A 57,671-nucleotide genomic window follows, 5' to 3' on the forward strand; every position below is an offset into this window, starting at 1 on the left:
GAAGCGCGGCCGCAGGGTTGGCTGGCGAGGAAGTGGCCTTGCATCAAAAAATTTGAACAAGTTGAGCATCTATTTTCGCTATCAGCAAATAAGCACAATGTTTAGAGTGACCTCCATCGACAGCAACGCTGTTCAACCGACAACCAAATGGAGTTTCACCATGGCCAATATCCTCGTACTCAAATCCAGCATCCTGGGTCAATATTCCCAATCCAACGCCCTGATCGACGGCTTCCTGGCTGATCATCAGGATGATGCCGTCACCGTGCGTGATCTGGCTGCCCTCAACCTGCCGGTGCTGGATGGCGAGTTGGCCTCCGGCCTGCGCGGTGGTGACAACCTCAATGAACGTCAACTGGCGGTGATCGCCCAGTCTGACGAGCTGATCGCCGAGCTCAAGGCGAGCGACTTGGTGGTGATTGCGGCCCCTATGTACAACTTCAACATCCCGACCCAGCTGAAAAACTGGATCGATCTGGTGGCTCGCGCTGGCGTCACCTTCCGCTATACCGAGACCGGTCCGGTCGGTCTGGTTGAAAATACCCGTGCGCTGGTGATCAGCCCCCGTGGCGGCATGCACGTTGGCAGCGCCACCGATCTGGTCACTCCCTACATGCGTACCGTGCTCGGTTTCATCGGTATCAAAGAGGTGGATTTCATCTACGCCGAAGGGATGGGTATGGGCCCGGATGCCCAGAGCAAGGGGATGGAAGCGGCCAAAGCGCAGCTTGAGGCTCTGGCTATCTAAGGGCTCTCTCTATTAAGGGCTATCTATCCCGTCAGGGGTTATCTCTTCAAGGGGTTGCCCCGCCAGATACGAGAACGCAGCCATCAGGCTGCGTTTGTTTTTGGGCTAGATATGATTGCGACAGACGTTGCTGCTACAGAGAGTATCGCGGCAAGAGGTCGGTATAGACGCTCTGGCGGAGTCACTACTCCATCATAAAGCGGCGACAACCACGCACCAGCATCAATGCCACCGCGACCAGCAGGCCAAGCAAGAGGGTGGTCAGCCACTGTTCGGTACTTTGCGGCAAGTGGGGCGTGAAGAGGCTGATCATCAACAGGGTACAGAGCGTGATCAACAGGCTCTGTCGGGTCATCAATATCATGGGGTCATCCTTGGTTTGCTCACCTGAAACGATTTTAATGCCCTCTTGTGACAGGGTGATGTATCCGTGCATCACCTTGTTGGGGCTCTTCAGACCATATCAGGTTTTTACTGCAGAGCCAGCGCCATCACTGGCGCTGTGATCCCGATCCCGCTAGCTCTCTTTATCTGAACTGTTTCTGCGCTGGCTGGTAGTGAAAATCGCCGCTGGCGAGCCGCGCTTCCAGTGCCGCCTGATCGATCTCCTGCGCTTTGCAGAGATCATCCAGATCGTCATAGCGATCACGCAGCTGCATATTGACGACGCTCAATAGCATGTTGATGTCCATGGTGGCGAACTTTTTCAAATCCATGATTATTTCTCCCGATCCAGTGATTGCAGCTGCTCGATGGCGGCGCTGACGCTGTGCAGATGCTGGCGGATCGCCTCGCGGGATTCGCTCGGCAGATAGTCGGTCAGGGTATGTTGCCAGCTGCCCGCTTCACTCTTGAGCTGCAGGAAGAGGGCGAGCCCGGCATTGGTGAGGGAGACCAGACTGATGCGTTTGTCCTGCTCGCTGCTCTCGGTAAAGATGATCCCTTTTTCGACTAGACGGCGGATCTCGCGGGAGATGCGCACCTTGTCCATGCCGCTCGCCTCGACCAGCTCTTTCTGGCTGATGGGGTAGTGGGGGCCGAGCACCATCATCAGGCGCCATTGCGGCACGGTCAGCTGGTAGCGCTGTTCATAAAACTGTTCGAAGGTATCCCGTAGCATCTCGGCGGCATGTACCAACTGATAGGGCGGGTAGTGAGCGAGTAACGCTATGATTTTTGACATATTACACCCTGCTGTGACGGCTGCATCAGATGCAGTTTCTTTTGATACTTTGACATTGATGATACGAAACTCAAGCTGATTTGTCTGACCCGGTTGCGATGAAATGTGCGGTGGCGCACGCCCTCAAGGAAAAACCGGGTCTGACCGACGGGATTTTAAGCCAACGCTGTTCAGCCTTTACGCAACCAGATGAGGGCATTCTGCTTGAGCCAGGCCTCGCGAGTGTGGATAGCGTAGAGCGCGGCCTCGTCGCGGCTGCCCGCTTGCCAGCTTTGTGGCTCCTGTTTGGGCAGCTTGCGCTGACCCAGCAAGCAGGCCGGAATGTGCGGGTTGGCCTCGATGGCGACCAGCAGATGGGGCTTGGCTGCCTCGGCACCCTCGGTAGCAAAGACCATCAGCGCCTTGTTATAGAGCAACCAGCTGGAGGCTTCATCGAAGCGCACCAGCAGGGCGGTCAACGCCTGCCAATCCCCTTGCAGTGCATAGAGGGTGGAGAGGTTGTAGCGGCAACCCGGTTCATCGGCCATGCAGATTGTCAGCAGCGCCAGATACTCCGCTTTGGCCTCGCCCAGCTTGCCAAGGCGCAGCAGGCAGTCGGCGCGGCCGGCTCTGGCGGCCAGCAGAGGACGCAGCTCGGGGGCACTCCAGCCGTGGCCGTCGATTTGCTGCCAGAAGGCTTCATCAAACAGCGGAGTGGCATCGGCGATGATCTTCTCGAACCAGCCGAGGCGGGCCTGATGATCGCGGCAGCTGTCGGCCAGCTCGAACCAGGTCTGCCACTGTTGGGCCTGCTCGCCATTGAGGGCCACATCAGCGTTGGGGGCGGCCTGATACTGGTCGAGGTTGAGCAACTGGTTGAGGGCGGTTTTCATGTTCTGGCGCTGTCGTTTGCAGAACTCGACAAAGGGGAGTTCGCTGGCGGCGGCGCTATAGAGCATCTGGGCCATCTGCTTGTCGCGAAACAGGCTCAGCTCGGCGGCCAGACTGAAGCGGTACTGGGTGGTCGGGTCGTTCAAATCCTTCGGCTTGGGCCAGGTGGCAAAACCCATGCTGAAGCCATAACACCATTGACCGAGTGGGTGGCTCTGTTCGAACACCTGCTCGGGGTTATCGCTGGGCAGGCGGCATTGACTCGGCAGGGCCAGCTGGGCGTCGTCGGCCTGGGATTCCAGCTCGGCGATCAGGTGGTTGAGGGCTTCTGCGCTTTTTTCATCCAACTCGGCATCCTGTTCCAGCAGACCAGCCAGCGGGCGTTGCCAGTCAGGGCTTTCCGGCCCCACCAGACGAGCACAGAGAAAACCGTGCAGGGCCGGGTAGGTCATGTCCTGATCGCTGTGGCTCTGGATCCATTGATTAAGATGGCGGGTACGAGTGGATGGGTTCATCGACAGTTCCTCTGGATTTGAACAGCCGCGAAGTCTACCTAAAAGTGGGGTTATTTGCAGCAAATGGCCGCCTGTTTGGCGATTTAATCACCATTGGCGGATAAGATAGGGGCGAAAGGGCGGCTCGTGGTGGCTTGGGGACTAGGCCGGATCACCGCTCTTGAGGTAACATGCGTGCCCATAGGGGCCATGTTCAGTTGGCCCATCCGGGTAATGAAAAAAGAGAGCACCATGATACAGATTGGCAAGATGAACACCCTCACCGTTGTTGAACTCGAAGACCGTGGCGCTTGGCTTTCGGCCGATGAGTACGGTGAACTGCTGCTGCCCAAACGTCAACTCCCGGAAGGGGTGAAAGAGGGGGATAGCGTGCAGGTCTTCCTCTATCTGGATGCCGATTGCGAGCCGGTGATCACCACCGACAAGCCATTTGCCATGGTGGACGAATTTGCCGGTCTGAAAGTGGTCAATGCCAACAAGATTGGTGCCTTCCTCGACTGGGGCATGAAAAAGGATCTGTTTGTGCCGAGCCGCGAGCAGAACAAGCCGATGCAGGTGGGCCACGTTTATCTGGTGCGTCTGCAACTGGATAACGAAGGGCGCATGGTCGGCACCAGCCGCATCGAGCGTTTCCTGACCCCGGCCGGCAGCAACTTCAAGGTCGGTGACGAAGTGACCGCGCTGCCGGGGGAGCACTCGCCCCTTGGCATCAAGGTGATCGTCAACGGTCAGTATCCCGGCATGCTGTTCAAGAACGAAGTGTTTGGCCGAGTGATGACCGGTCGGCCGCAAACCGCCTGGGTCAAGCAGGTGCGCGAAGATGGCAAGCTCGATCTGACCCTGCAAAAGCCGGGTCTGGCGCGGGTTGATGACGCTGGTGAGCGCATTCTGAGCCGGATGAAAAAGCAGGGCGGCAGTCTGGCGGTGGGTGACAAGAGCGAACCCGAGCTCATCTACAAGCTGTTCAGCATGAGCAAGGGTACCTTCAAGAAGGCGATCGGCGGCCTCTACAAGCAGGGCAAGATCGTCATCGAAGATAACGCCATCACTCTGGTGGCCACAGAGACCGACTCGGCAGTGGATAGCGAATAAGATGCCGAGCCCCTGTGTTGGCCTCTGCAAGGCGAAAGATGGGCTTTGCCTTGGTTGTGGCCGCACCCTGACCGAGATCGGCCACTGGTCGGCGATGGATAGCAAGGCCCAGCTGGCGGTGATGGCCGAGCTGAATGGCTCGAAAAGTACCCACCGCTGTCCGGGTTGTGGCGAACCGGCCTATTGCGCTGTCTCTGCCGGTCAGACCATCGCCCAGTGCTGGTGCAGCCAGTTGCCGGCAATGCCGATGCAGGAGGCCAGCGCTTGCTGGTGCCGCCGCTGTCTGGCCAAGGCCATCGCGGCGCAGTATTAGCAGAGAACTGAATTAAGTGAAAATAGAAACAAGAAAGGCGCCGATGGCGCCTTTTTTATGCCTGCTGCTGGCGATGCCAGCGCACATGCACTTGATCTTCGGTCAGCAGGCGGGGCAGCAGGAAGGTGGCAAAGATCACCTCAAACTCATCCTGATGATCCAGCAAACCGACCCACACTTCGACCCAGCGCTCCATATCGACCGGCTCACCCAGCTCGGTCGACCAGTCGGCATTGGGCAGGGTTGCCTCCACGGCGCCACGCTGCTCAAACTCCAGGGTGATGTCGACTATTTGTTCGGGGGCCAGCATATCGGCGGCCTGCTCAAGAAACTGATCATAGGCCCATTCGACCAGCTGATCCGGGGTACGCTGTTCCATGAAATCACTCCAGATACATCGAGGTTCGCTACTGTAACAATTATTGACTGTGGCGGCCAGACCAGTACGCCGGGCGTGGCCGGCCTGTCCAAGTTGCCGTTGGGGGAGTATGGTTAAGGCGCGGATCAGCTGGCAGGGAGTAAGGGAATGAAGCAGCGGGGACGGCGGCAACAGATCAAGCGACGGCGCGAGGCCTGGTGGTGGCACTATCTGCCGCTTCACCGCGAAACGGTGGGCGGCCATCTGGGCCCACCGGAGAAACCCGATGAGCCCTGAGGATCAGTCGGCCTGATGCACCCGATTGAGGGTGATCTGGCCCAGTTGCCCCATCTGGCGGCGGATCCAGACCGAGCGCTTCTGCACATAGGGTGAAGGGGGCTTGACCCGATAGCGCCACGGGTTGGGCAGGGCGGCGGCCAGCAGGGATGACTCGTAGCGGGTCAAGCGGCTGGCCGGTTTGCCAAAGTAGGTGCGGGCGGCGGCTTCGGCGCCATAGATGCCGGGGCCGAACTCCACGATATTGAGATAGACCTCGAGAATGCGGGCCTTGTCCCAACCCAGCTCCATCAGCAGGGTAAACCAGGCCTCCAGCCCCTTGCGCAGGAAGCTGCGATCACTCCACATAAAGAGGTTCTTGGCGGTCTGCTGGCTGAGGGTGCTGGCACCGCGCACCCGTTCGCTGTGCTGGTTGTGCTTGAGCGCGGCGTTGATGGCATCCATGTCAAAGCCGTTGTGATCGGCAAAGCGCTGATCCTCGGCGGCAATCACCGCCAGTTGCAGCTCCTTGGAGATGGACTCCAGATCTACCCATTGATGGCGCACCTGGGTGATCTTGGCGGGCGGAAACAGGGCCCGCTCGATACGCCAGCTCCACATCGGCGGATCGATAAAACGCAGCAAGGCGACCGAGCCGACCGAGCAGAGCAGCCCGGCCAGCGCGATCTTGCCTGCCCACCTCAACACCCGGCGCCCAAACGATGCAGATGGGCGCACGGGGGCCACGGCGTCAGGGCCAGACTCCCACTGATAGTGGCTGGGATCATCGGGATCCGGAATTATTGGGGCAGCCATTCGATGTGGCAGAACTTCTCGTCAACACGGCGGGAGAGCAGCATGCGGGCAAACAGGTGCTCATACTCTTGTTCTTCATTGCCAAGGCCTACCCAGATCTCGGCATAGTCGGTATCGCTCACCGCAAAACCCACGTCCGCTTCCCAGTCATCGGCCGGGTCGGTTTCGGCCAGCAGGCCGCGGTCGTTGAACTCCTGATTGAAGCGGGCGATCTCCTGCTCCGGCAGGTTGTCAGAGGCCAGCTCCATAAAGAGTTCGAGGGCGGTATCGAGCAGTTCCTCGACGCTGTGCATTTCGTCATTCATAGACATAAGCGGTCTGTTCCAGAAAAGAGAAAAAGGTGCCAGCGCAGATCACTGCCTGCGGGGCGGCGCTATTCTAGCGGTCGGCAGACCCCTTGGCGAGATGAGGCGAGCCGCTGTGACCTGTTTTTGTGCCAATAAAAAACCGGATCCAGTGACAGGATCCGGTCTTCATTGGGGGAAGGGGTCACGCATAGGGCGTCAGCTCATCCCTTCTTGTCATCGGCGAAGGTGATGTTGAGCTCCAGTACCGACAGCTCATCACTCTTCTGATCCAGTTGGACGGTTATCTTCTCCGGATCAATGTTGACGTATTTGCGGATCACATCGAGGATGTCCTGCTTGAGCTGGGGCAGGTAATCCGGCCCCCCTCTGGATGAACGCTCGTGAGCAACAATGATCTGCAACCGCTCTTTGGCCAGTTGTGCGGTGTTCTGTTTCTTGTTGGAACGAAAATAATCCAATAATGACATGTTTAACTCCCGAACAGTCGGCTAAAGAAGCCCTTCTTCTCTTCTTCCAGAAAACGAAATTCCTTGGCATCGCCCAGCAGGCGGGACACCGCATCTTCGTAGGCCTGACCGGCATCGGACTCCTTGTCCAGAATAACCGGTTCGCCGGAGTTGGAGGCGCGCAGCACCGCCTGGGACTCCGGGATCACCCCGAGCAGAGGAATGGCCAGGATCTCCTGCACATCCTGCACGCTCAGCATGTCGCCGCGGTTGACGCGGGTAGGGCAGTAGCGGGTCAGCAGCAGGTGCTCCTTGATGGGGTCTTCGCCACGCTCGGCGCGACGGGACTTGGAGGCCAGGATGCCAAGGATGCGGTCGGAGTCACGCACGGAAGAGACTTCCGGGTTGGTGGTGACGATCGCTTCATCGGCAAAATAGAGTGCCATCAGTGCGCCCGCCTCGATCCCTGCCGGGGAGTCGCAGACGATGTAATCGAACTTCATCTCCGCCAGTTGATCCAGGATCTTCTCGACCCCCTCACGGGTGAGGGCATCTTTGTCCCGGGTCTGGGAGGCGGGCAGGATAAACAGATTTTCCGAGCGTTTGTCCTTGATCAGCGCCTGATTGAGGTTTGCTTCCCCATTGATGACGTTGACGAAGTCATACACCACGCGCCGCTCGCAGCCCATGATGAGATCCAGGTTTCTCAGACCGATGTCAAAGTCAATGACCACTGTCTTGTGACCACGCTGGGCTAAGCCGGTGCTCAGGGCCGCACTGGTTGTGGTCTTGCCAACGCCACCTTTACCCGATGTAACGACTATGATTCGCGCCATTCTCGCTTCCTTGTAACTCTATTTGATACGGTCTATTCGGAGTTGTTCATTGTCCAGCCGGATATGGACCGGTTGCTGGATCAGGCCTGCCGGCAATGCATCGCTTAGCTGGAATGTGCCCGCGATGGAGAGCAGCTCGGCCTGTAATTGCTGGCAATAGATCCGGGCCTGGGTGTTGCCCCGGGCACCGGCAATGGCTCTGCCACGCAGGGTGCCATAAATATGAATGCTGTCATCGGCGAGCACTTCGGCTCCCGGACTGACGGACCCCAGCACCACCAGCGAGGTGCCGGCGGCGTAAATCTGCTGGCCGGAACGAACCGGTCCCACATGTACCTTGCTCGGGATCAAGGGGGCGGGTTCGGGCTCGGGAACCACCTCAGGGGCGGCTGGCGCGGGGGCAGGCTCGGGTTCCGGTTCGCTCTTGCGACTCTTGCCCGAGGCCATCACGGCCAGTCCCACCGCCTTGGCGGCTGTCTTCATCTCTTCACTGCGCGCCCCCGTGATGCCGACCAGCACAAATTCTTCGGACTCCACCAGCTCCTTGAGCTGTTCGAAATCGGGAATATGTTCCAGTCGGGAAACATTGATCACCAGCGGCGCACAATTAAAAAAGTAGGGTGCCTGGGCCACTTTTTCGGCCAACAACTGACGTATCCGCTCAGGCTCGCCATCGCTGATATGCAACACAGAAATAGTGAAGGTGGTCCCTTTCAATTCGTTATCGCGCTCAACCATGAATCTTCCCCGAGGCAGAGATGCTAATCCGTTATTGTTATTCAATTCCTGATGTTATAGTTTGCCCCCATCAGAGGCAATAAACTCGTCGGATTATATCAATTTCCATGTTGTGTGCAGTCTATAAAAGTCGCAAAAAAGCCGAGACCTACCTTTTTGTTGAAAAAAGAGAGGATTTCTCCCGCGTTCCCGAGCCATTGCTGAGCGCATTCGGGCGTCCCGAGCTGGTGCTGATGACTAAGCTGGATCCGGCCAAGCCCTTGGGGTTGGCTGATGTCGGCAAGGTGATGGCCGCGCTGACCAACCAGGGGTTCTACCTGCAGGTGCCGCCGCCCCCCGAGAATTTGCTGGAGCAGCACAAGGCCAACCTGAAAAAACCATCCTGAATATCCAGCCCCGTTGTGTGTTCTGCCCAGCGGGGCTAATTCTTTGTGACTCTGCATGACGCATTCCGGCCCCGGAGAGGTGGCCTGCGATAATCCCGTGACAGGATCTGGCCAAATTAAACCCTCCCTTTGGTGATATTCACTTTTCGCTGTTTAAATAGAAAGTCAATCTGCTCCCAACACCATATCCTCAACCTTTGCTGGCGCTCACAAAAATAGCGAGTGGCGCTTACTCATATCCTCCATTTCAACGGCTATTGGCTCATTCATCGATTATTTTCAGCCTCTTCCTTGGGCGCTTTTTTGGCCTCCACTGCGTGATGAGTTGTCCATCAAAGGGCGCGTAAAGAGGGCGGTGATAACAGTGCTAAAACCAGTTTGCGCGATGTGCTGTGGCCAAAATGATGAGCTAACCCCCTGTTTGTGTACTTGATTGTTTGCCCTGATCACGAAAGTGCCACATAGGAGGCAATCAATGTGGCGGCGTGATAATCCGCAGGGGGAGTGGTAACCGCGTCTTGCCAAACAAGGGTATGACCAAAGGGGGATATTGAGATGAGGGGCCATCTCGATATCGATTAGTTGTGAAATCGTGGCTGGGGCAAGATAGCTGGTACAGGTTTCATGTAGGGGCGTAATGTCCCTCTCAATGCATTGAGAAGAGTTAATCAAGGTATGTAATTAGAGAGGTATGCAGACAAGGCAATCCGCATTGCGGTGGCGTAGCAGGGACATATCCGCGACGCCCTACAGTGAAATGGTCGGTATGCCGGTATAAGTGCCCGGCATCCCATTCGGGCAATAAAAAAGGCGGGATATCCCGCCTTTGTTCAGATGAGGGTCGTAACCCTTATTTATTCGCAGGCAACCTGCATCACCTTGATGGCCAGACCGCCACGGGAGGTTTCACGGTACTTGGAGTCCATGTCCTTGCCGGTGATGTACATGGTCTCGATCACCTTGTCCAGGGAGACGCGTGGCTTGGAGGTACGACGCAGGGCCATACGGGAGGCGTTGACTGCCTTCATGGCTGCGATGGCGTTACGCTCGATGCAGGGCACCTGTACCTGACCGGCAACCGGATCACAGGTCAGACCCAGGTTGTGCTCCATGCCGATCTCGGCAGCTTCGCAGACGTGCTCTGGGCTACCGCCCATCAGCTCGGTCAGACCGGCAGCGGCCATGGAGCAGGAGACACCCACTTCACCCTGACAGCCCACTTCGGCGCCGGAGATGGAGGCGTTCATCTTGTAGAGGATGCCGACGGCACCGGCAGCCAGATAGAAACGGGTGTACTCGTCGCGGCCAACCGGCTGGATGAACTTGTCGTAGTAAGCCAGTACGGCCGGGATGATACCGGCAGCGCCGTTGGTCGGGGCAGTGACCACGCGGCCACCGGCAGCGTTCTCTTCACTCACGGCCAGAGCGAACATGTTGACCCAGTCAACGATGTTCATCGGATCGCTCGAGAGGTTCTCGTTGGTGTTGAGCTGACGGTAGAGCGGCGCGGCACGACGGGGTACGCGCAGCGGGCCGGAGAGAACACCTTCGGTACGGCAGCCGCGCTCGATACCTTCACGCATGGTGTTCCAGATCTTGCCGAACTTCTTGTAGATCTCTTCCGGAGTGTTGAAGCACTTCTCGTTTTCCATCATCAGGGCAGAGATGGAGAGACCGGTCTGGCTGCAATGGGCAACCAGCTCAGCGGCGCTCTTGAACGGATAGCGTACGGACATGTCGCCGCTGTCAGCCTTGCCGAAGTTCTCTTCGTCAACGATGAAACCGCCACCGATGGAGTAGTAGGTCTTGCTATAGACTACTTCATCTTCGATCAGAGCAGTCAGCTTCATGCCGTTTTCGTGCAGCGGCAGGGCTTCGTCGTGGAATACCATGGCGTCACGCGGGAAGCTGACGGTGTGGCAGTGCAGGCCGATCGGCAGGCGCTCGGTCTGCTCAACACGGGAGATAAACTCGGGGATGGCATCGATATCGACATTTTCCGGCAGGTTGCCAGCCAGGCCCATGATGATGGCAGTGTCGGTATGGTGGCCTTTGCCAGTCCAGGAGAGGGAGCCGTAAACATCGACATTGATCCGGGTTACATCGCGGATCTTGCCGCCCGCGCGCAGCTCGTCAACAAACTGTTTGGCCGCTTTCATCGGGCCAACAGTGTGGGAAGAAGAGGGGCCTACACCGATTTTGAAGATATCAAAAACGCTGATCATGTCACTATTACCTCAGGGTAGAAGGGGGCGGCATGCCCACTCACAGAAATTTGGGAGATCCATGGAACGCGCTTGTCAGCGCAGGTCACAGAACCAGATAACCGTAGTGTAACGGCTCCAGACCTAAAAAAAGTTGAAATAGATCTATTTTTGTTGAATCTGAGGCGCGAGTATAAAATTTATTTTTGTGCTTATCCATTTTGTTAAGCGTTTGCCCATAAAAATACCCGGCGATGCCGGGCATTTCGGAACCAAATGGAGTCATTTGCCGTTTTTTAACATTCGGTAATGTTAACGGCGAGGCCGCCACGGGCCGTCTCCTTGTATTTGGTCTTCATGTCGTTGCCGGTCTCCCACATGGTCTTGATCACCTTGTCCAGTGACACCTTGTGCTCGCCGGTGCCGCGCAGGGCGAGGCGGGCGGCATTGATCGCCTTGACCGCCCCCATGGCGTTGCGCTCGATGCAGGGCACCTGCACCAGTCCGCCGATGGGATCGCAGGTGAGGCCGAGATTGTGCTCCATGCCTATTTCGGCGGCGTTCTCCACCATGGCCGGGCTGCCACCCAGCAGTTCGGTCAGCGCGCCAGCCGCCATGGAACAGGCGACTCCCACTTCTCCCTGACAACCCACTTCGGCGCCGGAGAGGGAGGCGTTCTTCTTATATAAGATGCCGATGGCAGCCGCGGTGAGGAAGTAGCGGATCAGCGTCTCGTCATCCACCTTGTGGACGAAGCGATCGTAGTAGTGCAGCACGGCGGGAATGATGCCCGCGGCGCCATTGGTGGGGGCGGTCACCACCCGGCCACCGGCGGCGTTCTCCTCGTTGACGGCCAGCGCAAACAAGTCGACCCACTCCATCACCATCAGCGGATCCTTGTTGAAGTTGGTCTCGCAGCTTAGCTGGCGGAACAGCCCCGGGGCGCGGCGCCGAACCTTGAGGCCGCCCGGCAGCACCCCTTCGCTTTTGCAGCCTCGCTCGACGCAGCCCTGCATCGCCTGCCAGATCTTGCGCAGCCCCGCTTTTATCTGCTCATCGCTGCGAAATACCCGCTCATTGGCGAGGATAAGCCCCGAGATGGAGAGGCCGCTCTCCTGACAGTGGGCCAGCAGTTGGGCGCCGCTGTCGAACGGGTAGGGGACAGGGTGTTCGGCATCAGACTTGGCGGCCTCTTCCTTGGCGGTGGCAAAGTGGCTCTCTTCAATGATGAAGCCGCCCCCGATGGAGTAGTAGGTCTGGCTGAAGCGCAGGTTTTCCTCTTTATCAAAGGCGCGCAGAGTCATGCCGTTGGTGTGGGCTGGCAGGGTTTTGCGGCGGTTGAAGATGATGGCACCGGTGCGGGGAAAATGGCTTGGTTGCTCGCCTGCCAGCGGCAGGTTCTGCTCCTTTTCCACTCGAGCCAGAATGGCGGGAATCGCATCGATATCGACCGATTCCGGTTCAAAGCCCGACAACCCCAGAATGATCGCCTTGCCGGTACCGTGTCCTTTGCCGGTCTGGCCCAGCGAGCCGTAACACTCCACTTCGACCCGCATGACTTGTGGCAGATGCCCTTGCAGCTTGAGCTGCTGAACGAAGGCATAGGAGGCACGCATGGGGCCGACGGTATGGGAAGAGGAGGGGCCAATTCCGATGGAAAACAGGTCAAACACGCTGATCATGACATCAATCCGGTGATGGTTTATGTCTGTTTATTCTAGGATTTTTGCCGTGGATGGAAAGCGGGGATGTGCGGTGCTGTGACATGGACACAGATAATAGGGCTGGGGATTGCCCAAGAAGGTTGAAGGGGCTGATCCCCTTCAACCGGCTTGATCAGTCGAGAAATTCGCACAGATAGGCAGTGGGGGTTTTCACTTCCAGTTTGAAGGAGGAGTGGCCAGCCACCAGGAAGGATTCACCTTGGTTGTAAGTGTGCCACTCATCTTCATCAGCCAGCTGGATGGTGAGGGCACCCTTGATCACTGTCATCCGTTCGGGGGCGGCAGTGTTGAACAGGTAGTCACCGGCGTTCATCACCCCGACGGTTGATTTCTCGCCTTTTTGTTCGAAACCGATGGATTTTACATTTCCGTCGAAATACTCGTTAACTTTCAGCATCTTTACATCCCTGTGTGTACGTTTGTGCAGCCAAACTAGCACAATCTTTTGCCAGTTGTCATGGGGGATGAGGTAAAAATCGCCGAGACCGCTTTGAATCTTCACTTTTTCGCAAACTTATTAATAGCCAAGGTTAATGATTTGCTGATTTAAAACAGCAATTAAATGTGAGATAACACGCGCAAACAGGGGAATGGGCAGCCGCTCATTCCCCTGTTTGGTTAATTGCACTGGGAAAAGTGTGAATTTTGCTACATAAAGGAACATATTGTGTTAACTAAAGGACTCATTAAAAACATCGGCTTCCAGGTTGTGGTCGCCATGGTACTGGGCGCAGTGGTCGGCGCGTTCATGGGTGAACAAGCCACCGTGTTTGCACCGCTCGGTACCCTGTTTATCCAGCTGATCAAGATGCTGGTGATCCCGCTGGTGGCGGTTGCCATCCTCTCCGGCGCCGCCAATCTGGGCGCCAGCCCGGCTGCGGGCAAGATCGGTGCGGCTACGCTGGCCTTCTTCCTCGTGACCTCAGCGTTGGCCGTGTTGCTGGCGCTGGTAATGGGGCAGATCTTCAAACCGGGTGTCGGGGTCGATTTCGCTTCCGTCGCCTCCATGTTTGGTGGTGACTACGCCGATAAAGGGGCGCTGCCGGATGCAGTCGCCACCCTGCTTGGCATGATCCCCACCAACGTCTTCAACTCCCTCAACGAAGCGAACATCCTGCAGATCCTGGTGTTCTGCATGTTCCTCGGCATTGCGCTGGCCAAACAGCCGCGCGAGCGGGCCAAGCCACTGGTCGATGGGCTCAATACCCTGGTGGATGCCTTCGTCTGGATGATCAACAAGGTGATGATCATCGCGCCGCTCGGGGTGTTCGGTCTGATGGCGGAAGCCATCGGTACCTACGGCTTCGATGTGCTGACCCTGGTACTCAAGCTGTTCGTGGTCTATGTGGCTGCCATCCTTATCTTCGGCTTTGTGGTCTACCCGCTGCTGGTGATGATGTTCTCCAACACGCCGGTAATGAAGTACCTCTCTGCCATGAAGAAGCCGCAGATCGTTGCCTTCTCCACCGCCTCTTCCATGGCGACCCTGCCGGTCAATATGGAGACCTGCGAGAATGACCTGAAAGTGACCAACGCTACCGCCTCCTTCGTGTTGCCGCTGGGTGCCACTATCAACATGAGCGGCAACGCCATCTATTACGGTCTGGTCGCCATCTTCTTTGCGCAGGTTTACAACATCGATCTGAGCGTCGGTGCCTGGGCGGCCATCATTGTGACCTCCACTCTGGGGGCGATCGGTCAGGCCGGTGTGCCGGGCCCAAGCTTCCTGGTGGTTGCCGTGCTGCTGGCGGCCGGGATCCCCATTGAAGGGTTGCCGCTGCTGTTCGCGCTGGATCGTCTGTTCGACATGATCCGCACCTCCCTCAATATCACCGGCGATGCTGCCTGTGCTGTCATTGTTGACCGCTTCAGCCCGGAATATGACCCAGAGCGCTGGAACAAGGCATAACTGCTTTGAGCTGGACTGAGATATAACAGCCCTAAGCTGACACTGCGTTACGCGAGCCCCTGCCATGATGGCGGGGGCTTTTTTATATCTGCCGGACAAGTATCAGAGCAAAGGTGTGCTCAAGAGATTGCTAACGGATGTAGCTGTGTTGAATGGAGAGTACAGGAGGAGAAAACATCAGTTGTGGGCATGGGCCGTATGGCGTCAACCGGCCTGTTGTAGATGCCGGGGTAGGGGATTGTCAAACGGCGGGTAACAAAAAGGGGAGCCTTGCTCCCCTCGGATATGATCTGCTGCTGGTTCTACTCCATCAGGCCATATGGTTAAACCATCCTGGTTACACCCTTGTGGCGAAAGAAACAGCGTCAACGTGATGAAATCATATCTATGTTGACCATCTCGGCATTATTACTGAAAAGCGCCAGTTGGTGGCGATTAAACAGACATGGCAAAGAGGGTCGGTCCGGATTGATGCCTCTCTATCCGGCTCAGAACTGTGACAGTGAGGGCAGAGAGACAGCAACCAGGGTGAAAAACACCGTGAAAACGGCAGTAACGACAAACTCTTTCATTTTTCTCTCCCTAAGTTGTTGGTTGATGTAGTCAAGATACCATAAGAAGGGGGTAAAACAAGGTGTAAATTGATAAAATAGCTGCTTTATGTGCGTGGCTGGTTGAGATGGCTATTTTTGTCATATTGAGCTGATTTTATCACCTGCTATGGCATGTTAGGCATTCAAGATTCTGTTTTTATGGTTATTTCATTTAAATTCAATTAGTTGGTGAGCTGCTGGCTGGTTTTGTGAAGGGTTTTGTATGGAGCTTAAGTGGCGTTTTATAAGTTTTCACCCTCGTAATAGTGTCATTGAGGCCATAAAAAGTGCGCAAGGCAATGATTTGACGATTCCTGACATAGATAGCCCATCCAAAAGAAGTCTATGGAGAGAGTCTGGTTGCCAACCCTTGTCGCACCATCACTTTATCAGTCCGGAGTCTCCGCATTTTTACAGCAATACACTGGGTTCATAGGGAGGAGAGCGGTGCATCGGGGGGATACAGAGTGGCAACTGGCTGTTTTATCACCGCCAATTTTCCCGTCGGCCTCGGAATAGACATGTCTGCAGCAAGAGTGAGGTGCGTAATAGGTCAGAGGCGTATTCTCTGGCTGGGCTGGGCTGGGCTGGGCTGGGCTGGGCGCGAGTAGCGATTTGCGTGTGCATCTGCGTGAGTCATGTGAGTGCAATACGAGAGCAGCGCCGGAGCATGGTTGGGTAAGATATCTGAATCCCCTCTACAAGATTGAGATATAAAAAGCGGCGTATGACGAGGAGGCTGAACAAGCTGGTTTCAGGGGCGACAGAGCACAGGTCAACGCAATCCGGTTTGCAGTAATAAAACGCATCCACGACGATACCGGAACTCTGTTCGTAGGCTGAAGCCGGTTGCTGTGAGGAGGGGAAGGCTGGTGAGCAGTCAGATGGCGCAAGGGTTGGTAATCAGGCAACCCATATGGTGAGGGCCACACAGCGTACCGATACATCAGTTTTTGTAAGATATAAAAAACCCTCCGACGGAGGGTTTTTGTCATCAACAGCCGGTTAAACGCCGCGTGGCTTAGAACAGGGTGGTGGAGAGGTTGTACAGCTCCTGATCGAACGGACGCTTCATGTTCTCGATGCAGTCGATGATGTCGTGGTGTACCAGCTCGTTGCGCTGGATACCGACACAGCGACCACCGTGACCAGCCAGCAGCTGCTCAACGGCATAAGCACCCATACGGCTGGACATGATGCGGTCACGAGCAGTCGGGGCACCGCCACGCTGGATATGACCCAGGATGGTGGCGCGGGTTTCACGACCGGTCAGGGCTTCGATGTCCTTGGCTAGCGCGTTCACGTCGGTAACGTGCTCGCAGATGGTGATGATGGCGTGCTTCTTGCCTTTGGCTTCGCCTTCCTTGATCTGCTTGAGCAGCTTCTCTTTGTCGAAAGCCACTTCCGGTACGATCACATATTCGGCACCACCGGCAACGGCGGCAGACATGGCCAGATCGCCACAGTGGCGGCCCATGATCTCGACCACGGAGATACGGTGGTGGGAGCTGCAGGTGTCGCGCAGGCGGTCGATGGCGTCAACCACCACGTTCAGGGCAGTATCAAAGCCGATGGTGAAGTCGGTACCGGCGATGTCGTTGTCGATGGTGCCTGGCAGGCCGATGCAGGGGAAACCCTCTTCGGTCAGCTTCTTGGCACCCATGTAGGAGCCGTCACCACCGATGACGACCAGCGCATCGATACCGTGCTTTTTCAGGTTTTCGATCGCTTCGGCGCGCACTGCGGGGTCTTTGAAGGCAGGGAAACGGGCGGAGCCGAGGAAAGTACCACCACGGTTCACCACGTCGGAAACGCTGTGACGCTCCAGCTTGACGATGCGATCCTGGTGCAGGCCGAGGTAGCCATCATAAATACCGTAAACTTCCAGGCCATGATGCAAACCGGCGCGAACCACGGCGCGAATGGCTGCGTTCATACCCGGTGCGTCGCCACCACTGGTCAAAACACCAATACGTTTGATTTGTTTGGTCATGAGTGCCTCTGGATCTGAGTTGTCAAATACGAATGTTTAAATAGACAAGCCACTTTTACTATATCGGCTTTCATATGGGATGCGGGGGCCACCATAGGAAAAGCGATACAAGAGAGGGGACGAGCCCCTCTCTTTGCCGTAATCAGCGATTACTTGGCAGCGCCAGCGATGATCTGGGAGAAGTCGTCCACTTTCAGGGACGCACCACCGACCAGGCCACCGTCGATGTCCGGCTGACCGAACAGGTCGGCTGCAGTGGCGCCAGTGACGGAACCGCCGTACAGGATCTGTACTTTGGCAGCAACGGCGGCATCAAAACCGGCCAGGTACTGACGGATGTGAGCGTGAACGGACTGAGCGATCTCCGGAGTGGCAGTCTTGCCAGTACCGATGGCCCATACCGGCTCGTAAGCGATAACGGCGTTGTTGAAGGAGGCGATGCCGCAACGGTCGATAACAGCTTTCAGCTGGGTCTCAACCACGTTCTTGGTCACGCCGGCTTCGAACTGCTCCAGAGTTTCACCGATGCACAGAACCGGCACCAGGCCGCCTTTCTGGATCGCTTCGTACTTGGCAGCAACCACGTCGTCAGTCTCTGCGTGCAGGGTACGACGCTCGCTGTGGCCGACCAGAGAGTAGGTGCAACCAAAGGCTTTCAGCATGGAGGGGGCGTTTTCGCCGGTGAAGGCACCAGACTCGTGAACGTCAGCGTTCTGGGCACCGTAGGCAATCTTGCTGCCAGCGGTCAGTTGCTCAACCAGACCCAAAAAGATAACCGGGGGGCAGACGGCGACTTGCACAGAAGGATGAGCGGCAGCTGCCGGGGTCAGTCCTTTGATCAGAGCTTCTACAGAAGCCTTGGTGCCGTTCAGTTTCCAGTTACCCATTACCAGGTGCTGTCTCATCTTCTTAATCTCCTAGGCATTTGATTGCGCGACATTATATGAATTGAACCGAGCCCAAGATAGCTGACCCGGCGGCAAATGACGTAATTTTTTTTCGCTTTCCTGATCCAAATCAGGAATGAAACGCTTGATCGCTCATTCGTTAACCTGCCCCCGCAAGCGAGCCCACCATACCCCAATCCATTCGTGGATGGCAGCTTCGGAATACATCAAATAACGCCCTTTGGGTAAATAACTGTAGAGCGGCTGAGGTACCTGGCTCTGCTTGGCTGTGTAGTCGGTGGGGGCTGGCACGGCCTTGAGTCCCTGACCCTGATAGAGGGCCATGGCTCGCGGCAAGTGAGTGGCCGAACTGACCAGTGCCACCTCTTTTCCCTTGAGGTGGCGGCTGATACTGACCGCTTCATCATGAGTGTCTTTGTTGTTTTCAAACAACGTCATCCGCGAACGGGGTATGCCGAGGCTCTCGGCCATCCGGGCATTGACCTCGGCATTGGAGAGGGTATCCCCCGACACATAGCCGGAGAAAACCAGTTCGGCGTCGGGATAGGCCTGGGCGAGGCGAACCCCTTCGAGAGTCCGTGCCAGCGAGATATTGTTCTGCCAACTGCGCATCGGTACCGCCGGGTCGCTGACATGGCCATTGCCGAGCACCACGATGGCCTCGATGTTGGGATGCTTGCTCACCTCGAATGGCGGGAAGGTTTGTTCCAGCCCGCGGGCCAGTTCATAGCTCACCGGCCGCATCCCCATCAGCGCCACAATGAGCAGCGAGAGAGTGGCCAGCAGTTTGCCGGTTTTCTGAAAACGGGTGAACCAGAGTAGCAGCAGGGCGACCAGCAGCAGGGAGAGGGAGAAGGGGAGCGGCATCAACAGTTGACCCAGCCACTTTTTGAGCACAAACACGACAGACACTTCCTTGAGTTTTCAGCAAATTCGGGATGTGACAGAATACCTCTCTTTTTTGGGATGGCCACAGCCCTGTGGCGCTAATGTTGAGTTTCTCCTTGAAGCACGATCAGAGTTTTGACGGGCGCGCCGACAAGTTCGCCCGCAACATTTACGACTCCACCAAGGGGCGCATCCGCACCACCATTGTCTGGAGCGACATCGAAGCCTGCCTGGCCCGCCTTGGCAACCGTCCGCTGCGCATCCTCGATGCGGGGGGCGGTTTTGGCTATTTCGCCCAGAAGCTGGCGGCCATGGGTCATCAGGTGGAGCTGTGCGATCTGTCAGCAGAAATGCTGGAACTGGCCCGCAGCCAGATCGCCGAGAAGGGGCTGGAAGACAAAATCCGTCTCATCCATTGCCCCATTCAGGATCTTAAAGCACACGTGACCGGTACCTTTGATCTGGTGCTCTGTCATGCGGTGCTGGAGTGGCTTGCCGAGCCGCGCCAGACCTTGCTGGGTCTGTTCCCTTTCGTCAATGCCGGGGGCATACTGTCGCTGCTTTTCTACAACCGTCATGGTTTGCTGTTCCAGAGCCTGGTGGTGGGCAATTTTGACTATGTGCGCCTTGGTCTTCGCAAGAAGCGTCAGACAGCGCTTACGCCCACCAATCCCCAGCTGCCGGAGCAGGTCTATGACTGGATTGGTCGCGGGGGGCTGCGCATCATCGGCAAGACCGGGGTGCGGGTGATCCACGACTATATGCGTCACAAGCAGGATCAGGTGGAGAAGTTCGACGATTTGCTGGCCATGGAGCAGCAATATTGCCGTCAGGAGCCTTTTGTCTCCCTCGGTCGCTATATCCATGTGATGGCCCAGAAGCCGGCCAGCTGATTGCTCGAGGTTCACGTCAATGTGAACCATGTTTTCGATGCTACCGGATGTAGCCGCGCGCACGATTTTGCGCCCAATACAACAACGAGATGACAACATCATGATGAGTACATCCCGTACCCTGCCAGAGATGGTGGGATGGGTCAGGCAGGAGGGGTTGGCGCTGAGCCTGCCGACCGACCGGCTGGCCTTTCTGATTGCAATCAAGACCCTGTCCGAAGATGAGTCGGACCTGTCGGAAGCGGCGCTGCACGATGCCTTTGGCTATGTCAGCAGCGCCTTCGGCCAGATGGACGAGACCCTCACCGGTCGAGCCAACAACGCCATCAACGATCTCATTCGCCAGCAGCTGCTGTCGCGTTTCAACACCGACATGGTGGCGGGGGAGAGCCTCTACCGCCTGTCGCGCCTGGGTGTGAGCATCGTCGACTTCTTTATGGATCAGCGTCAGGTTGACTCCATCAAGCTCTCCATTCTGCTCGAACACCTGGCTGCCGAGCTCGACACCGCCCGCAAGGCGGCGCTCGAGACCAACACCCGCGAGCAGTGGGATGCCGAGGTGCTGCCGCGCCTCACCTTCTCGCTGGAAGAGACCCTGGGGCGCATCGATCTCACCCAGCGTGCCATGGATGAGCAGCAGAATCAGGTCAAGAGCGAGATCGCGGCCCTGCTGACCCAGAACTGGGTCGATGCCATTCACAGCTGCGAAAAACTGCTGCACGAGACCGGCCAGACCCTGCGCGAGCTGCAGGATACCCTGGACGCTGCCGGCCACCGCCTGCAGGCGGGGCTGCTCAATATTCAGGAAGCGGCGCAGGGGCGCGATGATCTGTTCCACGTCGAGGAGCTGACTCACGCGTTGCAAGGTCGTCTTGACGTCATCACCAGCTGGGGTCAGCAGTGCATCGAGCTCTGGTCCCGCTACGACAGACACGTCCACAAATTTATCCGCAACGCCATCGACATGGACAAGAACCGCGCCTTCAGCCAGCGGCTGCGCGAGTCCATCCGCAACTTCGAGCAGCACAACTGGCAGCTGCGGGTGGCCGAAGAGCCCCGCCTGCTGGAGCTGCGCGACGAAACCATCGCCATCCACGACGAGGAGGTGACCGGTGAGGTGCCCCTCGAGATGGAGTATGTCGAGATGGTGGATATCAACCAGGAGCTGGCCGAGCGCATCGAGCGCTATCTGGCCCGCTACCCCGAGCAGGGCCAGCAGCTGGACTTGGCCGATGTGCTGCGCGAATACCTGCTGGACTACCCGGCTCATGCCCACTTCGATGTGGCGCGTCTTCTGATCGACCAGGCCGTGCGCCTGGGCCATGCCAGCGGCGAGCGCGAACTGCATCGCCAACCCGCATGGAAACCCATTAACCAAGCTGGATCCAAGGTTCAGGCCTATGTCATTGATCAATTCTGAGTTTCCCTTGCCGCTGCGCCTCGCAGAGGCGATTGCCAACCCCTTGTTTCCGCGCATCGACACCGCCTTGCGCTCCGGTCGCCACATCAGTGCCGACGAGTTCGAGCAGCATTCGGCGCTGCTCGAATATCACAGCGAGCTGGAGATCTTCTACGGCCGCTATCAGGTGGAGCTGATCAAGGCGCCGGAAGGCTTCTTCTACCTGCGCCCGCGCCCGAGCTCCGACATCGGCACCACTGTGCTCTCCGAGCTCGATATGCTGGTGGGCAAGGTGCTCTGCTACCTCTACCTGAGCCCGGATCGTCTCGCCTCGGAAGGGGTGTTCGCCATGGCCGAGCTGCAGGAAGAGGTGCTGAGCCTCGCCGACGAGAAGCAGCTGCTGCGGATGGTCAACAGCCGATCCGGCGGTACCGATCTCGACAAGAAGAAGTTGCTCGAAAAGATCCGTACCTCCATGCGCCGTCTGCGCCGCCTTGGCATGATCACCGCCCTTGGTAACGGGGATAAATTCCGGGTCAACGAATCGGTGTTCCGTTTCGCCGCCGACGTGCGTTCCGATGAAGATCCGCGTGCCGTTCAGCTGCGGATGATCCAGGAGGGTGAAGCCATCTTCCACGACGACGAAATGCCGAGCAGCGACTCGCTCTTTGATGACATCGAGGCGGATCTCGATGAAGAACAACTGGATCTGGAGGTATAACCGGTGCGAGGCAAGTTCAAATCCCTGACCATGGTCAACTGGAACGGCTTCTTTGCCCGGACCTTCGATCTCGACCAGCTGGTCACCACCCTTTCCGGCGGCAACGGCGCGGGCAAGTCCACCACCATGGCGGCCTTTATCGCAGCGCTCATCCCCGACCAGTCACTGCTCCATTTCCGCAACACCACGGAAGCGGGCTCCAGCAGCGCCTCCCGTGACAAGGGGCTTTACGGCAAGCTGCAGCGCGGCCACTGCTATTCCTTGCTGGAAGTGATGAACAGCCGCGAACAGCGGATCTGGGTCGGCGTTCACCTCGAGCAGGTGGCCAACCGTGACAACAAGGTCAACATCACCCCGTTTGCGCTGGTGGATGTGCCGGAGAATCTGGCACCGACCGATCTGCTGCTGGAGAAGCTCGATGGCGGTAAGGGGCGGGTACGCGCCTTTACCGACCTGAAAGGGGCGGCCGCCGAGCTGGGGGCGCTGAAAGTCGCCAAATTCAATACGGTGACCGACTATCACAACTTCATGTTCGAGTTCGGCATCACCCCGAAGAAACTGCGTGATCAAAAAGATCGCGGCAAGTTCTATCGCCTGATCGAGGCTTCCCTCTACGGCGGCATCTCCTCGTCCATCAGCCGTTCCCTGCGCGAATATCTGCTGCCGGAGAACTCCGGGGTGCGCAAGGCGTTTGCAGACATGGAGGCGGCCATCTATGAAAACCGTCGCACGCTGGAGGCCATCAAGGAGACCCAGGGTCAGCGGGATCTGTTCAAGAACCTGATCACCGAGACTACCCACTATGTGGCGGCGGACTATGTGCGCAATGCCGCCGAGAAGAGCCGCCTCTCCGAGCTGGCCCTCAAGGCGCGCCAGGAGCTGGCCGACAAGCGCCGTATTCTGGCCGAAGAGAAGCAGCGCGCCATCTATCTGGCCGACGAGGTGGAGCAGCTCACCAACCGCGAAAAACTGCTGACCGACGAGCTGGAGTCTGCCTCCGAGCATCTGGCCAAGGTGATGGCGGCTGTCAGTTTGCAGAAAAAGATCGAGATGTATCGCGCCGATCTGGCGGATCTCTCTGACAAACTCGAGCAGCAGCAAGCGGTGGTGGAGGAGATCCACGGCCAGCTGCTGGAAGTGGAAGAGCGCAAGGAGCTGGCGCAGGCAGAAGTCGACAGCCTCAAGACCCAGCTAGCCGACTACCAGCAGGCGCTCGATATCCAGCAGACTCGAGCAATCCAGTACCGTCAGGCGGTGCAGGCTCTCGATGCTGCCCGCGAGCAGTGCGAGCTGCCGGGGCTGACCGCCGAACAGGCGAGCGACACCCTGCACCAGTTCCGTAGCTCCGAGCAGAGCCTCACCAGCCGGGTGCTGGGGGCCGAACAACAATTGGCGCTGGCCAAGGCGGCGGTGGCCGAGCACGAAGCGGCGCTGGCGCTGCTGCTCAGCATCGCTCCGGAAACAGTGCGCGAGGCCGCCTGGCCCACCGCACAGGCGCTGCTCAAGCGTCACATCGAAGACAAGGCTCGCATCGCGCAGGGGCAGGGGCTGCGCGCTGCGCTGGCTCGCCTCGAGAAAGAGAGCGAAAGCCAGAAGAGTCTCTTCAAGTTGCGTGACGAGCTGCAGCAGGCCTCTGGCCAGCTGATTACCAGCAGCGATGAGCTGGAGATCTTCCTCGAAGCTCAGCGCTCCCGTCAGGAGGAGCTCTCCGAGCAGCAGGCGGAGGTGAACCAGCGCCGCGCCAGCCTCGAGCATCAGGGCACCCAGCTGGGCCGTGATATTGCGGAGCTCACCAAGCTGGCGCCGCGCTGGCTGAAATCCTTTGAAAAACTCGAGCAGCTGCGCGAGCAGAGCGGTCTGCCGCTCGCCACCGCCGAAGAGCTTTCGGCCGGTATGCAGACAGTGCTCGACAAGGAGCGCGAGTTCGAGCAGGAGAGCAACCGCATTGCGGCGCAGAAACAGGCGCTGGAGCTGCAAATTCGCAACCTGCAACTGGGGGCAGGCGAGGCGGATCCCCGTCTTGCCCGCATCGCCGAGCAGGTGGGGGGCGTGCTGCTCTCCGATGTCTATGACGACATCTCCATCGACGATGCCCCTTACTACTCCGCGCTCTACGGCCCGGCTCGCAGCGCTCTGGTGGTGCTCGACCTTGAGGGCGCCATCGAGCGGCTGAAAAAGCTGGAAGATTGCCCGGAGGATATCTACCTGATTCAGGGCAACCCCGACTCCTTTGACGAGGATCTGGTGGAAGCGGACGAGCTGGGGGACGCCGTGCTGGTGCGCACCAGCAAGCGTCAGGTGCGCTTCTCCCGCTACCCCGAGCTACCGCTGTTTGGTCGCGCGGCTCGGGAAAAGCGGATCGAGCAGCTCGACCTTGAGCGCGAAGGGCTCATCGAGGGTTACGCCAAGGCCGCCTTCGAGCAGCAGAAGTACCACCGTCTCTACGGTCACTTCCGCGACTTTATCGGCCAGCATCTGGATATCGCCTTCCGCCCCGACCCCGAAGCCGAAGTGCAGGCCAAACAGGCCGAACTGCGCGCGCTGCAAGGAGCCATCGGCGAGTGCGACAAGCAGCTGGCCGAGGCCAAAGCGGCCGCCGCTCAGCTGACCCGCCATATCCAGCTGGTGCAGGGGATGCTGCCCTTTGCCCACCTGTTTGCCGAGAGTGATCTGGCGGCCCGCCTCGAGGCGGCTCACGCCGATGTGGAAGCGCTGAAACAGGCCGAAGCCTTTATCGCCAAACACGGCAAGTCGCTGGAAAAACTGGAAACCATGGTGCAGGTGCTGCGTCAGGATCCGCAGGATCTTGCGGCGCTGCAGGCAGCTTACGATGAGGTGAGCGACCTGCTGGCCGAGCAGAAGCGACGTTGTTATGCCCTCGATCAGCTGGTGGCCCGTCTGCCGCACTTTGCTTATCAGGATGCGCAAGACCTGCTGGGCAAGGCGTCCGAGATGAGCGAGCGACTCAAAGAGAAGCTGAAAGCGGCCGAGCTTGCCGCCCGCACCGCCGGCGAGCAGCACAAGCAGATTGCCCAGCGTCACACCGAGGCGTTGCAACTGCGCACCGCCCTCAACTCCAGCGTCGAGGCCAAGCGCCAGACCCTGACCGAGTTCGAGCAGGAGCTGGCGGCCATGGGCCTGACCCTCTCTGACGATATGGAAGAGAAGGCGCGCGCTCACAAGAAAGAGATCGAAGAGCTGCTGATCCGCACCCGTTCCCGTCGCACCAGCGCCGAGGCCCAGTTGCAGGTAACCAAGCGCGAGATCGAATCCCTTGGCGGCCGTCTCAAGCTCGAAGGCAAGGATTACTACAGCGCCCGTAAATCTCTGGTGGGTCACAAGGCGAGCTGGTCACGGGTGGTGCGACTGGCGCGAGAGACCGACGTCGAGAAGCGCCTCAACAAGCGTGAACTGGCTTATCTTGACAGCGACGAGCTGCGCTCCATGTCAGACAAGGCCCTTGGCGCCCTGCGGGTAGCGGTGGCCCACGACGAGGCCCTGCGCGATGCGCTGCGACTGTCGGAGGGCAACCGCAGCACCGAGCAGAAGGTGGCCTTCTACGTGCAGGTCTACCGTTACCTTAAAGATCGCATTCGCAACGACATCATCCGCTCCGATGATCCGGTGGAAGCGATCGAGGAGATGGAGATCGAGCTGGCCCGTCTGGCTGACGAGCTCAAGCAGCGGGAAACCCATCTGTCGCTCTCCTCCCACGAGGTGGCGGCCAAGATCACCAACATCATCCGCCGCGAGCAGAACCGCATCCGGGTGCTCAACCAGGGTTTGCAGAACATCGCCTTCGGTCTGGTGCGCGGGGTGCGCCTCAACGTCAATATCCGCGAGGCCCACACCCGTCTGCTGACGGCGCTGGCCGATCAAACCGCCATGCACAACGATCTGTTCGCCGACAAGGAGCTCAGCTTCTCCGAGGCGATGGCCAAGCTGTTCCAGCGCCTCAATCCGCAGATCGAGCAGGGGGATCGCAGCTATCAGGTGATGGGCGACGTGCTGCTCGACTATCGCAACTATCTGGAGCTGGAGATCGAGGTGCAACGCGGCGCTGATGGCTGGCTGCGGGCCGAGAGCGGCGCGCTCTCCACCGGTGAGGCGATCGGTACCGGTCAGGCCATCCTCTTGATGGTACTGATCAGCTGGGAGGAGGAGTCCCGCCGTCTGCGCGGCAAGGATATCGCCCCCTGCCGTCTGTTGTTCCTCGACGAAGCGGCCCGTCTGGATGGCAAATCCATCGCCACCCTGTTCGAACTGTGCGAGCGGCAGGATATGCAGCTGCTTATCGCGGCGCCCGAGAACATCAGTCCCGAGAAGGGCACCACCTACAAGCTCATCCGCAAGGTACAGGGCAAGCACGAGCATGTGCATGTGGTAGGCCTGCGCGGCTTCGGCTTTGCCGATGACAAGCTGATTGCCTGAGAAGTCTCTGGCCCATCCGACACGGGATGACAGGTAACTAGTTGAAAGGGAGGCATTTGCCTCCCTTTTTACATGGAAGATATGGCAAAGTAGCCGCACGGTCGCTGCTGCCTGACCACAAGGCGGGTAACATGGTGAGTGCCTTGGAGCTATGGCAAGGTGAGATCTACCGCCTGCAAGCGTGTCGCCTGCGTCACCGGCAGCATCGAAGATGCAAAAATAGCGCAGAGTGGAAAGAAGAAGAGAGGAGAGGGGAAAGGTGCAACATATCCAGAAAGGGCTGCTGTTATCTCTTTGCCTGTTGCTGGCGGCCTGTAGCAGCCGTTATGACGAGAGCCACGGCGGCAGCTGGCGCGGCTATAGCGAGACCGGCTATGCCAGCTATTATGCCGACCGTTATCACGGCAAAAAGACCGCCAGCGGCGAGCTCTATCGCAACAACCTCAATAGCGCCGCCCATATGGAATTGCCCTTCGGCTCCATGGTGCGGGTCACCAACCTCGCCAACGGCAAGAGCGTAGTGGTCAAGGTCAATGACCGCGGCGCCTTTAAAAGTGGGCGTATTATCGATCTCTCCAAATCTGCCTTTAGCACCATCGGCAATATTCGCGACGGGATTATCAAAGTAAAAATAGAGGTGCTCTAGGCTGGGTGAACCCGTTTATACACGAAAATGGATGTTGATGAATGATATTGGAAGGCTGACATCGACCAGTCAGCCTTTCGGTAGATAAAGATATAACATTGATATGGATCAATATTTAATTCAGCTAAAAATGAATTTGTTATCAATGGAAAAAATCGATGATCGTGATTGATATTTATTTTAGCTTATCTCGCCTGTTCGGCCTTACTATGGGGCAAAAGGAGGGATTAGTGATGATTATCTATGGTAAATATGGTGGTGCAGCGCTGAGAGCTGTTCATCTGATGGTGCAGAATAATTATGGGCATGCCACCGCTTGGGATATGGCTATTGCTGAAGCATTTGGTGATGATATTAGTACAGGGAAATTCAAGAATAATCCAAAGGTAACTTTTTTGACTCTTTGCAGTCTTGGTTGTATCAGTTGCATCATGCCAGTTCATTATGTAGCTGCGACCAAAACCAGAGCATATGTGTTGGCTGCCATTGATTTATTGTCACACAAGGATATTACCAAACCGATCAATCCCGAGCAGTTATGGCTGGAAGTGGTCTCGGCCTGTAAGAGCGGCAAGGTTGTTAAGCATAACAATCAGATGGATGTCATTCTGACACTCTGGTATGCCGGTGTGCTTAACCCCGAGTGGGATAGGGATGCCATCAGGATAGACTATCGACGAATATAAAAAAGCCAAGGTAATGAATACCTTGGCCATGAAACATCAATTGGTTCTGGTCAGGGATGCACTATCGGAGTGTGCGAATGGCTTGCCATACACCATCAGGTTGGTGGTTTGACTGTATTTGAGGAGATCTTTCTCTGAGAAGTCCAGAGTCATCGAGAAATCCGTGGTGGAATCATTAATGGTCATATAATTGCTTTCCGCAATACCGCGCTTGCCCGTCTTGAACTCGATTTTGTTACCCGCTTTGCCTTCAGTGACCACACAGACTGCACGGGGTATACAGTATGAATTGTAAACAAGCTGATTAGTCTTGTCATAAATCAGATAGCCGCGTTGGTCATGAAATTTCCCATTATCGCTTTTTCTGAATACTTCCTGTTTGTAATACATGGCTACCAGATATTGTTCGCTGGCATTTTTAGCATCGGCTGCCGGTTCAAAAGTAATGACTTCGTAAAAGGGTTCCACTGCCGGCCCCCCTTTGCCAACTTTGCTACCCTCCTGGCCGGGTGCTACATCTACACCACCAGCATCGGTGCTTTTCCATGTGCCAGCCAACTGAGCTAATGGACCAAAATCCAGACCGTTGATAATAGTGCTGGACTCTGCGTGAGCGAGCGTGGCACAGGTGATTAATGCTATGGGTAAGATAACTTTATTCATTGTGATAACTCCATCACTAATAATGACTTGCGAATAAATATGTTCAGCAAAGTAATTGTTATAACGCACCAAGGGTGTGGTCAATGATATTGAGTGATAGTGGTTCGTTTTTGTGAGGTATGATTTGCTTTTTCGTGGCTAAATAAATTGAATTTGATATAAGACAATGTTGTATTTTTTCATCGCGCTTCATCAGATATATCGTGATAGAGATAAAGGAACATTGACATGATGCGATGACTATTATGTCAACGGCGTGAATATTTCACTCAGCCCCATCAATTGAAGGCGATAGCCACTAACTCTGTGGCACCCTGACCCCTTTATCGAGATAGAGGCTGCTGTAGTGGGCGCGGTGGGTGACAAACATCACCTGATGGCGGCTGCCGTCGGAGAGGATAACAAAATCCCCCGCCTGAGCGGGGCTCTGCAAGGTGATCTCCTGCTCGGGGGCGGTCAGGCGATCGACATCTTCCTTGAAAGTGAGGGTGTAAGAGTACATATGGCGCTCCACTGCTGGCTCATATCAAACACTCCGTTGAAGGTAGTTGCTGAGAAGGGGGCGCGCGGCTCCCGATTGGCGCTGTTAGACCAAATAGCGGTGATGAGAACGTGCGTGGTTTCAGCTGGGTTGTTCTGCTGAGGTGCGCTTGAGGCGTTTACATCAAGGCCATTGGTATCAAAACGATGGTAAAGGGGCGAAAGGGGGATGAAAAAACCGCCTATTGGCGGTTTTTCTTATGCAATGGGCCCTACTTCAGGGCCTTCTTCAGCTTCTTGATCTTGCTTTCATGCTTGGCAATTTTCTCAAGACGAGCGGCGATCTTCTTCTTGATCTCTTTTTTGCTTGCTTTGGCCATCGGTGGCGCTCCTTTGCAGTGGGGACACATCAAGTGTCAGTGTGGGTCTTCCCTTTGACGTCCCAGAGTGCCACAGGGCTCCTTTGTGAACCAGCATTCTGTTGCTTTAATAGCCAGTTCGCTATAACTGCAAGGGGCTGAGCCAGCGCAGCAGTTGCTGGCCAACCTGCGGGTTGGCCAGCAGGGCCATATGGCTGGTGCGATAGACAATCAGGGTATGGGCAGGAAGAAAAGCCAGCTGATGGCGCGCTTCGTTGTGCTGACCGAGGGCACTGCGTAGCGGCACCAGTCCATCGCCAATCAGCCGGTCGGCCAGCAGGCTGCGCTTGGCGGCAGTGGTCGCGGCGATGGCATAACAGTTGACGCTGCAGGGTAAGGGGAGTGGAACGCGGGGATCGCGCAAGGGCACGGCGGGGTCGGGTTGGGCCACTTCGTCGATCACCTTGCCGTGGCGCAGATCCTTGATGCCTGCACTGCGCAGCCGCGTCAGTCTGACGAAGGGTTCGCTGTAGGCGGTAGCGGGCAACAACTGTTCCAGCCAGTGACCTGCATGTTCGAGCGGTGCGCCGTGGTGTGGTGTGCCGAGAAATATCAGGTTGGCAAGGTGCGCAGGCCAGGTGAGCCCGGCCACGCCGGCATGGTGGCAGGCGCTGCGTGCAACCAGTCCCCCCATGCTATAGCCCATTATCGTTATCTCTTTGAGCTCTCCCGGCCAGTGGGCGAGCAACTGCTCCAGCAACAGAGCAAGTTGCTGCCCGTTTTGTGCGATGGGCAGGCCCGAGTTGTAGCGCAGGTAAAGAGGCTGATAGCCAAGCGCGTTGGCAAGTTGCTCTCCGTGATTGACCGGCTTGCCTTGATGCTCGGTCTGCCACTGCCGATCGTTCATGCACAGGCCATGGATCATCAGCAGCACCCGTCCCTCGCGGGGTAGATCCTTTGGCATCGCCTGCCAATCGAGGGGCTTGCCCTGATAGCGCAGTGTCATGGGGGGGGCGAGGGCATTGTGGTGATCGACCAGCTTGTCCCCCAATACGCCGTTGAGCGTGGCGATCAGGGCTGCACGTTTCGGGGTTTCGGGGATCTGGTGGGGCGGCGGAGTGGCAGGCAGGCGGCTGAGCAGTTGGTTGATGCCGCTGCCCAGGGTGTTGGCGGTGCCATGTACCCCCTTGTAGACCAGCCCGGTGATCCCGGCTGTTTTTCCCTCATCTCGTCCCTTGAGCCCCATACCGCTCAGTACCGCCTGATGTACCGCTTCGGTGATCTCTACCGCGGCGGGCAGCGCCAGAGTCAGCAGGTGCGCCAGCTCGCGGATATCCGAAAGATGCCAGGAAGAGGATGGCGATGGGTCTGTGGCGTCGGTCATGGCAAGCCCTTGTGAAAGCGGGTATCGCGTTGTCGTGCCGCGAAGAGCGCAGTGTGTCTCTATACCAAACCAGCTTGCGCCCTTTGTGGCAGGTTTACCAGTAACGGGCCATGCATGGCGGGGCTGATAAGAACCGCTTGCGAAGCCGGTCACGGTAATGACAGGGAAAATCACCTCTACTTCGTCATATGAAGCCACATGGAGAGGTGAGGATGTCGCTGTTTGATGAGGTGCGGGTACAGGATTTGTGTGCACGGTTGCTCGATAGCCAGAACGAGAAGGGGTGCACCCTTGAGAGCAGGCATGGCCGCAAGTTGAAAGAGTTGTTGCAGACGAATTGTGGGTTAAGACCTTTTGGGCGAAGCGCTCGTCATGTATTAACCGAGGCGGGACGGGCTTATCTGATCAGACAGCTGGCGCAGGTCGATCCCCCCGAACCGAACAAGGGTGAGCTGCTGCAACGTTTGGGAGTGAGTTTGCCTGCACGGCTCAATCAGGCCTGCTTTTATGCCCTCTGGCATGGGGACAGCAAGCATTCGCGGTCAGCATCCCTTGCAGCGCCACAGCTTGCGGACTTGACGCTCACGCAAGATGAGGTGATCCGCATCCGCACCCTCGAGCCGCTCTCACTGGTCGATCGGCAAGGCCAGCAGCACGATATGACGGTAATGATGGCACTACTGGGAGAGTTGGCGTTGCCGGAGCGGACTCTGGGCACGCTGGCGGCCATCGGCTGGCAGGGGGAGCGGGTCATTACGGTGGAGAACAAGGGGGCCTTTGTCGACTACCAGCTGCAACCCGGGCAACTGCTGCTCTTTGCTCCCGGTCGCAATACCTCCCTGGCCAAACAGCTGATTCCGCTGCTGCCTGCGGGCGTGCAGTGGGCACATTTTGGCGATCTCGATCAACGGGGTATCGATATTGCCGTCGAGTTGGCGCGCGAGCTAAATCGACCGGCCATGCTCTGGCTTCCCTGTGAGTTGCAACCTTATCTGGAGCACTATGCCCGCCCTGTTCGCACCTTTGCAACGGACAGTGGCAAGGTGCCCTGGCGTGTGACGACGCAGGCTGATCAGGTTGATGGTCATGGCACGCCGGCAGGTGTTCCCTGGCTCGATAAACTGATCACAGACGGGACTTGGCTGGAGCAGGAGGTTTTGATTCTGGCCCCTCACTGGCGGAGCTGGTCATTGGAAGAGATGGGCAATCAGGGGTGAAACGGGGAGCCTGTGCTCCCCGTTATTTCGTGGTCAGCTGTTTACTTGGCGTTGATGGGCCCCTTGGTGCCGGCATCATTATCGACCCAGCCATCTTCACCCTTGATGCGGCGATCCCCCTGAATTGTGTAGATGACCATGCCATCCTTGAACACCAGCGCGCCATCGGATTTCTTGGCATTGACCTTCTTGTCGTTGACCCACACCTGATCCTTGCCATCGATGCGGATATTAGCCACGGTGGCGCCGGTTTGGGGGAAGGTGGCGATCCAGTTGCCCGCATAGGGGCTGGCGCTGGTTGCCGCGGCCGGAGCATTGCCAACACCGGCAGCTGCGTTCTCAGCCTTGGTTTTGTTGATATCGCAGCCATTAAGCTCGCTCACCTGAGTGCAGCCCGAGCGCTCCAGCTTCTGCTCATAGCTCAGATTCAGACCGCCCTCCGCGGCCGGGGCGGCCGTGCCAAATCCCGCCTTGGCATTTTCCGCTTTGGTTTTGTGAATGTCACAGCCCTGCGCCTCGGTAACCTGGGTACAACCGGATCGCTCCAGCTGCTCGGCATATTTGGCGCTGATGGCGTGGGCAGGGGCGATCCCGAGCAGGGTCAGGGTGATGAGCAGAGCAGCATTCCTGGACATAGATAATCCCTCAAAGATGTAAGTCATGCAGGTTCTTCCGCGCAGTTGCGGCAGTGAACGTCGGCCTCTTCTGAGCATCCGAGACAGATGCACAGCTGGCGTATTCACGTTAGCACCTTGGGCCAACCGCGCCCAGCGATGTGGCCGGAAGATAAGGCGAGAGGTGATACGGGTGGGGAGTGCAGGGGAGGTTAAATAGCAGTGACATTGCTGCAGAAGAGGTGGTAACAAAAGAGCAAGTCACTGCACGGCATTATCATAATGATAACGGCAACCCCGCTGATATCATTTCAGCCCCTTAAACTGACCTTTGATGATAATTCTCACCGATGCCGAGATATCGTCTCTGATTATTATCACCTTGCTATTTTATCGCTTGGCCACCCTATCCATCCTTTTATGGAATAAACCGCTTAAATAGCCGCTGATTTTGTGGGTGGCATCACACACTTTCGCCATTTATTAATATCTGACTGCATTTTATTGGTTTGGCACGGTTATTGATTGCCTCATATCGACGCTAACCGACGCGCTCACCCACAACCGGGATGCTGGTGACATCGTGAGTGAAAGGGGAGCTATCCATATCTCATCCAATGATTGGGGCGAACGATGAAAGCAGTTAACGAATTAATCAAAGAGATCAGAGCACTCAAATCCAACCTGCATGAAAAAGATTTTCTGCTGACCTGGGAGCAAACGCCTCAGGAGCTGGAGCTGGTATTGAAACTGGCCGAATCCCTCAAGACCCTGCGCGCCGAAAATATCTGCACCAAACTGTTTAACAGCGGGCTTGGTATCTCGGTTTTCCGCGATAACTCCACCCGAACCCGCTTCTCTTACGCCTCTGCGCTGAACCTGCTCGGTCTGGCCCAGCAGGATCTGGACGAGGGCAAATCTCAGATCGCCCACGGCGAGACCGTCCGTGAAACTGCCAACATGATCTCCTTCTGCGCCGATGCCATCGGTATCCGCGATGACATGTATCTGGGCGCCGGCAACGCTTATATGCGTGAAGTGGGCGCCGCGCTGGATGAAGGGTTCGAGAAGGGGGTGCTGCCCCAGCGTCCGGCGTTGGTCAACCTGCAGTGCGACATTGATCACCCGACTCAGTCCATGGCTGATCTGGCCTGGTTGCAGGAGCACTTCGGCAGTCTGGAAAATCTCAAGGGCAAGAAGATTGCGATGACCTGGGCTTACTCCCCGAGCTACGGCAAGCCGCTCTCCGTGCCGCAGGGCATCATCGGCCTGATGACCCGTTTCGGTATGGACGTGACCCTGGCCCATCCGGAAGGGTATGACCTGATCCCGGATGTGATCGAAGTGGCCAAAGAGAACGCCAAGGCCTCCGGCGGCAGCTTCCGTCAGGTCACCTCCATGGAAGAGGCTTTCAAGGATGCGGATATCGTCTATCCCAAGTCCTGGGCTCCCTACAAGGTGATGGAGCAGCGCACCGAGTTGCTGCGTGCCAATGACCACGCCGGCCTGAAAGATCTGGAAAAACACTGTCTGGAGCAGAACGCCAAGCATAATGATTGGCACTGCACCGAGGAGATGATGAAGCTCACCAAGGGTGGCGAAGCGCTCTATATGCACTGCCTGCCCGCCGATATTTCCGGTGTCTCCTGCAAAGAGGGCGAAGTGACCGAAGGGGTATTCGAGAAATACCGTATCGCCACTTACAAAGAGGCGAGCTGGAAGCCCTATATTATTGCCGCCATGATCATGGCCCGTAAATTCTCCGCCCCGGCAGAAACCCTGGAAAATCTGATTAAAGAGGCGCAAAAGCGGGTGAAATAAATAACGGCAGGGCAGGGTGAATATTCATCCTGCCCACACTGTCGAACCCATTATTTTGAGTTTTCTCTCCGTGTTATCTGAATAACGGATCTCCCGGCGAGGCAGCTCTTTGTCAGGTAACGCTTAGTGAGGTAAGCATGTCCCAATTTTCGCTGAAGATGGATATTGCCGATAACCGCTTTTTTACCGCCGAGCCATCTCCGCTTTTTTCTCGCGCCGAAGCACAAAAGGCCCGTGCCTTTCATAAAAAACTGGCCGGTTATGAGCCGACCCCATTGTGCGACCTGAAAGATCTGGCCGCCTATATCGGGGTGAAAAATATATTGGTCAAGGACGAGTCAAAGCGCTTTGGCCTCAATGCCTTCAAGATGCTGGGTGGCGTTTATGCCATCGCCAACCTGCTCTGTGAAAAGTACGGGGTGGCAGTCGAGGATTTCTCCTTCGATCTCATCAAGCGCACCATCAAGGAGCCGATGACTTTCGCCACCACCACAGATGGCAACCACGGTCGCGGCGTTGCCTGGGCCGCCAAGCAGGTGGGCCAGCATGCGGTGGTCTACATGCCCAAGGGCTCGGCCCAGGAGCGGGTTGACCACATTCTCAATCTCGGTGCCGAGTGCATCGTCACCGACATGAACTACGACGATACCGTGCGCCTGACCATGAAGATGGCGGAAGAGCGCGGTTGGCACATAGTGCAGGACACCGCCTGGGAGGGCTACACCAAGATCCCGACCTGGATCATGCAGGGTTACTCCACTCTGGCCGACGAAGCGGTCGAGCAGATGCAGGCCATGGGCATCAAGCAGCCGACCCACGTGCTGCTGCAGGCCGGGGTCGGGGCGCTGGCGGGCGGTGTGCTCGGTTATCTGGTGGACTGCTTCGGGGCGAAAAACCTGCACAGTATCGTGGTCGAACCGGATCAGGCCGACTGCATCTACCGCTCCGGTGTGGCGGGGGAGATGGTCAACGTGGGGGGCGATATGCGCACCATCATGGCCGGTCTCGCCTGTGGCGAACCCAACCCCCTCGGTTGGCCACTGCTAAGAAGCTGCACCACCCAGTTCATCTCCTGTCACGACAAGGTGTCGGCATTGGGCATGAGAGTGCTCGGCAACCCCCTTGGCAATGATCCGCGCATCATCTCCGGTGAGTCCGGCTCGGTCGGTACCGGCGTGCTGGCGGCTGTGCGTCACCACCCGGATCGCGCGGCGCTGATGGAACGTCTGGGGCTGGATAGCAACTCGGTGGTACTCATCATCAACACCGAAGGGGACACCGATGTGAAGCACTACCGGGAAGTGGTGTGGGAAGGCAAACATCCTGCCTGCGATTAACCCCGGCTGTGAGTAAGCCCTGCGAGAGCAGAGACACGAATTGAAGAACTGATCGCGCCTCGCCAACGGGGCGCGGTAACGGGCACAGGGCGCTGCCGACGAACAGGCCGCGCACTCTCAGTTGTTATGGAGAATCACAATGAGCAAGCAAATTCCGTTTGAAATGGTGTTGGAGAAGGCCTACCAGTACAAGGCCGAGATGAGTCAGTTCCTGCGCGACATGATCGCCATCCCGAGCGAGAGCTGCGATGAAGAGCGCGTGGTGCTACGCATCAAGCAGGAGATGGAGAAGGTTGGTTTTGACAAGGTCGAGATCGACCCCATGGGCAACGTGCTGGGCTATATCGGCCACGGCCCGCACCTGATCGCCATGGATGCCCACATCGATACCGTGGGCGTCGGCAACATGGCCAACTGGACCTTTGACCCCTATGAGGGGATGGAAGATCACGAGATCATCGGTGGCCGCGGCGCCTCCGATCAGGAAGGGGGCATGGCCTCCATGGTCTATGCGGGCAAGATCATCAAGGATCTGGGGCTGGAAGATCAGTACACCCTGCTGGTGACCGGTACCGTGCAGGAGGAGGATTGCGATGGTCTCTGCTGGCAGTACATCATCGAGCAGAGCAAGATCCGCCCCGAGTTCGTGGTCAGTACCGAACCCACCGACTGCCAGATCTACCGTGGTCAGCGTGGTCGCATGGAGATCCGCGTTGAAGTGCAAGGTGTCAGCTGCCACGGCTCCGCACCGGAGCGCGGTGACAACGCCATCTTCAAAATGGGCCCGATCCTCGGCGAATTGCAGGAACTCAGCCACAACCTCGGCAACGATGACTTCCTCGGCAAGGGCACCCTGACCGTCTCCGAGATCTTCTTCACTTCGCCGAGCCGCTGCGCCGTAGCGGATAGCTGCGCCGTCTCCATCGACCGCCGTCTCACCTGGGGCGAGACCTGGCAAGGAGCGCTCGACGAGATCCGTGCCCTGCCTGCGGTGAAAGCCGCCGGTGCCGAGGTCTCCATGTACCAGTACGATCGTCCGGCCTACACCGGTCTGGTCTATCCGACCGAGTGCTACTTCCCGACCTGGAAGGTGGAGGAGGATCACATCACCGTCAAAACCCTCTCCAAGGCTTATCGCGAGCTGTTCAACAAGGAGCCGGTGGTAGACAAATGGACCTTCTCTACCAACGGGGTCTCCATCATGGGTCGCCACGGTATTCCGGTCATCGGTTTTGGCCCGGGTAAAGAGCCGGAGGCCCACGCACCGAACGAGAAGACCTGGAAAGAGCATCTGGTCAAGTGCGCCGCCATGTACGCCGTGATCCCCATGCTCTATCTGGCTGAGTTGGACAAGTAAGGGGTCTGCCGAGCGGTGGCTGCCATCGCCGCCCAGCTGTTAAAAGTGTGACAAGTGCCCCGTCTGTGTTGAGGCGGGGTTTTGCTGTTTGAAGTGATGTTCGAGGTGGTGGGGATGAAACGGCTGATCAAAAACGGTGTGCTGGTCGATGCACAGGGTGAATATCGTCAGGATCTGCTGATCGATAACGGGGTGATCCGCGCCCGTGCCGCCGATATCCAGCCAGATGGCGAAACCGAGGTGATCGATGCCAGCGGCTGCTATGTGATGCCGGGTGGCATCGACGTTCATACCCACTTCAACATCGACGTGGGCATTGCCCGCAGTTGCGATGACTTTTTCAGCGGTACCCGTGCCGCCGCCTGTGGCGGCACCACCACCATCATCGACCACATGGGATTTGGTCCGGCGGGGTGCAATCTGCATCACCAGCTGGCCCGTTATCACGACTACGCCGCCGATCAGGCGGTGATCGACTACAGCTTTCATGGCGTGATCCAGCATGTGGATGACGCTATCCTTAATGAGATGGCCGCCATGGTGCAGGAGGAGGGGATCAGCAGCTTCAAGCTCTATCTCACCTACCAGTACAAGCTGGGGGACCATGACGTGCTGCGTGCCCTGGCCCGCCTCAAGGAGGTGGGGGCGCTTGCCACCGTCCACCCCGAGAACGATGCCGCCATCGCGGCGCGCCGGGCGGCCCTGCTGGCCGCCGGTCACCATGAGCCCTGGTATCACCCGCAAAGTCGCCCATTGGAGTGCGAGGCGGAGGCCATCGCCCGGATGATCAATCTGGCAGGGCTCGCGGGCAATGCGCCGCTCTATATCGTCCACCTTTCAAATGGACTGGGGCTGGAGTATCTGAAGCTGGCGCGCCGTCAGGGTCAGCCGGTCTGGGTGGAGACCTGCCCGCAATATCTGCTGCTCGATGACAGCTGCTACTACCGGGAGAACGGGGTCGACTATCTGCTGAGCCCGCCGCTGCGGGGGCGCAGCGAGCAGGACAAGCTGTGGGTCGGTATCGCTGCGGGTGACATCGATACGGTGGCGACCGATCACTGCAACTTCTCCCACGCCCAGCGCATGACCCTCTCGGGGGGCGATTTCAGCCGCTGCCCCAACGGCTTGCCGGGCGTCGAGAACCGGATGCTGCTGCTCTTTGCCCACGGGGTGTTGGGGGGGCGCATCTCGCCATCACGCTTTGTAGCTCTCACCAGCGCCAACCCGGCGCGCCTGTTTGGCCTCTGGCCGCGCAAGGGCAACCTGCAACCGGGGTCTGACGCTGATCTGGTGCTGATGGATCCCCGCGGTGACACCCTGATTTCTCACCCACTGCTGCATGACAACGGCGACTACAGCCCCTACGAGGGGATGTGCTGCCCCGGCCGGATCAGGATGACCCTGAGCCGTGGCGAGATAGTCGCTCGCGATGGCGGGTTTCTGGGGCGGCGTGGTCACGGCCGTTTTCTGGCCAGAGCGCCCTTTGATCCGGCCTTGGCGCCGGAGCTGCACTCGCCTTGCCCCACAGTGGCCGGCTGACAATCAGTTCGAAACACGCAGAGCAGCAAGGTTATGTGAACAACGAAAGGTGGGCCGGTATTGCGCCGGCTTGTCCCATCACTGGAGATAACAAGATGAAACAGAGAATCGTACTGGCCCTTGGTGGCAATGCGCTGGGCAACAACCTGCCCGAGCAGATGAAGGCGGTGCAGAGCACGGCGGGCACCATTGCCGACCTGATCGCTCAGGGGCATGAGGTGGTGGTGACCCACGGCAACGGCCCGCAGGTGGGGATGATCCAGCAGGCGTTCGAGGTAGCGGCACGCCATGACCCCAAGGCGCCCCATCTGCCCATGTCGGTCTGCGTGGCCCTGAGTCAGGGTTATATCGGTTATGACCTGCAAAACGCCCTGCGCGAGGCCTTGCTGGCGCGTGGTATTCACAAGCCGGTCGCTACACTGGTGACCCAGGTGGAGGTGGATAAAAACGATCCCGCCTTCCTTGACCCGAGCAAACCCATCGGCGGCTTCTTCAGCAAGGAGGAGGCCGAGGCATTGATGGCCAGGGGCGAGCGGCTCAAAGAGGATGCCGGCCGTGGCTATCGCCGGGTGGTCGCATCCCCCAAACCCGTCGATATCATCGAGAAAGAGACCGTCTCTGCCATGCTGGCCGCCGGTCAGGTGGTGATCACCGTCGGTGGCGGTGGCATTCCGGTGCTGCGGGAGGGCAATCACCTGCGCGGTGCCAGTGCGGTGATCGACAAGGATTGGGCCAGTGCCAAGCTGGCGGAGCTCATCGACGCCGATATGCTGATCATCCTTACCGCGGTAGAGAAGGTCGCCATCAACTTCGGCAAGCCCGATGTGCAGTGGCTCGATCAGCTGAGCGTGGCCGATGCCAACAGCTTTATTGCACAGGGGCAGTTTGCCAAGGGTTCCATGCTGCCCAAGGTGGAGGCAGCGCTCTCGTTCGCGACCTCCATGCCGGGGCGCAAATCCCTGATCACCTTGCTGGAGAAGGCCGCCGACGGCATTGCCGGCAAGACGGGAACCATTATCTGCCGCTAGGCGTTCCAGCTCGGGTTGAGTGTGATTGCGGGGGCCGACGGCCCCCTTGTTCATTTTGGGGCAGTCATGGTCAGCGGAGGATGAGCGGCGTAAGATGGCCGCCTTCAAGCGCGGGCAAGACGCCGAGAACAGACCCTGCGCAATGAGTGACAAGAGGTGAGTAACAAACAAATGAGTGGAAAGATCAATATGGCGGCGCTGGTGGGATTGATCCTGCTCACCGCCATCTGGAGTTACAGCTGGATCGTGATGAAGCAGGTGATGCTCTACGCGGGGGCTTTCGAATTCACTGCCCTGCGCTGCCTGTGCGGATCTCTGGTTCTGCTGTTGGTATTGGCCCTGCGCGGGCGCCGTTATCTCAAACCTACCCCGTTTCGCTATACCCTCGCCATCGCCCTGTTCCAGACCTGCGGCATGGTGGGGTTGGCTCAGTGGGCGCTGATCAGCGGCGGGGCGGGCAAGGTGGCTATTCTGAGCTACACCATGCCGTTCTGGGTGGTGATCTTCGCGGCGCTCTTTCTCGGCGAGCGGATGCGCAAGCTGCACTATCTGGCGGTCGGGGTGGCCGCCTGCGGCCTGCTGTTGGTGATCGAGCCCTGGCAGCTGCATCTGGATTCCATGAAGAGTGCGCTGCTGGGGATTGCCTCCGGCATCTGCTGGGGGATCAGCGCCATCATCGCCAAGCGGATGTATGCCCGCCACCCCGCGGTGGATCTGATGTCCCTCACCACCTGGCAGATGATCTACGCCACCATGGTGATGGCCGTGGTGGCGGCGCTGGTGCCGGAGCGACCCATCGACTGGCAGCCCTATGTGTTTGGCGCGCTCGCCTACAGCGCCATCTTCGCCACGGCACTGGCCTGGAGCCTCTGGCTGTTCGTGCTGAAAAAGCTGCCTGCCGGGATCGCCAGCCTCAGTACCCTGGCGGTGCCGGTGAGCGGCGTGCTGCTCTCCTGGTGGCTGCTTGGTGAAAATCCGGGGCCGGTGGAGGGGAGTGGCATCGTCCTTATCGTACTGGCGCTTCTCGTCATCAGTCGCAAGGGTAAGCGCTCCGTGGTGTCGGTGGCGGGGGAAACCCGTATCAAGCACGGTTGAGTGGTGACTGGGCTGCCAGTGGCACGATAAACAGCACTCAAAAGAGCCCGCGACAGGGGACCAACCCCTCGTTACAATGGCGTGGTCTGACTGTGCTGGAGCACAGGTATCTGATTTATTGTGATTATTTCAACGAACCTAACGGCAAGGATGAGACCGTATGATGACGCTGGTGTGGTTGGCTGTAGGCCTGGTGTGTCTGGTGGGGGGGGCCGAATCTCTGGTGCGGGGCGCATCTCGCCTCGCCACCATGATGGGGATATCGCCACTGGTGGTGGGATTGACCATAGTGGCCTTTGGGACCAGTGCTCCCGAGCTGGCGGTGAGCATCCAGTCTGGCCTCGAGGGGCAGGCAGGGATAGCTGTGGGGAACGTGGTCGGCAGCAATATTTTCAACGTGCTGTTTATTTTAGGTATTTCGGCACTGATCGTACCGTTGACCGTCTCCCAGCAACTGGTACGTCTCGACGTTCCCTTGATGATAGTGGTCTCTTTTCTGGTGTTGTTGCTGGGCTACGATGGCCGTATTGCGCCACTGGAAGGGGCGCTGCTGTTTGCCGGCATCATCGCCTACACCGGGTTTCTCTTTGTCCAGAGTCGACGGGAAAACAAAGCGGTGCAGGCGGAGTACGAGCAGGAGTTTGGTACCCGTGAAGCGAGTACGGCGGGCAACTGGTTGCGCAATCTGCTCTTTATTGCCGCAGGTCTGGGTCTGCTGATCCTCGGCTCCCGCCTGCTGGTTGGCAGTGCAGTGGAGATTGCCCACTACTTCGGGGTGAGCGATCTGATCATCGGCTTGACCATAGTGGCGGCCGGTACCTCCTTGCCCGAAGTGGTGACCTCCATCGTCGCAGCCCTGCGCGGGGAGCGGGATATCGCTGTGGGGAACGTGGTGGGCAGCAATATCTTCAATATCCTCTGCGTGCTGGGGCTCACCTCCATCGTCACTCCCGGTGGGCTTGAAGTGTCGGCCACCGCCCTTCAGTTCGATATTCCGGTAATGATTGCGGTGGCGCTTGCCTGCCTGCCCATCTTCTTTACCGGTTACACCATCGCCCGCTGGGAAGGGGCGCTGTTTCTGACCTACTACATCGGCTACACCTGCTGGCTGATCCTCCACGCCACATCCAGTCCGCTGCAAGGTCAGTTCAGTGCAGCGCTAACCGGTTTTGTATTGCCGCTCACCGCCATCACTCTGGTTGTGCTGGCGGTGCGAGCCTGGCGATTGCAACGAACCCGGTCGTGATGCAGGTTCCCCTGATGTAAAGGAGCTGCATCAACCGACAGGCGGAAAAAAGCCCCACCATCATGGTGGGGCTTTTGCTTGGTGCTGAACTTGGTGCTGAAGAGGGACGCGAAGAGCCGTTATCTGCGCTGGGCCAGATGCATCATGGCTTCCAGCACGGCGCCGCCGATGGCGCGTGCCTTGTCCGATACCGTGGTGGCGTCGGCCCGCTCGCCTCTGGGGTCGATGTCACCGATCTTGAAGCCGACGGTCACCTCGATGCCATCGCTGAGCAGCCCCCGCACCATGCCAGAGAGGGGCGCTATGATGGGGGCATCCCCTACATGGGCAATCACATCCCCCTCCTGCACCAGATCGCCGAGCTTGATCAGGCTCTTCATCACGCCGGGGGCGGGGGCGCGTACCACCCGGCGGGCGGAGTGCCCCTCGATCACCCCGGGAATGCCGGTATTGGGCTGGGCAGGGCCCTGATAGATGACCCGGCCCAGATGATGACCGCGGTTGGTCTCAATGACCGCATCGCAGTCGCGCCCCGCCTCAAACCCCGGGCCAAGGGCCACCGTAATGGGAGCCATCTCCTTGTGGGTGCCGAGATTCTGCTTGGCGAGGATGGCATCCACCAGATAGCGGGGCTTGAGCTCGGCGAGGGTGGTGCATTCGGGGTCAACCAGTAGCGGAATGACGCCCCGATCCAGCTGCTCGAACGCCTGTTCGACGCTCTCGACCCGCTTGGCACGCACTCCCTCGACCCTTGTTTCGCCGTCGAACATCCCCTGAGCGAAGGCGACGGTGCGGCGGATCACCGTGGGCTTGTCGAGATCCAGCATCACCACCTTGAAGCCGGCATTGTGCAGGCGCAGCGCCACCCCGGTGGCGATATCGCCGGAGCCGCGCATCACCACCAGCTGATCCCGCTTGAGGCGCACATCATCCTGCATTAGACCGCCTGCCTTGCCGTTTTTCACCTGCAACAACTCGGCGAGAATGCTGATGGCGATCTCCTCGGGGGTCTCGGCGCCGATGTTGTAGCCGATGGGGGCGTGCAGTTGCTGAAGTTGCTCCTGGCTCACCCCTTGCTGGCGCAGCGCCTGGGTGAAGGTCTGCACCTTGCGCTTGCTGGCGAGCAGCCCCAGATAGGCGAGGGGACGGCTGATGAGCCGATCCAGCGCCTCCTTGTCCTGATGGTTGGTGGCGATGATGACGAAGTTGGCGGGCTCGATGGCCAGTTTATCGATCACCGCGCTGATGGTATCGGCCTGCACCAGATGGGTACCGGCGGGGAAGAGGTCAGGGTTGAGGCTCCCTTCAAAACAGTCGCCCACATGGATATCAAAACCCAGCGTCGCCGCAGCATGTGCCAGCGCCCGGTTGACGTGACCAGCACCAATGAGCACCAGCCGGGGGCGCAGGCCATAGACATCGATATAGACCGACATGGCGCCGCCGCAATCCGACCCTACCGCATGTTCACCGTTACGGGCCATCCGGCCATGGAAGATGCGTGGCTTGCGCTCGGCAATGGCGGCCATCGCTTCCTCGATCACCAGCCGCTCGATCATGCCGCCGCCGATGGTGCCGAGGATCTGGCCATCGGCCATCACCAGCATCTGGGCCTGATGGCGCGGGGTGGAGCCACGGCTCTCGATGATCTGGGCCATGGCAAAGGGAATGTTCTCCTGTTCCAGTCGGGCTGCGTGTGCAAACAGATTCATAAGGTACCTCTTCTTATCCTTAAACCATCATGGGCGAGGCGGCTGAGCCTCATCCTGAGCGAAGTAACCGAGTGCGTGGCGAATGGGCTGTGGCTCGCGAACCGCCCCCTGCCAGATGGCATAGATCTCGGGGTGGCGGCTATGCAGCTTTATCAATTCATCGAGCCACGACGCCTCATTTTGATAATCCCCATTGATAAACCAGATCCGGCGCGCCCTGGCCGGGGTGCCCTTGAACAGTCCCTCGGGGTGGGAGAGCAGCTGGTGAAACAGGGCCCAGTCGAGGGGGGCTCCGGCCTCTATCCCGCACAGGGCCTGAAGCTCTGCCCAGCGGTGGATCTGCTGCGGGTCGGCCTTGGCCCCCACCATGGCGCCGCCCGTCAGGGCGATCACCCAATCACTGTGCTGAGGAATGCAAGGTTCGTGCAAAGCGGGCACTTTCAATAACTTGTGATGGGCGCCATCCGCTTCGACCAGGATAAGATCGAAGCGCTGCTGCCCCTTGATGAGATCAATCTGCTGGGGCGTGGGGCCCGCCACCTTTCCGGTGCGCTCGTCGAGATGGCTGAACAGGGCAACCAGCGCCGGGCCATCCGGTAGCGCCTGACAGCGGGTAAGTTGACGAACGGGATCCGTCTCGATAATCAATTCCCGATAGTGTGACGGGGCAGGCAGAAACATCCGGGTGGTGGTGGTAATTAGCACCCTTTTACCCTGTTGATAAAAATATTCCGCCAGCCAGAACAGGGTGCTGGTTTTTCCACCAGCCCCGCAGAGGCTAATTAAGGTGGTATGGCTATCAATATTTTGGGTGAGCGAGTTTAAGAGCGGTTCTATATCTGGAAATGCGACAGCAATAGCGTGTGGGTGCGACATAATGACGACCAAAATAAATATCGAAGGGAGTGGGAAACAACGTTGCCAGGAACAAGTGCAGTGTGACTGTATAATAACGGCGGCGGGTTTATCTTCCCGAATGGGTACCTGGAAAATGATGCTACCTTATTGCCAGGGGACAATGCTTGATGCAAGTCTCAAAAATGCCCTGGCTTTTTGTCAGCGCGTTATTCTGGTGGTGGGCCATCGTGGCGAGGAACTTCAAGCGCGCTACGGATCACGGCCGGATATTGTTATCGTCCACAATCCCGACTATCGGCAGGGGCTGGGCAGCTCCATTCGCTGCGCCCTGGCGGCCAGCGATGCTGACCACCTCTTTATCAGCCATGGGGATCTCCCCTGTATCCCGCGCGACGTCTATCAGCAGCTCTGGCAGGCGCGCGGAGAGCTCGCCCTGTTCCCGAGCTTTGAGGGGGAGACGGGTCATCCGGTGTTGCTGCCAAAATCCCTCGCAAGGGAGCTGGCTGCGGCCCCGGTGCAGTCGTCGGTACGGCGCTGGTTGCAAGGGCATCCGCACCGTATGGTGCCAGTTGACAGCCCCGCCATCCTGTTTGATGTGGATACCCCGGAGCGCTATCAGGCGCTGCTGGATGGCATTCTTGAAAATGAGAGCGAGCCCACGAAATAACCCTATTTTAAAAAGATAACGGGGAGATAAATGGCGTATCAAAGTGATATTTCTCGCACTTGATCTGATAGGGTGAGTTCTTTTTGAACTGCTCATTAAGTAAATTCCAGAGTGATTGATAACTACTCGCAATACCCATAATGGTGGCATCGTAAATTCTCTCCATTAATTGGAGCTGTCTCACGCTTTTACCGTAAAAAATAGTTTTGTAACTGTAGTGGCCTGATTGTTGCTCTTCTCCTTGCCAAGGGGAAACACCCGTGCGGGATACCCCATTTATTCATGCTGCCAATGGGCAGAACAGCTGCAAGGAGATAGCCATGGGCGATATTATGCGACCCGTTCCCTTCAAGAACCTGCTGACCCGTATTTTTGCGGAATATAAAGAGAGTCAGAGCATTTTCGGTATTCCCGCCGCGCAATTCTATCGCAAGCAGGACGAGCGCAAGATCAAGGTGTTCGGTGAAACCTGCGAGACCCCCATCGGCCCGGCAGCCGGCCCCCATACCCAGTTGGCCCAGAACATCGTCACCTCCTGGCTGACTGGCGGGCGCTTTATCGAGCTCAAGACAGTGCAGATCCTGGACCGTCTCGAACTGGAAAAGCCCTGCATCGACGCCGAAGACGAGTGCTTCAACACCGAGTGGTCTACCGAGTTCACCCTGCCCAAGGCGTTTGACGAGTATCTGAAGGCCTGGTTTGCCCTCTACCTGCTGGAGGAGGTGTTCGACCCCCGTCTCGACGGAGAGGCCAAGTCCTTCATCTTCAACATGAGCGTGGGTTACAACCTCGATGGCATCAAACAGCCACCGATGCAGCAGTTCATCCACAGCCTGATGGATGCCAGCAGCACTCCGAAATTTGTCGAGTACCAGCAGGTGCTGCGCGAGCTGGTGGCCGACGAGCAGTTTATCGCCGAGCTGGGACTGGGGGCGCGGCGCGATCGCCTGCAACAGCTGGTGGAGCGCATCCCGGCCAATCTTGTGCACGGCGTTACCCTCTCTACCATGCACGGCTGCCCGCCCAACGAGATCGAGGCCATCTGCCGCTACATGCTGGAAGAGAAGGGGCTTAACACCTTCGTCAAACTGAACCCGACCCTACTGGGTTACCCGCGGGTGCGCGAGATCCTCGATACCTGCGGCTTTGATTACATTGGTCTGAGCGAAGAGTCGTTCGATCACGACCTCAAGCTGGATCAGGCCAAGGCGATGCTGACCCGTCTGATGGCGCTGGGGGCCGAGAAGGGGCTCACCTTCGGGGTCAAGCTGACCAACACCCTCGGCACCATCAACCGCAAGGGGGCACTGCCCGGCGATGAGATGTACATGTCCGGCCGAGCGCTGTTCCCGCTATCCATCAACGTGGCTGCCGTGCTGTCTCGCGCCTTCGATGGCAAGCTGCCCATCTCCTACTCCGGTGGTGCCAGCAAGTTCAACATCGCCGAAATATTTGAGACCGGCATTCGTCCCATCACCATGGCCACCGACCTGCTCAAACCGGGTGGCTACCTGCGCCAGATTGAGTGTCTCAAAGAGATCGACGCCTCTGACAGCTGGGGCATGAGTCAGGTGGATGTGGCCAAGCTGGAAGCGCTTGCCGCCAAGGCGCTCACCATGGATTACACCCAGAAGGAGTGGAAGTCCGACGATCGTATCGAAGTGGGCGGTGGCCTGCCGCTGACCGACTGCTACGTAGCGCCCTGCGTCACCGCCTGCGCCGTGCATCAGGATATCCCCGAGTACATTCGTCTGATGGGCGAGGGAGAGTATGTGGCAGCCCTTGAGCTGATTTATCAGCGCAACGCCTTGCCTGCCATCACCAGCCATATCTGCGATCACCAGTGCCAGTACAACTGCACCCGTCTCGACTACGACAGCGCGCTCAATATCCGCGAACTGAAAAAAGTGGCGCTGGAGCGCGGCTGGGAAGGGTACAAGGCGCGCTGGCACAAACCGGCCGGCAGTGGTGACAAGCATCCGGTGGCGGTCATTGGCGCCGGTCCGGCCGGTCTCTCCGCCGGTTACTTCCTGGCCCGTGCCGGTCACCCGGTCACCGTGTTCGAGCGCGAAGCGGATGCCGGTGGCGTGGTCAAGCACATCATCCCCGAGTTCCGCATTCCGGCCGAGCTTATCCAGCATGACATCGACTTTGTCGCCGCCCACGGGGTCAAGTTCGAGTTTGGTTGCGATCCGGCGCTCACCGTCGACAAGCTGCACGCCCAGGGCTTTAGCTATGTTTTCGTCGGCATCGGCGCCGACAAGAATGGCGGTATGCGCCTCGAGGGGGGTCACGAGCGGATTTACAAATCCTTCCACTTCCTGCGCAGCTTCAATCAGGGCAAGCCGCTGCTGCTAGGCCGCCATGTGGCGGTGATCGGTGCCGGCAACACCGCCATGGACTGTGCCCGCGCTGCCCTCAAGGTGCCCGGTGTCAGCGATGTGACCGTTATCTACCGCCGCAGCGAAAAAGAGATGCCCGCCTATCGCGAGGAGGTTCTGGAAGCGGTGGAGGATGGGGTGCGTTTCTGCTTCCTCACCAATCCGGAGCGCTTTGAGAAAGATGGCAAGCTTGTCGTGCGGATGATGGCGCTGGGGGATCCTGACGAGCAGGGCCGCCGCCGTCCGGTGCCTACCGAGCAGACCGAAGTGATGCAGATGGATGCCCTGATCACCGCCATCGGCGAGCAGCCTGACTGCGAGGTGCTCAAAGCGATGGGGATTCCTCTTGGCAACGATGGCTGGCCCGAGGTGGATGGCCAGACCGGCGAAACCAGCCGTCGCAACGTCTTCCTCATCGGTGACGTGCAGAGCGGCCCATCCTCGATCGTCGGTGCCATCGGTGGTGCCCGCCGCGCCGCGGATCTGGTGCTCTCTCGTGAGCATATCGCCAGCCAGCAGAGTGAAGTGACCATCCAGCCGTCGGGCAAGGATGAGATCTACCGCCGCAAGGGGAGCATCGCCGTCACCATGGTTGACAAGAGCGAACGCGATGCCTTCGTGGCGCAAGAGGCGCACCGTTGCCTCGAGTGCAACTACCTCTGCAGCAAGTGCGTGGATGTCTGCCCCAACCGGGCCAACGTCGCCATCGCGGTGCCGGGCTTCAAAGACCAGTTCCAGACCCTGCACCTGGATGCCTACTGTAACGAATGTGGCAACTGCGCCCAGTTCTGCCCGTGGCAGGGCAAGCCCTATCAGGACAAGGTCACCATCTTCAGCCTGCCCGAGGACTTCGACAACAGCCGCAACCCCGGTTTCTATCTGGCTGACGGTGGCGAACTGCGGGTGCGTCAGGATGGCGAGACCTATCGCCTGACCATAGATGCCCAGAGCCGGATCAAGGATGCGCCAGCGGCCCTTGGCGACATGTGCCGCATCATCAGCCATGTCCATGCTCATCACCACTACCTGCTGGGGGCCGTCGAGGCCTGAGCGAACCACGAATAAGCGAAGGAGCAAACCATGTTTATTCTGAAGAACGTCACCGCTGTCCAGCTGGAGCCGACCCGGGTGCTGGAAGGGGTGGATATCGCCATCGAAGGAGCGCTTATCAAAGCGGTGGGGCCCAATCTGCTGGCCCTCTACCCGGAGGCTAACTATCGGGAGATGGGGGGCAAGCTGGTGATGCCTGGCATCGTCTGTGCCCACAACCACTTCTACTCCGGCCTGTCGCGGGGGATCATGGCCAATATCGCCCCCTGCCCGGATTTTATCTCCACCCTGAAAAACCTCTGGTGGCGGCTCGATCGGGCGCTCGATGAAGAGTCCCTCTACTACAGCGGCCTCATCTGCTCGCTGGAAGCGATCAAGAGCGGCTGCAGTGCGGTGATCGACCACCACGCGTCGCCCAACTTCATCAAGGGCTCCCTGAATGTGCTGCGCAAAGGGTTTATGGATGCGGGCCTGCGCGGCATGACCTGCTTCGAGACCACGGATCGCAACGGCGGCCTCGCCGAGCTGCAGGCCGGGGTGGAGGAGAACATCCTGTTCGCCCAACAGATCGATGCGGCCAAAGCCAAGGGGAGCGAACCCTATCTGGTGGAGGCCCATATTGGCGCCCACGCCCCCTTCACCGTACCCGACGAGGGGCTGGCCATGCTGCGCGAAGCGGTGCAGGTCACCGGTCGTGGTCTGCATATCCATGTGGCGGAAGACCGTTACGACATGGCCCACGGCCACCACCACTATGGCAAGGAGCCCATCGCCCGGCTGGACGAGTTTGGCCTTATCGACAGCAAGACTCTGATCGCCCACGGCATCTACCTGAGCCCGGCTGACATCGAGCTGATCAACAGCCGCGATGCCTTCCTGGTGCACAACGCCCGCTCCAACATGAACAACCATGTGGGCTACAACATGCACCTGCCGGAGTATCGCAATCTGGCGCTTGGCACCGATGGTATCGGCTCCGACATGCTCGAAGAGCTCAAGTTCGCCTACTTCAAGCACAAGGATGCTGGTGGTGCCCTGTGGCCCGACAGCTTTGCCCGCTTCCTCTGGAACGGCAACACCTTGCTGGAGCGCAACTTCGGCGCCAAATTTGGCCGCCTGGAGCCGGGATACAAGGCCGACCTCACCATTTGCGACTACGACGCACCGACCCCGCTGGCGCCGCGCAACCTCGGTGGCCATCTCGCCTTCGGCATGGGATCGAACAGCGTCAACAGCGTGATGGTGGAGGGGCGCATGGTCTATCAGGACCGCGAGTTCCCGTTCGATGTCGCGCCCATTTATGAGCAGGCCAGCAAGGTGGCGAGCCGCCTGTGGCAACGGATGGATCAGCTGGCCTAAGGCCACCTTCCACAGTTTTGGACCGGATTGCCCGCCCTGAGGATCTCTCCGGCGGCGGGCAGCAAGAGTAAGGACGACACATGATTGAGCAATTCTTCCGACCCGAGCAACTGGGTCAGGCTTTGGAACTCAAGGCCCGTTTCGGCAACGACGCCGTCTATATGGGGGGCGGCAGCAAGCTTAACGCCGCCCCGACCCGCACCGACAAGAAGGTCGCTATCTCACTGGACAAGCTGGGACTGAACCAGATTGAGCAGCAGCACGGCCAGCTCCATATCGGCGCCACCGTCACCCTGCAAGCCCTCAAAGACGACCCCCGTACCCCGGCCGCCCTGTGCGAGGCGCTGGGGTTTGTCTACTCCCGCCATCTGCGCAATCAGGCCACCATTGGCGGCGAACTTGCCTGCCAGCAGCAGGACTCTCCGCTGTTGCCGGTACTGCTGGTGCTCGAAGCCGTGGTGGTGCTGGAGAACAACCTGCTGCAACCCATCGACGCCTATCTGGCTGGTCAGCGCAATGCCCTGGTGCTGGGGATTGTGCTGCCGGAGCCTGAACTGCGCTGCGCCACTCGCCGCATCAGCCGCAACGCCGATGGCTTGGCGGTGATGACCGCCGCGGTAGCCCTCGACAGCATTGGCGAGATGCGGGTGGCCGTCGCTGGCGTCACCCCGCAGCCGATGCGCCTGCGGGATCTGGAGCGCCGTGAACTGCACGATGCCGCGCTGGAGGCCGCCGTGAGCGAGCTGATTGCGCCCCGTGAGGATCTGGCGGGCAGCATAAGTTACAAGCGTTATATCACCGGTGTAGTGGTGGCGGATCTGCTGGTGGATTGCCAGCAGCAGGAGGTGCAAGCATGATGGAACTCAACTTTACCCTGAACGGTGCCCTGCGCACCGTCATCTGCAAGGCCGGTGACAATGCCCAGCGGGTGCTGTTCAATCAGTGCCGGATGCACTCGGTGCGCAACAGTGACGACGGCTTCGGTTTTGCCGGCTCCGACGCCATTCTCTTCAACGGCAAGGTGATCAACGCCTCTCTGCTGATCGCCGCCCAGCTGGAGGGGGCGCAGGTGCGCACCGCCGAGTCGCTGGGCAGCTGGAACCAGCTCAGTCTGGTACAGCAGGCGATGGTGGACGTGGGGGTGGTGCAGTCCGGCTACAACGATCCGGCCGCCGCGCTCATCGTCACCGACCTGCTTGATCGCCACCCCGAGCCTACCCGTGATCAAATCGACGATGCCCTCTCGGGCCTGTTTCACCGCGATGGCGGCTACCAGCAGTTCTATCAGGCCATCGAGCTTGCCTGTTCACGGATGAAGGATCCCGATTACCTGTGCCAGATCGCCCCGGAATTTCGCGACGATCTGCGCCATATCGGCAAGAGTTGCCCGAAAGTGGACGCAGCCAAGATGGTGCAGGCCAAGCCCTGCTACGTGGAGGACAGGGTTACCGAGGATGCGCTGATCATCAAGATGCTGCGCAGTCCCCATCCTCATGCGGTGATCACCAAACTCGACGTGAGCCGCGCCGAAGCCATGCCGGGGGTAGTGCACGTCATAACCCACCTCAACTGCCCGGATGTGTTTTACACCCCGGGTGGTCAGAGTGCTCCCGAGCCGTCACCGCTGGATCGCCGCATGTTCAGCCGCAAGGTGCGCCACGTCGGTGATCGTGTTGCCGCCGTGGTGGCCGAGAGCGAAGCCATCGCATTGGCGGCCCTCAAACTCATCGAGGTCGAGTATCAGGTGCTGCCGGCGGTCATGACCATCGATGAGGCGATGGCTCCCAATGCACCGTTGGTGCACGACGAGCCCATCGTCTACATGGCTGGTGCGCCTGCGGATCTGGAGCAGCAGAACGCCTGCTCGGTGCGCCGCGGCGATGAGCACATGATCATCAACTTCCCCATCGGCTCCCGCCCCCACGAGAACCTGGCCGCCAGCGTCCATGGCCAGATCGGCGATGTGGCCAAAGGCTTTGCCGAGGCGGACGAGATTGTCGAGCGCACCTACGAATCGACCCAGGCCCAGCAGTGCCCGACCGAGCCACATATCTGCTTCACCTACATGGATGGGGATCGTCTGGTCATTCACGCATCCACCCAGGTGCCGTGGCACGTGCGCCGTCAGGTGGCGCGGATCGTCGGCCTCAAGCAACATCAGGTGCACGTGATCAAGGAGCGGGTAGGGGGCGGCTTTGGCTCCAAGCAGGATATCCTGCTGGAAGAGGTGTGCGCCTGGGCGACCAAGGTCACCGGCCGTCCCGTTACCTTCCGCTACACCCGTGAAGAGGAGTTCATCAGCAACACCTCCCGCCACGTGGCCAAGGTGAAGGTGAAAGTGGGGGCCAAAAAAGATGGCACCATCACCGCCATCGACATGGATTTTCGCGCCAACACCGGCCCTTATGGCAACCACTCATTGACGGTGCCAAGCAACGGCCCGGCGCTCTCCCTGCCGCTCTATCCGTGCGACAACGTGCGCTTTACCGTCAATACCTACTACAGCAACATCTGCCCGACCGGCGCCTATCAGGGCTACGGCGCGCCCAAGGGAAACTTCGCGCTGACCATGGCCATTGCCGAGCTGGCCGAGAAACTGGGTATCGATCAGCTCGACATGGTGGAGCACAACCGGGTGCACGAAGGGGACATCCTCAAGGTTCTGGGTGCCATCGGCGAGGGCAAGATGCCTACCTCTGTGCCCCACGCCGCCAGCTGCGCCCTCGAACCCATCCTCAAACAGGGTCGCGAACTGATTGCCTGGGATAGCCTCAAACCCGCCGACGGGGATTGGCGCATCGGTCGTGGCGTCGCCATCATCATGCAAAAATCGGGGATCCCGGATATCGATCAGGCCAACTGCATGGTCAAGCTGGAATCGGACGGTACCTTTATCGTCCACTCCGGTGGCGCCGATATCGGCACCGGCCTCGATACCGTGGTCGCCAAGCTGACCGCCGAGGTGCTCGGTTGCCCGCTCAGCGATGTGCACGTCATCTCTGGCGATACCGACCATGCGCTATTCGACAAGGGGGCTTACGCCTCGTCCGGTACCTGCTTCTCCGGCAACGCGGCCAAGATGGCGGCCGAGAACCTCAAGGCTAAGATCCTGTTCCACGGCGCCGCCATGCTGGGCGAGCCGGTCGAAGACGTAGAGCTGGTTCACCCGGGGATCGTGCGCGGCAAGCAGGGGGAGGTGAGCCTCGCCAAGCTGGCCCACAAGGCGGAGACAGGTACCGGCTTCGGCATTCTGGTGGGCACTGCCAGCTACATCACTTCGGAGCTTGCCTTCCCGTATGGGGCCAACTTCGCCGAGGTGGCGGTCAACGTCAGAACCGGCGAGATCAGGCTCGACAAGTTCTACGCCCTGCTCGACTGCGGTACCCCCATCAACCCGGAGCTGGCCCTCGGCCAGATCTACGGGGCGACTATGCGGGCTATCGGTCACTCCCTGACCGAGGAGATCTGCTATGACGGCAAGGGCATTCCGCTCACCCGGGATCTGAAGAGCTATGGCGCGCCCAAGATTGGCGATATTCCGCGCGACTTCCGGGCCTTCCTGGTACCGAGTGACGACAAGGTCGGCCCTTACGGCGCCAAGTCCATCTCGGAGATCGGGGTCAACGGCGCGGCGCCTGCCATCGCCACCGCCATCCACGACGCCTGTGGTGTCTGGTTGCGCAAGTGGCACTTCACGCCGGAACAGATCCTGCGCGAACTGGGCAAGCTGGAGCAAAAAGTGTCGGCATAACAAAAGAAAAGGTGAGGGGCGGGTGAAAGCTCGCCCCCAGCGCCTGACGGCGGAATGAGTACTCCGCCTCCATTCTGTGTGATGGGACAAACACGATGTCTAAAACAACACGCAAGCACTCTGATCTTATTTACGAGCTGGAAGACAAACCCCCGTTTTATCAAACCTTGATGGGTGCAGTGACCCATCTGCTGGCGATTTTTGTTCCCATGGTGACCCCGGCGTTGATTGTCGGCGGCGCGCTGGGCCTCTCCACCGAGACCACCGCCTATCTGGTCTCCATGGCGATGATCGCCTCCGGTATCGGCACCTGGTTGCAGGTGAACCGTTATGGCCCCATCGGTTCGGGGCTGCTCTCCATCCAGTCGGTCAACTTCTCCTTCGTCACCGTGATGATCGCGCTCGGCGGCGCCATGAAAAAAGATGGCATCCATGAGGAGCTGATCGTCTCGACCCTGCTCGGGGTCTCCTTTGTCGGTGCCTTTCTGGTGATGGGCTCCTCCTTTGTGCTGTCCTACCTCAAGCGGGTGATCACCCCGACCGTGAGCGGTGTGGTGGTGCTGATGATTGGCCTGAGCCTTATCAAGGTGGGGATCATCGACTTTGGCGGCGGCTTCTCCGCCATGAGCAGCGGCACCTTTGGCAAATATGAGAACATCGGGCTGGGGCTCTTGGTGCTCTGCGTTATCGTCGCCTTCAACTGCAGCCGAAGCCCGCTGCTGCGGATGAGCGGCATTGCCATCGGCCTGCTGGTGGGCTATGCGGTTGCCCTGATGCTTGGCATGGTGGATTTCTCCGCCCTTGAGAACCTGCCGCTTATTACGGTGCCTATCCCATTCAAGTACGGTTTCTCCTTCGATTTTCACGCCTTTATGTTGGCGGGCACCATCTATCTGTTGAGCGTGCTGGAGGCGGTGGGGGACATCACCGCTACCGCCATGGTCTCTCACCGGGATATTCAGGGCCCCGAGTTTCAAAAGCGGCTCTCCGGCGGCGTACTGGCGGACGGTCTGGTATCGGTGATCGCCTCGGCCCTCGGCTCTTTGCCACTCACCACCTTCGCCCAGAACAACGGCGTCATCCAGATGACCGGAGTGGCGTCACGCCATGTGGGCAAGTTTATTGCCGTCATTCTGGTGCTGCTGGGGCTTTTCCCGGTGGTGGGGCGCTTCTTTACCACCATACCGTCACCGGTGATGGGGGGCGCTATGGTCATCATGTTCTCCATGATCGCCATCGCCGGTGGTCGCATCATCATCAGCCACGGTTTCGATCGGCGGGAGACCCTGATTGTCGCCACTTCGCTGGGTCTTGGGCTCGGGGTTTCCTATGACCCGAACGTCTTCAAGGTGCTGCCGGCGGGTATCTACATGCTGGTGGAGAACCCCATCTGCGCCGGCGGTATCACCGCCATCATCATGAACCTGGTGCTGCCACAGAGCCGCAAACGCAAGGCGGCCATCAGGGATGCAGAGGCGGTTGAAGTGATCCAGCTGAGCGACAAGCCGGATGTGATCTTTACCGCCCGCAGTGCGGGCCAGCCATCGGCCAGCAAGGGTGAGGGGTCACCAGAGCCTGTGCCCGGGCAGGCGGTGGCGCCACAAGTGGAACGGATCTGACGGTTAAACCGGCAAAAAACGTCAACAGAACAAGAAAAACAGGGAAACGGTTATGAAAAACGACAACTCTGTCAAAGCGGTACGCGGCAGCTTCTTCGATATCACCCGGGTGGTGGAGCAGCCCGAGGAGATTGAGTCCAACGCCCGTCTTATCGAGGATGGTCTGCTGATCATTCGCAACGGTTGCATCGACTGGTTCGGTGAGTGGGAGGAGGGGAAGGATCGCATTCCGGCCGAAGTGCGGGTGCGCGATTATCGCGGCAAGATGATAGTGCCCGGCTTTGTCGATACCCACATTCACTATCCCCAGAGCGAGATGGTAGGGGCCTATGGCGAGCAGCTGCTGGAGTGGCTCAACCGCCACACCTTCCCGGCCGAGCGGCGCTACAACGATCTCGAATATGCCCGCGAGATGTCCACCTTCTTCATCAAGCAGTTGCTGCGCAACGGCACCACCACGGCGCTGGTGTTCGGCACCGTTCACCCCGAGTCGGTGGATGCCCTGTTCGAGGCGGCGAGCCGCATCAATATGCGGATGATCGCCGGCAAGGTGATGATGGATCGCAATGCGCCCGATTATCTGCTCGATACCGCCGAGAGCAGTTATGTGCAGAGCAAGCAGCTTATCGAGCGCTGGCACGGCAATGGTCGACTGCTCTATGCCATCACACCACGATTTGCACCCACCTCGACACCCGAGCAGCTGGCGATGGCGCGGCGACTGCGCGAAGAGTTTCCCACCACCTATCTGCACACCCATCTGTGCGAGAACAAGGACGAGATCGCCTGGGTCAAATCCCTCTTCCCGGCGCACAAGGGTTATCTCGATGTCTATCACCAGCACGGCCTCACCGGCCACAACTGCGTGTTTGCCCACTGCGTCCATCTGGAAGAGCAGGAGTGGGATTGCCTGAAGGAGACTGGCTCCACCATCGCGTTTTGTCCCACCTCGAATCTTTATCTCGGCAGCGGTCTGTTCAAGCTGCACAAGGCGTGGCTCAAGCAGGTGAAAGTGGGGATGGGCACCGACATCGGCGCCGGCACTACCTTCAACATGCTGCAGACCCTCAACGAGGCTTACAAGGTGATGCAACTGCAGGGTGAGCGGCTCTCGGCCTATCAGGCATTCTATCTGGCGACCCTGGGCGGCGCCCATTCGCTGGGGCTTGACGAGAAGATCGGCAGCTTTGCGGTGGGCAAGGAGGCGGATTTTGTGGTGCTCGACCCGGTCGCCACCCCGCTGCAGCAGCTGCGTTATGACAATTCCACCACCCTGCGGGACAAGCTCTTTGTGCTGTTGACCCTGGGGGATGACAGATCCATCTACCGCACCTATGTGGATGGCCAGCTGGTGCATGAACGGGGGTAGGGGCTGGAGTGGGCTGCCGCGGCGCAGCCCCAACGAATACGGCGGCTGGCGTGCCCCACAGGGGCGCCAGTCTTGCCGCACCACAGGGGATCTCCCCGCATAGAACGTGAAATGGCCCGGTTTTTTTGACCAGCAAGGCAAACGTTTGAGTCAAGGCTACCTGCCCTGGTCTGTCTGTCGCATCCTCTGCCACCATCGCCTGTTTCTAATCAGACTGGCGCGAGGCAGACCCGCAGATCCTGTCGCCATTTCGTCATGGAACATTCAGGCGCGTGTGAAGGAGTTGGGTATGACCCAAGCAAACAGCAGGACAAACAGCGTGGAACAGCTGGCCAATGATGACGCCAGCCAGAGCGCAGCAAAGCAACAGCCGCTAACGGCTCTTGATCGCTACTTTATGATCAGCGAGCGGGGCAGCAACGTCAGACAGGAGGTGCTGGCGGGCCTCACCACATTCCTTGCCATGGTCTACTCGGTGATCGTGGTGCCGAGCATGCTCGGCAAGGCGGGCTTTCCCCCCGGCGCCGTGTTTGTCGCCACCTGTCTGGTGGCCGGTTTTGGTTCGCTCTTGATGGGGCTCTGGGCCAAGCTGCCGATGGCCATCGGCTGCGCCATTTCCCTCACGGCGTTTACTGCATTCAGTCTGGTGCTGGGGCAGCAGATCCCCATTCCGGTGGCGCTGGGGGCCGTCTGCCTGATGGGGGTACTCTTTACCGCTATCTCGGTGACCGGGGTGCGTAGCTGGATCCTTGACAACCTGCCGATGGGAATTGCCCACGGTACCGGCATCGGGATTGGTCTCTTCCTGCTGCTTATCGCCGCCAACGGGGTGGGGCTGGTGATCAAGAACCCGCTCGAGGGGCTGCCGGTGGCGCTGGGGGCCTT

50 protein-coding genes (1 of these 50 cut by a window edge) are annotated in these 57,671 nt (G+C 58.7%); 28 read left to right on the forward strand and 22 right to left on the reverse strand.

The genetic code is table 11. The features are described from left to right. Window positions 1–160: 160 nt before the first annotated feature. Window positions 161–748, forward strand: a complete 588-nt coding sequence (locus ACW5XC_RS11935) for an FMN-dependent NADH-azoreductase (RefSeq protein ID WP_042055909.1) — start codon at window positions 161–163, stop codon at window positions 746–748. Between the two features lie 184 nt (window positions 749–932). On the opposite strand, the gene ACW5XC_RS11940 is transcribed toward ACW5XC_RS11935, so the two are convergent. The 4 genes from ACW5XC_RS11940 to ACW5XC_RS11955 form a co-directional block, all read right to left on the reverse strand. Then, a complete protein-coding gene (locus ACW5XC_RS11940) occupies window positions 933–1,112 on the reverse strand; it encodes a hypothetical protein (RefSeq protein WP_042055911.1) in 180 nt (59 codons plus the stop codon). Window positions 1,113–1,275: 163 nt separating this feature from the next. After that, entirely contained in the window at window positions 1,276–1,464 is a 189-nt protein-coding gene (locus tag ACW5XC_RS11945) for a DUF4250 domain-containing protein (RefSeq protein ID WP_019445848.1), read from the reverse strand. Window positions 1,465–1,466: 2 nt separating this feature from the next. Next, window positions 1,467–1,931, reverse strand: a complete 465-nt coding sequence (locus ACW5XC_RS11950) for a MarR family winged helix-turn-helix transcriptional regulator (RefSeq protein WP_042055915.1) — start codon at window positions 1,929–1,931, stop codon at window positions 1,467–1,469. 170 nt (window positions 1,932–2,101) lie between these two features. Continuing rightward, window positions 2,102–3,316 carry a UPF0149 family protein gene (locus ACW5XC_RS11955; protein WP_042055917.1) on the reverse strand — a complete coding sequence of 405 codons (1,215 nt, stop codon included), beginning with the start codon at window positions 3,314–3,316 and terminating at the stop codon, window positions 2,102–2,104. Window positions 3,317–3,547: 231 nt separating this feature from the next. On the opposite strand from ACW5XC_RS11955, the gene ACW5XC_RS11960 reads away from it, so the two are divergent. Both ACW5XC_RS11960 and ACW5XC_RS11965 read left to right on the forward strand, forming a co-directional pair. Beyond that, window positions 3,548–4,408 carry a CvfB family protein gene (locus ACW5XC_RS11960; RefSeq protein WP_236727592.1) on the forward strand — a complete coding sequence of 287 codons (861 nt, stop codon included), beginning with the start codon at window positions 3,548–3,550 and terminating at the stop codon, window positions 4,406–4,408. Between the two features lies 1 nt (window position 4,409). Then, a complete protein-coding gene (locus tag ACW5XC_RS11965; RefSeq protein ID WP_042055920.1) occupies window positions 4,410–4,721 on the forward strand; it encodes a DUF1289 domain-containing protein in 312 nt (103 codons plus the stop codon). A gap of 55 nt (window positions 4,722–4,776) precedes the next feature. Here the strand turns inward: ACW5XC_RS11965 and ACW5XC_RS11970 are convergent, their stop codons facing one another. After that, window positions 4,777–5,100 carry an HI1450 family dsDNA-mimic protein gene (locus tag ACW5XC_RS11970; protein ID WP_005336851.1) on the reverse strand — a complete coding sequence of 108 codons (324 nt, stop codon included), beginning with the start codon at window positions 5,098–5,100 and terminating at the stop codon, window positions 4,777–4,779. 147 nt (window positions 5,101–5,247) lie between these two features. Here ACW5XC_RS11970 and ACW5XC_RS11975 point away from each other — a divergent pair, with 147 nt between their 5' ends. Continuing rightward, window positions 5,248–5,376 carry a hypothetical protein gene (locus ACW5XC_RS11975; protein ID WP_019445852.1) on the forward strand — a complete coding sequence of 43 codons (129 nt, stop codon included), beginning with the start codon at window positions 5,248–5,250 and terminating at the stop codon, window positions 5,374–5,376. 3 nt (window positions 5,377–5,379) lie between these two features. On the opposite strand, the gene mtgA is transcribed toward ACW5XC_RS11975, so the two are convergent. The 5 genes from mtgA to minC all read right to left on the reverse strand — a co-directional run bounded on the left by mtgA (window position 5,380) and on the right by minC (window position 8,499). After that, window positions 5,380–6,171: a monofunctional biosynthetic peptidoglycan transglycosylase gene (mtgA, locus tag ACW5XC_RS11980; RefSeq protein WP_042055922.1), complete on the reverse strand. Its 792-nt coding sequence runs from the start codon at window positions 6,169–6,171 to the stop codon at window positions 5,380–5,382. Next, window positions 6,156–6,482: an HI1450 family dsDNA-mimic protein gene (locus ACW5XC_RS11985; protein WP_005352317.1), complete on the reverse strand. Its 327-nt coding sequence runs from the start codon at window positions 6,480–6,482 to the stop codon at window positions 6,156–6,158. The genes mtgA and ACW5XC_RS11985 overlap by 16 nt, the downstream gene beginning before the upstream one ends. A 197-nt stretch (window positions 6,483–6,679) precedes the next feature. Then, on the reverse strand, window positions 6,680–6,946 hold the full coding sequence (minE, locus tag ACW5XC_RS11990; protein ID WP_005336848.1) for a cell division topological specificity factor MinE: 267 nt from the start codon (window positions 6,944–6,946) through the stop codon (window positions 6,680–6,682). A gap of 2 nt (window positions 6,947–6,948) precedes the next feature. Next, a complete protein-coding gene (minD, locus tag ACW5XC_RS11995) occupies window positions 6,949–7,761 on the reverse strand; it encodes a septum site-determining protein MinD (RefSeq protein ID WP_005336847.1) in 813 nt (270 codons plus the stop codon). An 18-nt stretch (window positions 7,762–7,779) separates the two neighbouring features. Next, window positions 7,780–8,499, reverse strand: a complete 720-nt coding sequence (gene minC, locus ACW5XC_RS12000) for a septum site-determining protein MinC (protein WP_042055924.1) — start codon at window positions 8,497–8,499, stop codon at window positions 7,780–7,782. A 107-nt stretch (window positions 8,500–8,606) separates the two neighbouring features. On the opposite strand from minC, the gene ACW5XC_RS12005 reads away from it, so the two are divergent. Next, window positions 8,607–8,885 carry a YcgL domain-containing protein gene (locus tag ACW5XC_RS12005; protein WP_042055926.1) on the forward strand — a complete coding sequence of 93 codons (279 nt, stop codon included), beginning with the start codon at window positions 8,607–8,609 and terminating at the stop codon, window positions 8,883–8,885. 854 nt (window positions 8,886–9,739) lie between these two features. On the opposite strand, the gene ACW5XC_RS12010 is transcribed toward ACW5XC_RS12005, so the two are convergent. From ACW5XC_RS12010 to ppnP, 3 genes are all read right to left on the reverse strand, one after another. Continuing rightward, on the reverse strand, window positions 9,740–11,110 hold the full coding sequence (locus tag ACW5XC_RS12010) for an L-serine ammonia-lyase (protein ID WP_005336844.1): 1,371 nt from the start codon (window positions 11,108–11,110) through the stop codon (window positions 9,740–9,742). Between the two features lie 275 nt (window positions 11,111–11,385). Continuing rightward, complete coding sequence (locus ACW5XC_RS12015; RefSeq protein WP_042055928.1) at window positions 11,386–12,771, reverse strand: L-serine ammonia-lyase; 1,386 nt, start codon at window positions 12,769–12,771, stop codon at window positions 11,386–11,388. A 154-nt stretch (window positions 12,772–12,925) separates the two neighbouring features. Beyond that, a complete protein-coding gene (gene ppnP / locus ACW5XC_RS12020) occupies window positions 12,926–13,210 on the reverse strand; it encodes a pyrimidine/purine nucleoside phosphorylase (RefSeq protein ID WP_042055930.1) in 285 nt (94 codons plus the stop codon). A gap of 270 nt (window positions 13,211–13,480) precedes the next feature. Between ppnP and ACW5XC_RS12025 the strand changes: the two genes are divergently transcribed. Further along, window positions 13,481–14,722, forward strand: a complete 1,242-nt coding sequence (locus tag ACW5XC_RS12025) for a dicarboxylate/amino acid:cation symporter (protein ID WP_074042690.1) — start codon at window positions 13,481–13,483, stop codon at window positions 14,720–14,722. Window positions 14,723–16,336: 1,614 nt separating this feature from the next. Here ACW5XC_RS12025 and pfkA read toward each other — a convergent pair. From pfkA to elyC, 3 genes are all read right to left on the reverse strand, one after another. Further along, the gene (gene pfkA, locus ACW5XC_RS12030; RefSeq protein ID WP_005336840.1) at window positions 16,337–17,308 is read right to left on the reverse strand and encodes a 6-phosphofructokinase; all 972 of its coding nucleotides are present in this window, start codon (window positions 17,306–17,308) and stop codon (window positions 16,337–16,339) included. A 149-nt stretch (window positions 17,309–17,457) separates the two neighbouring features. Then, window positions 17,458–18,213, reverse strand: a complete 756-nt coding sequence (tpiA, locus tag ACW5XC_RS12035; RefSeq protein ID WP_005336839.1) for a triose-phosphate isomerase — start codon at window positions 18,211–18,213, stop codon at window positions 17,458–17,460. Window positions 18,214–18,348: 135 nt separating this feature from the next. Further along, entirely contained in the window at window positions 18,349–19,119 is a 771-nt protein-coding gene (gene elyC / locus ACW5XC_RS12040) for an envelope biogenesis factor ElyC (RefSeq protein WP_042055932.1), read from the reverse strand. Window positions 19,120–19,220: 101 nt separating this feature from the next. Between elyC and cmoM the strand changes: the two genes are divergently transcribed. The 6 genes from cmoM to ACW5XC_RS12070 all read left to right on the forward strand — a co-directional run bounded on the left by cmoM (window position 19,221) and on the right by ACW5XC_RS12070 (window position 27,880). Continuing rightward, a complete protein-coding gene (gene cmoM, locus ACW5XC_RS12045) occupies window positions 19,221–19,997 on the forward strand; it encodes a tRNA uridine 5-oxyacetic acid(34) methyltransferase CmoM (protein WP_041207899.1) in 777 nt (258 codons plus the stop codon). Between the two features lie 100 nt (window positions 19,998–20,097). Continuing rightward, window positions 20,098–21,417, forward strand: coding sequence for a chromosome partition protein MukF (gene mukF, locus ACW5XC_RS12050; RefSeq protein ID WP_041207658.1), 1,320 nt, complete (start codon window positions 20,098–20,100; stop codon window positions 21,415–21,417). After that, window positions 21,398–22,117 carry a chromosome partition protein MukE gene (gene mukE / locus ACW5XC_RS12055; RefSeq protein WP_042055934.1) on the forward strand — a complete coding sequence of 240 codons (720 nt, stop codon included), beginning with the start codon at window positions 21,398–21,400 and terminating at the stop codon, window positions 22,115–22,117. The genes mukF and mukE overlap by 20 nt, the downstream gene beginning before the upstream one ends. Before the next feature lie 3 nt (window positions 22,118–22,120). Beyond that, on the forward strand, window positions 22,121–26,548 hold the full coding sequence (mukB, locus tag ACW5XC_RS12060; protein ID WP_042055937.1) for a chromosome partition protein MukB: 4,428 nt from the start codon (window positions 22,121–22,123) through the stop codon (window positions 26,546–26,548). A 259-nt stretch (window positions 26,549–26,807) separates the two neighbouring features. Next, window positions 26,808–27,194, forward strand: coding sequence for a septal ring lytic transglycosylase RlpA family protein (locus tag ACW5XC_RS12065; RefSeq protein WP_042055940.1), 387 nt, complete (start codon window positions 26,808–26,810; stop codon window positions 27,192–27,194). A 158-nt stretch (window positions 27,195–27,352) separates the two neighbouring features. After that, on the forward strand, window positions 27,353–27,880 hold the full coding sequence (locus ACW5XC_RS12070; RefSeq protein ID WP_236727593.1) for a DUF6979 family protein: 528 nt from the start codon (window positions 27,353–27,355) through the stop codon (window positions 27,878–27,880). A gap of 36 nt (window positions 27,881–27,916) precedes the next feature. On the opposite strand, the gene ACW5XC_RS12075 is transcribed toward ACW5XC_RS12070, so the two are convergent. From ACW5XC_RS12075 to ACW5XC_RS12085, 3 genes are all read right to left on the reverse strand, one after another. Then, window positions 27,917–28,543 carry a heme-binding beta-barrel domain-containing protein gene (locus tag ACW5XC_RS12075; RefSeq protein ID WP_042055942.1) on the reverse strand — a complete coding sequence of 209 codons (627 nt, stop codon included), beginning with the start codon at window positions 28,541–28,543 and terminating at the stop codon, window positions 27,917–27,919. A gap of 298 nt (window positions 28,544–28,841) precedes the next feature. Continuing rightward, window positions 28,842–29,045, reverse strand: a complete 204-nt coding sequence (locus tag ACW5XC_RS12080; protein ID WP_042055946.1) for a hypothetical protein — start codon at window positions 29,043–29,045, stop codon at window positions 28,842–28,844. Between the two features lie 479 nt (window positions 29,046–29,524). Then, window positions 29,525–30,766, reverse strand: coding sequence for an esterase/lipase family protein (locus ACW5XC_RS12085; RefSeq protein ID WP_042055948.1), 1,242 nt, complete (start codon window positions 30,764–30,766; stop codon window positions 29,525–29,527). A 212-nt stretch (window positions 30,767–30,978) separates the two neighbouring features. Between ACW5XC_RS12085 and ACW5XC_RS12090 the strand changes: the two genes are divergently transcribed. After that, window positions 30,979–31,983, forward strand: a complete 1,005-nt coding sequence (locus ACW5XC_RS12090; protein WP_042055949.1) for a Wadjet anti-phage system protein JetD domain-containing protein — start codon at window positions 30,979–30,981, stop codon at window positions 31,981–31,983. A gap of 41 nt (window positions 31,984–32,024) precedes the next feature. Here ACW5XC_RS12090 and ACW5XC_RS12095 read toward each other — a convergent pair whose 3' ends face one another. Next, a complete protein-coding gene (locus tag ACW5XC_RS12095; protein ID WP_042055951.1) occupies window positions 32,025–32,618 on the reverse strand; it encodes a hypothetical protein in 594 nt (197 codons plus the stop codon). A gap of 612 nt (window positions 32,619–33,230) precedes the next feature. Between ACW5XC_RS12095 and ygeW the strand changes: the two genes are divergently transcribed. The 7 genes from ygeW to ACW5XC_RS12130 all read left to right on the forward strand — a co-directional run bounded on the left by ygeW (window position 33,231) and on the right by ACW5XC_RS12130 (window position 42,020). Next, window positions 33,231–34,418 (forward strand): knotted carbamoyltransferase YgeW, encoded by a 1,188-nt coding sequence (ygeW, locus tag ACW5XC_RS12100; protein ID WP_042055954.1) that lies wholly within the window; start codon window positions 33,231–33,233, stop codon window positions 34,416–34,418. Between the two features lie 137 nt (window positions 34,419–34,555). Next, window positions 34,556–35,755 carry a diaminopropionate ammonia-lyase gene (gene dpaL / locus ACW5XC_RS12105; RefSeq protein ID WP_042055957.1) on the forward strand — a complete coding sequence of 400 codons (1,200 nt, stop codon included), beginning with the start codon at window positions 34,556–34,558 and terminating at the stop codon, window positions 35,753–35,755. A gap of 139 nt (window positions 35,756–35,894) precedes the next feature. After that, the gene (locus ACW5XC_RS12110; protein ID WP_042055959.1) at window positions 35,895–37,112 is read left to right on the forward strand and encodes a YgeY family selenium metabolism-linked hydrolase; all 1,218 of its coding nucleotides are present in this window, start codon (window positions 35,895–35,897) and stop codon (window positions 37,110–37,112) included. A 114-nt stretch (window positions 37,113–37,226) separates the two neighbouring features. Next, window positions 37,227–38,651 carry a dihydropyrimidinase gene (hydA, locus tag ACW5XC_RS12115; protein WP_042056062.1) on the forward strand — a complete coding sequence of 475 codons (1,425 nt, stop codon included), beginning with the start codon at window positions 37,227–37,229 and terminating at the stop codon, window positions 38,649–38,651. Between the two features lie 95 nt (window positions 38,652–38,746). Next, on the forward strand, window positions 38,747–39,679 hold the full coding sequence (gene arcC, locus ACW5XC_RS12120; protein ID WP_042055961.1) for a carbamate kinase: 933 nt from the start codon (window positions 38,747–38,749) through the stop codon (window positions 39,677–39,679). Window positions 39,680–39,850: 171 nt separating this feature from the next. Beyond that, complete coding sequence (locus ACW5XC_RS12125) at window positions 39,851–40,774, forward strand: DMT family transporter (RefSeq protein ID WP_042055964.1); 924 nt, start codon at window positions 39,851–39,853, stop codon at window positions 40,772–40,774. 160 nt (window positions 40,775–40,934) lie between these two features. Beyond that, the gene (locus ACW5XC_RS12130; protein WP_042055966.1) at window positions 40,935–42,020 is read left to right on the forward strand and encodes a calcium/sodium antiporter; all 1,086 of its coding nucleotides are present in this window, start codon (window positions 40,935–40,937) and stop codon (window positions 42,018–42,020) included. 119 nt (window positions 42,021–42,139) lie between these two features. Here ACW5XC_RS12130 and yqeB read toward each other — a convergent pair whose 3' ends face one another. Together yqeB and yqeC are read right to left on the reverse strand one after the other, a co-directional pair. Continuing rightward, window positions 42,140–43,732, reverse strand: coding sequence for a selenium-dependent molybdenum cofactor biosynthesis protein YqeB (yqeB, locus tag ACW5XC_RS12135; RefSeq protein ID WP_042055968.1), 1,593 nt, complete (start codon window positions 43,730–43,732; stop codon window positions 42,140–42,142). Between the two features lie 27 nt (window positions 43,733–43,759). Beyond that, a complete protein-coding gene (gene yqeC / locus ACW5XC_RS12140; RefSeq protein ID WP_042055970.1) occupies window positions 43,760–44,608 on the reverse strand; it encodes a selenium cofactor biosynthesis protein YqeC in 849 nt (282 codons plus the stop codon). Between the two features lies 1 nt (window position 44,609). Between yqeC and mocA the strand changes: the two genes are divergently transcribed. The 8 genes from mocA to ACW5XC_RS12180 all read left to right on the forward strand — a co-directional run. Further along, window positions 44,610–45,257, forward strand: coding sequence for a molybdenum cofactor cytidylyltransferase (mocA, locus tag ACW5XC_RS12145; RefSeq protein ID WP_080771415.1), 648 nt, complete (start codon window positions 44,610–44,612; stop codon window positions 45,255–45,257). 320 nt (window positions 45,258–45,577) lie between these two features. Next, a complete protein-coding gene (ygfK, locus tag ACW5XC_RS12150; RefSeq protein WP_042055975.1) occupies window positions 45,578–48,688 on the forward strand; it encodes a putative selenate reductase subunit YgfK in 3,111 nt (1,036 codons plus the stop codon). A gap of 30 nt (window positions 48,689–48,718) precedes the next feature. After that, entirely contained in the window at window positions 48,719–50,047 is a 1,329-nt protein-coding gene (gene ssnA, locus ACW5XC_RS12155) for a putative aminohydrolase SsnA (protein WP_042055977.1), read from the forward strand. A gap of 80 nt (window positions 50,048–50,127) precedes the next feature. Further along, window positions 50,128–50,904: a molybdopterin-dependent oxidoreductase FAD-binding subunit gene (gene ygfM / locus ACW5XC_RS12160; RefSeq protein ID WP_042055979.1), complete on the forward strand. Its 777-nt coding sequence runs from the start codon at window positions 50,128–50,130 to the stop codon at window positions 50,902–50,904. Then, a complete protein-coding gene (locus ACW5XC_RS12165) occupies window positions 50,901–53,798 on the forward strand; it encodes a molybdopterin-dependent oxidoreductase Mo/Fe-S-binding subunit (protein ID WP_202904103.1) in 2,898 nt (965 codons plus the stop codon). The genes ygfM and ACW5XC_RS12165 overlap by 4 nt, the downstream gene beginning before the upstream one ends. 95 nt (window positions 53,799–53,893) lie before the next feature. Next, window positions 53,894–55,417, forward strand: a complete 1,524-nt coding sequence (locus ACW5XC_RS12170; protein ID WP_042055981.1) for a nucleobase:cation symporter-2 family protein — start codon at window positions 53,894–53,896, stop codon at window positions 55,415–55,417. Between the two features lie 52 nt (window positions 55,418–55,469). Then, window positions 55,470–56,786, forward strand: a complete 1,317-nt coding sequence (gene guaD / locus ACW5XC_RS12175; RefSeq protein ID WP_042055984.1) for a guanine deaminase — start codon at window positions 55,470–55,472, stop codon at window positions 56,784–56,786. Window positions 56,787–57,183: 397 nt separating this feature from the next. Then, window positions 57,184–57,671 carry the beginning of an NCS2 family permease gene (locus ACW5XC_RS12180; RefSeq protein WP_236727596.1) on the forward strand. It continues 814 nt past the right edge of the window, so only the first 488 of its 1,302 coding nucleotides appear in the window; it begins with the start codon at window positions 57,184–57,186; the stop codon falls past the right edge of the window.

This window comes from Aeromonas sp. 25-AL00135, assembly GCF_054052385.1.

Excerpts from the sequence above, each read along its gene's own strand:
- mtgA (WP_042055922.1), bottom strand. The coding sequence starts at position 6,171 with ATGGCTGCCCCAATAATTCCGGATCCCGATGATCCCAGCCACTATCAG.
- ACW5XC_RS12010 (WP_005336844.1), bottom strand. The coding sequence starts at position 11,110 with ATGATCAGCGTTTTTGATATCTTCAAAATCGGTGTAGGCCCCTCTTCT.
- yqeC (WP_042055970.1), bottom strand. The coding sequence starts at position 44,608 with ATGTCGCACCCACACGCTATTGCTGTCGCATTTCCAGATATAGAACCG.
- guaD (WP_042055984.1), top strand. The coding sequence starts at position 55,470 with ATGAAAAACGACAACTCTGTCAAAGCGGTACGCGGCAGCTTCTTCGAT.
- ygeW (WP_042055954.1), top strand. The coding sequence starts at position 33,231 with ATGAAAGCAGTTAACGAATTAATCAAAGAGATCAGAGCACTCAAATCC.
- minC (WP_042055924.1), bottom strand. The coding sequence starts at position 8,499 with ATGGTTGAGCGCGATAACGAATTGAAAGGGACCACCTTCACTATTTCT.
- ACW5XC_RS12005 (WP_042055926.1), top strand. The coding sequence starts at position 8,607 with ATGTTGTGTGCAGTCTATAAAAGTCGCAAAAAAGCCGAGACCTACCTT.
- ACW5XC_RS11955 (WP_042055917.1), bottom strand. The coding sequence starts at position 3,316 with ATGAACCCATCCACTCGTACCCGCCATCTTAATCAATGGATCCAGAGC.
- ygfM (WP_042055979.1), top strand. The coding sequence starts at position 50,128 with ATGATTGAGCAATTCTTCCGACCCGAGCAACTGGGTCAGGCTTTGGAA.
- ACW5XC_RS11965 (WP_042055920.1), top strand. The coding sequence starts at position 4,410 with ATGCCGAGCCCCTGTGTTGGCCTCTGCAAGGCGAAAGATGGGCTTTGC.
- ygfK (WP_042055975.1), top strand. The coding sequence starts at position 45,578 with ATGGGCGATATTATGCGACCCGTTCCCTTCAAGAACCTGCTGACCCGT.
- ACW5XC_RS12170 (WP_042055981.1), top strand. The coding sequence starts at position 53,894 with ATGTCTAAAACAACACGCAAGCACTCTGATCTTATTTACGAGCTGGAA.
- ACW5XC_RS12085 (WP_042055948.1), bottom strand. The coding sequence starts at position 30,766 with ATGACCGACGCCACAGACCCATCGCCATCCTCTTCCTGGCATCTTTCG.
- dpaL (WP_042055957.1), top strand. The coding sequence starts at position 34,556 with ATGTCCCAATTTTCGCTGAAGATGGATATTGCCGATAACCGCTTTTTT.
- ACW5XC_RS12090 (WP_042055949.1), top strand. The coding sequence starts at position 30,979 with ATGTCGCTGTTTGATGAGGTGCGGGTACAGGATTTGTGTGCACGGTTG.
- arcC (WP_042055961.1), top strand. The coding sequence starts at position 38,747 with ATGAAACAGAGAATCGTACTGGCCCTTGGTGGCAATGCGCTGGGCAAC.
- ACW5XC_RS11985 (WP_005352317.1), bottom strand. The coding sequence starts at position 6,482 with ATGTCTATGAATGACGAAATGCACAGCGTCGAGGAACTGCTCGATACC.
- ACW5XC_RS12070 (WP_236727593.1), top strand. The coding sequence starts at position 27,353 with ATGATCGTGATTGATATTTATTTTAGCTTATCTCGCCTGTTCGGCCTT.
- ACW5XC_RS11970 (WP_005336851.1), bottom strand. The coding sequence starts at position 5,100 with ATGGAACAGCGTACCCCGGATCAGCTGGTCGAATGGGCCTATGATCAG.
- ACW5XC_RS12165 (WP_202904103.1), top strand. The coding sequence starts at position 50,901 with ATGATGGAACTCAACTTTACCCTGAACGGTGCCCTGCGCACCGTCATC.
- ppnP (WP_042055930.1), bottom strand. The coding sequence starts at position 13,210 with ATGCTGAAAGTTAACGAGTATTTCGACGGAAATGTAAAATCCATCGGT.
- pfkA (WP_005336840.1), bottom strand. The coding sequence starts at position 17,308 with ATGACCAAACAAATCAAACGTATTGGTGTTTTGACCAGTGGTGGCGAC.
- tpiA (WP_005336839.1), bottom strand. The coding sequence starts at position 18,213 with ATGAGACAGCACCTGGTAATGGGTAACTGGAAACTGAACGGCACCAAG.
- ACW5XC_RS11960 (WP_236727592.1), top strand. The coding sequence starts at position 3,548 with ATGATACAGATTGGCAAGATGAACACCCTCACCGTTGTTGAACTCGAA.
- ACW5XC_RS12125 (WP_042055964.1), top strand. The coding sequence starts at position 39,851 with ATGAGTGGAAAGATCAATATGGCGGCGCTGGTGGGATTGATCCTGCTC.
- mukF (WP_041207658.1), top strand. The coding sequence starts at position 20,098 with ATGATGAGTACATCCCGTACCCTGCCAGAGATGGTGGGATGGGTCAGG.
- ACW5XC_RS11945 (WP_019445848.1), bottom strand. The coding sequence starts at position 1,464 with ATGGATTTGAAAAAGTTCGCCACCATGGACATCAACATGCTATTGAGC.
- hydA (WP_042056062.1), top strand. The coding sequence starts at position 37,227 with ATGAAACGGCTGATCAAAAACGGTGTGCTGGTCGATGCACAGGGTGAA.
- ACW5XC_RS11940 (WP_042055911.1), bottom strand. The coding sequence starts at position 1,112 with ATGATATTGATGACCCGACAGAGCCTGTTGATCACGCTCTGTACCCTG.
- minD (WP_005336847.1), bottom strand. The coding sequence starts at position 7,761 with ATGGCGCGAATCATAGTCGTTACATCGGGTAAAGGTGGCGTTGGCAAG.
- ACW5XC_RS12095 (WP_042055951.1), bottom strand. The coding sequence starts at position 32,618 with ATGTCCAGGAATGCTGCTCTGCTCATCACCCTGACCCTGCTCGGGATC.
- ACW5XC_RS12130 (WP_042055966.1), top strand. The coding sequence starts at position 40,935 with ATGATGACGCTGGTGTGGTTGGCTGTAGGCCTGGTGTGTCTGGTGGGG.
- ACW5XC_RS11975 (WP_019445852.1), top strand. The coding sequence starts at position 5,248 with ATGAAGCAGCGGGGACGGCGGCAACAGATCAAGCGACGGCGCGAGGCC.
- mukE (WP_042055934.1), top strand. The coding sequence starts at position 21,398 with ATGTCATTGATCAATTCTGAGTTTCCCTTGCCGCTGCGCCTCGCAGAG.
- ACW5XC_RS12080 (WP_042055946.1), bottom strand. The coding sequence starts at position 29,045 with ATGTACTCTTACACCCTCACTTTCAAGGAAGATGTCGATCGCCTGACC.
- ACW5XC_RS12015 (WP_042055928.1), bottom strand. The coding sequence starts at position 12,771 with ATGATCAGCGTGTTTGACCTGTTTTCCATCGGAATTGGCCCCTCCTCT.
- yqeB (WP_042055968.1), bottom strand. The coding sequence starts at position 43,732 with ATGAATCTGTTTGCACACGCAGCCCGACTGGAACAGGAGAACATTCCC.
- minE (WP_005336848.1), bottom strand. The coding sequence starts at position 6,946 with ATGTCATTATTGGATTATTTTCGTTCCAACAAGAAACAGAACACCGCA.
- ACW5XC_RS12110 (WP_042055959.1), top strand. The coding sequence starts at position 35,895 with ATGAGCAAGCAAATTCCGTTTGAAATGGTGTTGGAGAAGGCCTACCAG.
- ACW5XC_RS11950 (WP_042055915.1), bottom strand. The coding sequence starts at position 1,931 with ATGTCAAAAATCATAGCGTTACTCGCTCACTACCCGCCCTATCAGTTG.
- ACW5XC_RS11935 (WP_042055909.1), top strand. The coding sequence starts at position 161 with ATGGCCAATATCCTCGTACTCAAATCCAGCATCCTGGGTCAATATTCC.
- ACW5XC_RS12075 (WP_042055942.1), bottom strand. The coding sequence starts at position 28,543 with ATGAATAAAGTTATCTTACCCATAGCATTAATCACCTGTGCCACGCTC.
- ssnA (WP_042055977.1), top strand. The coding sequence starts at position 48,719 with ATGTTTATTCTGAAGAACGTCACCGCTGTCCAGCTGGAGCCGACCCGG.
- mocA (WP_080771415.1), top strand. The coding sequence starts at position 44,610 with ATGACGACCAAAATAAATATCGAAGGGAGTGGGAAACAACGTTGCCAG.